Source organism: Achromobacter sp. HZ34 (assembly GCF_002209485.1).
In the GTDB taxonomy this organism is placed as follows: Bacteria; Pseudomonadota; Gammaproteobacteria; order Burkholderiales; family Burkholderiaceae_B; genus Bordetella_C.
In genome coordinates, this window is record NZ_NJIX01000002.1 from 342435 (window position 1) to 399773 (window position 57339).

52 protein-coding genes (2 of these 52 running past the window's edge) are annotated in these 57339 nt (G+C 64.8%); 33 read left to right on the forward strand and 19 right to left on the reverse strand.

Going from position 1 to position 57339, the window contains the following annotated elements; translation table 11 throughout:
- Window positions 1-810, reverse strand: partial view of an L-arabinonate dehydratase gene (araD, locus tag CEY05_RS08295; RefSeq protein ID WP_088598022.1) — the 5' portion only. The gene continues 930 nt to the left of window position 1, outside the view; 810 of the gene's 1740 nt are visible here — the first part of the coding sequence; the start codon lies at window positions 808-810; the stop codon falls past the left edge of the window.
- A gap of 220 nt (window positions 811-1030) precedes the next feature.
- Between araD and CEY05_RS08300 the strand changes: the two genes are divergently transcribed.
- Window positions 1031-1714, forward strand: coding sequence for a GntR family transcriptional regulator (locus CEY05_RS08300; protein ID WP_088598023.1), 684 nt, complete (start codon window positions 1031-1033; stop codon window positions 1712-1714).
- 28 nt (window positions 1715-1742) lie between these two features.
- Here CEY05_RS08300 and CEY05_RS08305 read toward each other — a convergent pair whose 3' ends face one another.
- Both CEY05_RS08305 and CEY05_RS31225 read right to left on the reverse strand, forming a co-directional pair.
- The gene (locus CEY05_RS08305) at window positions 1743-2015 is read right to left on the reverse strand and encodes an accessory factor UbiK family protein (RefSeq protein WP_088598024.1); all 273 of its coding nucleotides are present in this window, start codon (window positions 2013-2015) and stop codon (window positions 1743-1745) included.
- 120 nt (window positions 2016-2135) lie between these two features.
- On the reverse strand, window positions 2136-2576 hold the full coding sequence (locus CEY05_RS31225; RefSeq protein ID WP_158219285.1) for a glutaconyl-CoA decarboxylase subunit gamma: 441 nt from the start codon (window positions 2574-2576) through the stop codon (window positions 2136-2138).
- Window positions 2577-3015: 439 nt separating this feature from the next.
- Between CEY05_RS31225 and CEY05_RS08315 the strand changes: the two genes are divergently transcribed.
- Together CEY05_RS08315 and amt are read left to right on the forward strand one after the other, a co-directional pair.
- Window positions 3016-3354 carry a P-II family nitrogen regulator gene (locus tag CEY05_RS08315; protein WP_057652422.1) on the forward strand — a complete coding sequence of 113 codons (339 nt, stop codon included), beginning with the start codon at window positions 3016-3018 and terminating at the stop codon, window positions 3352-3354.
- 34 nt (window positions 3355-3388) lie between these two features.
- Window positions 3389-4627: an ammonium transporter gene (gene amt, locus CEY05_RS08320; protein ID WP_088598026.1), complete on the forward strand. Its 1239-nt coding sequence runs from the start codon at window positions 3389-3391 to the stop codon at window positions 4625-4627.
- Between the two features lie 134 nt (window positions 4628-4761).
- Here the strand turns inward: amt and ptsP are convergent, their stop codons facing one another.
- From ptsP to thrS, 6 genes are all read right to left on the reverse strand, one after another.
- Entirely contained in the window at window positions 4762-6453 is a 1692-nt protein-coding gene (ptsP, locus tag CEY05_RS08325; protein ID WP_088598554.1) for a phosphoenolpyruvate--protein phosphotransferase, read from the reverse strand.
- A gap of 121 nt (window positions 6454-6574) precedes the next feature.
- Window positions 6575-6844: an HPr family phosphocarrier protein gene (locus CEY05_RS08330; RefSeq protein WP_088598027.1), complete on the reverse strand. Its 270-nt coding sequence runs from the start codon at window positions 6842-6844 to the stop codon at window positions 6575-6577.
- Between the two features lie 74 nt (window positions 6845-6918).
- Entirely contained in the window at window positions 6919-7317 is a 399-nt protein-coding gene (locus CEY05_RS08335; RefSeq protein ID WP_088598555.1) for a PTS sugar transporter subunit IIA, read from the reverse strand.
- Between the two features lie 10 nt (window positions 7318-7327).
- Window positions 7328-8293, reverse strand: coding sequence for a glutathione synthase (gshB, locus tag CEY05_RS08340; protein WP_088598028.1), 966 nt, complete (start codon window positions 8291-8293; stop codon window positions 7328-7330).
- Between the two features lie 85 nt (window positions 8294-8378).
- Complete coding sequence (gene infC, locus CEY05_RS08345; protein WP_233161484.1) at window positions 8379-8987, reverse strand: translation initiation factor IF-3; 609 nt, start codon at window positions 8985-8987, stop codon at window positions 8379-8381.
- Entirely contained in the window at window positions 8984-10927 is a 1944-nt protein-coding gene (gene thrS / locus CEY05_RS08350) for a threonine--tRNA ligase (protein WP_088598030.1), read from the reverse strand. Before thrS ends, infC begins: the two co-directional genes overlap by 4 nt.
- A gap of 475 nt (window positions 10928-11402) precedes the next feature.
- Between thrS and CEY05_RS08355 the strand changes: the two genes are divergently transcribed.
- The 9 genes from CEY05_RS08355 to CEY05_RS08395 all read left to right on the forward strand — a co-directional run bounded on the left by CEY05_RS08355 (window position 11403) and on the right by CEY05_RS08395 (window position 20304).
- The gene (locus CEY05_RS08355; RefSeq protein WP_233161430.1) at window positions 11403-12143 is read left to right on the forward strand and encodes a response regulator transcription factor; all 741 of its coding nucleotides are present in this window, start codon (window positions 11403-11405) and stop codon (window positions 12141-12143) included.
- Between the two features lie 2 nt (window positions 12144-12145).
- Window positions 12146-13771: an ATP-binding protein gene (locus CEY05_RS08360; RefSeq protein ID WP_088598031.1), complete on the forward strand. Its 1626-nt coding sequence runs from the start codon at window positions 12146-12148 to the stop codon at window positions 13769-13771.
- A 20-nt stretch (window positions 13772-13791) separates the two neighbouring features.
- A complete protein-coding gene (locus CEY05_RS08365; protein ID WP_088598032.1) occupies window positions 13792-14142 on the forward strand; it encodes a hypothetical protein in 351 nt (116 codons plus the stop codon).
- Window positions 14143-14665: 523 nt separating this feature from the next.
- Window positions 14666-15388 carry an ABC transporter permease gene (locus CEY05_RS08370; RefSeq protein ID WP_088598033.1) on the forward strand — a complete coding sequence of 241 codons (723 nt, stop codon included), beginning with the start codon at window positions 14666-14668 and terminating at the stop codon, window positions 15386-15388.
- A gap of 95 nt (window positions 15389-15483) precedes the next feature.
- Entirely contained in the window at window positions 15484-16344 is an 861-nt protein-coding gene (locus CEY05_RS08375) for a glycine betaine ABC transporter substrate-binding protein (protein ID WP_088598557.1), read from the forward strand.
- Window positions 16345-16359: 15 nt separating this feature from the next.
- Window positions 16360-17010 carry an ABC transporter permease gene (locus CEY05_RS08380; RefSeq protein ID WP_088598034.1) on the forward strand — a complete coding sequence of 217 codons (651 nt, stop codon included), beginning with the start codon at window positions 16360-16362 and terminating at the stop codon, window positions 17008-17010.
- Window positions 17007-18203: an ABC transporter ATP-binding protein gene (locus tag CEY05_RS08385; RefSeq protein WP_088598035.1), complete on the forward strand. Its 1197-nt coding sequence runs from the start codon at window positions 17007-17009 to the stop codon at window positions 18201-18203. The genes CEY05_RS08380 and CEY05_RS08385 overlap by 4 nt, the downstream gene beginning before the upstream one ends.
- Before the next feature lie 242 nt (window positions 18204-18445).
- Window positions 18446-19321: a prohibitin family protein gene (locus CEY05_RS08390; RefSeq protein WP_088598036.1), complete on the forward strand. Its 876-nt coding sequence runs from the start codon at window positions 18446-18448 to the stop codon at window positions 19319-19321.
- Window positions 19322-19545: 224 nt separating this feature from the next.
- Window positions 19546-20304, forward strand: a complete 759-nt coding sequence (locus CEY05_RS08395) for an endonuclease (protein WP_088598037.1) — start codon at window positions 19546-19548, stop codon at window positions 20302-20304.
- 73 nt (window positions 20305-20377) lie between these two features.
- Here CEY05_RS08395 and acnA (CEY05_RS08400) read toward each other — a convergent pair whose 3' ends face one another.
- On the reverse strand, window positions 20378-22969 hold the full coding sequence (gene acnA / locus CEY05_RS08400) for an aconitate hydratase AcnA (protein WP_088598038.1): 2592 nt from the start codon (window positions 22967-22969) through the stop codon (window positions 20378-20380).
- A 111-nt stretch (window positions 22970-23080) separates the two neighbouring features.
- Between acnA (CEY05_RS08400) and CEY05_RS08405 the strand changes: the two genes are divergently transcribed.
- Window positions 23081-24073, forward strand: a complete 993-nt coding sequence (locus CEY05_RS08405) for a tripartite tricarboxylate transporter substrate binding protein (RefSeq protein ID WP_088598039.1) — start codon at window positions 23081-23083, stop codon at window positions 24071-24073.
- 113 nt (window positions 24074-24186) lie between these two features.
- Here the strand turns inward: CEY05_RS08405 and leuD are convergent, their stop codons facing one another.
- Genes leuD through CEY05_RS08420 form a run of 3 tightly spaced genes read right to left on the reverse strand, consistent with a single transcriptional unit; the run spans window position 24187 to window position 27249 of the window.
- The gene (gene leuD, locus CEY05_RS08410) at window positions 24187-24828 is read right to left on the reverse strand and encodes a 3-isopropylmalate dehydratase small subunit (RefSeq protein WP_088598040.1); all 642 of its coding nucleotides are present in this window, start codon (window positions 24826-24828) and stop codon (window positions 24187-24189) included.
- Window positions 24821-26239 carry a 3-isopropylmalate dehydratase large subunit gene (gene leuC, locus CEY05_RS08415; RefSeq protein WP_088598041.1) on the reverse strand — a complete coding sequence of 473 codons (1419 nt, stop codon included), beginning with the start codon at window positions 26237-26239 and terminating at the stop codon, window positions 24821-24823. Before leuC ends, leuD begins: the two co-directional genes overlap by 8 nt.
- Window positions 26240-26289: 50 nt before the next feature.
- Window positions 26290-27249, reverse strand: coding sequence for a tripartite tricarboxylate transporter substrate binding protein (locus CEY05_RS08420; RefSeq protein WP_088598042.1), 960 nt, complete (start codon window positions 27247-27249; stop codon window positions 26290-26292).
- Window positions 27250-27391: 142 nt separating this feature from the next.
- On the opposite strand from CEY05_RS08420, the gene CEY05_RS08425 reads away from it, so the two are divergent.
- Window positions 27392-28306 (forward strand): LysR family transcriptional regulator, encoded by a 915-nt coding sequence (locus CEY05_RS08425; protein WP_088598043.1) that lies wholly within the window; start codon window positions 27392-27394, stop codon window positions 28304-28306.
- A 60-nt stretch (window positions 28307-28366) separates the two neighbouring features.
- On the opposite strand, the gene CEY05_RS08430 is transcribed toward CEY05_RS08425, so the two are convergent.
- The 3 genes from CEY05_RS08430 to CEY05_RS31230 are packed head-to-tail and all read right to left on the reverse strand — an operon-like array spanning window position 28367 to window position 31264.
- Entirely contained in the window at window positions 28367-29404 is a 1038-nt protein-coding gene (locus CEY05_RS08430; protein ID WP_088598044.1) for a tripartite tricarboxylate transporter substrate binding protein, read from the reverse strand.
- A gap of 42 nt (window positions 29405-29446) precedes the next feature.
- Entirely contained in the window at window positions 29447-30715 is a 1269-nt protein-coding gene (locus tag CEY05_RS08435) for an aconitase/3-isopropylmalate dehydratase large subunit family protein (RefSeq protein WP_088598045.1), read from the reverse strand.
- An 18-nt stretch (window positions 30716-30733) separates the two neighbouring features.
- Window positions 30734-31264 (reverse strand): 3-isopropylmalate dehydratase, encoded by a 531-nt coding sequence (locus CEY05_RS31230; protein WP_158219286.1) that lies wholly within the window; start codon window positions 31262-31264, stop codon window positions 30734-30736.
- 229 nt (window positions 31265-31493) lie between these two features.
- On the opposite strand from CEY05_RS31230, the gene CEY05_RS08445 reads away from it, so the two are divergent.
- From CEY05_RS08445 to CEY05_RS08455, 3 genes are read left to right on the forward strand one after another with little or no spacing between them, the layout of a single operon-like run.
- Complete coding sequence (locus CEY05_RS08445; protein ID WP_158219287.1) at window positions 31494-32477, forward strand: tripartite tricarboxylate transporter substrate binding protein; 984 nt, start codon at window positions 31494-31496, stop codon at window positions 32475-32477.
- Window positions 32478-32485: 8 nt separating this feature from the next.
- A complete protein-coding gene (locus tag CEY05_RS08450) occupies window positions 32486-33373 on the forward strand; it encodes an amidohydrolase (protein ID WP_088598047.1) in 888 nt (295 codons plus the stop codon).
- A gap of 34 nt (window positions 33374-33407) precedes the next feature.
- The gene (locus CEY05_RS08455) at window positions 33408-34844 is read left to right on the forward strand and encodes an MmgE/PrpD family protein (protein WP_158219288.1); all 1437 of its coding nucleotides are present in this window, start codon (window positions 33408-33410) and stop codon (window positions 34842-34844) included.
- A gap of 6 nt (window positions 34845-34850) precedes the next feature.
- On the opposite strand, the gene CEY05_RS08460 is transcribed toward CEY05_RS08455, so the two are convergent.
- Window positions 34851-35681 (reverse strand): GntR family transcriptional regulator, encoded by an 831-nt coding sequence (locus CEY05_RS08460; protein WP_158219289.1) that lies wholly within the window; start codon window positions 35679-35681, stop codon window positions 34851-34853.
- A gap of 273 nt (window positions 35682-35954) precedes the next feature.
- Between CEY05_RS08460 and CEY05_RS08465 the strand changes: the two genes are divergently transcribed.
- The 4 genes from CEY05_RS08465 (at window position 35955) to CEY05_RS08480 (ending at window position 40557) form a co-directional block, all read left to right on the forward strand.
- Window positions 35955-37634, forward strand: a complete 1680-nt coding sequence (locus CEY05_RS08465; protein ID WP_088598050.1) for a thiamine pyrophosphate-binding protein — start codon at window positions 35955-35957, stop codon at window positions 37632-37634.
- Window positions 37635-37637: 3 nt separating this feature from the next.
- Window positions 37638-38381 carry an SRPBCC domain-containing protein gene (locus CEY05_RS08470; protein ID WP_088598051.1) on the forward strand — a complete coding sequence of 248 codons (744 nt, stop codon included), beginning with the start codon at window positions 37638-37640 and terminating at the stop codon, window positions 38379-38381.
- An 81-nt stretch (window positions 38382-38462) separates the two neighbouring features.
- The gene (locus CEY05_RS08475) at window positions 38463-39452 is read left to right on the forward strand and encodes a tripartite tricarboxylate transporter substrate binding protein (protein ID WP_088598052.1); all 990 of its coding nucleotides are present in this window, start codon (window positions 38463-38465) and stop codon (window positions 39450-39452) included.
- Window positions 39453-39552: 100 nt separating this feature from the next.
- On the forward strand, window positions 39553-40557 hold the full coding sequence (locus CEY05_RS08480) for a tripartite tricarboxylate transporter substrate binding protein (protein ID WP_088598053.1): 1005 nt from the start codon (window positions 39553-39555) through the stop codon (window positions 40555-40557).
- Between the two features lie 5 nt (window positions 40558-40562).
- Here the strand turns inward: CEY05_RS08480 and CEY05_RS08485 are convergent, their stop codons facing one another.
- Both CEY05_RS08485 and acnA (CEY05_RS08490) read right to left on the reverse strand, forming a co-directional pair.
- The gene (locus tag CEY05_RS08485; protein WP_088598054.1) at window positions 40563-41537 is read right to left on the reverse strand and encodes a D-2-hydroxyacid dehydrogenase family protein; all 975 of its coding nucleotides are present in this window, start codon (window positions 41535-41537) and stop codon (window positions 40563-40565) included.
- Complete coding sequence (gene acnA / locus CEY05_RS08490) at window positions 41534-44302, reverse strand: aconitate hydratase AcnA (protein WP_088598055.1); 2769 nt, start codon at window positions 44300-44302, stop codon at window positions 41534-41536. The genes CEY05_RS08485 and acnA (CEY05_RS08490) overlap by 4 nt, the downstream gene beginning before the upstream one ends.
- 272 nt (window positions 44303-44574) lie before the next feature.
- On the opposite strand from acnA (CEY05_RS08490), the gene CEY05_RS08495 reads away from it, so the two are divergent.
- The 12 genes from CEY05_RS08495 to CEY05_RS08550 all read left to right on the forward strand — a co-directional run.
- On the forward strand, window positions 44575-45354 hold the full coding sequence (locus CEY05_RS08495; protein ID WP_088598056.1) for a GntR family transcriptional regulator: 780 nt from the start codon (window positions 44575-44577) through the stop codon (window positions 45352-45354).
- Window positions 45354-46262, forward strand: coding sequence for an oxaloacetate decarboxylase (locus CEY05_RS08500; RefSeq protein WP_088598057.1), 909 nt, complete (start codon window positions 45354-45356; stop codon window positions 46260-46262). Before CEY05_RS08495 ends, CEY05_RS08500 begins: the two co-directional genes overlap by 1 nt.
- A 22-nt stretch (window positions 46263-46284) precedes the next feature.
- Window positions 46285-47055, forward strand: a complete 771-nt coding sequence (locus CEY05_RS08505; RefSeq protein ID WP_088598058.1) for an SDR family NAD(P)-dependent oxidoreductase — start codon at window positions 46285-46287, stop codon at window positions 47053-47055.
- A gap of 126 nt (window positions 47056-47181) precedes the next feature.
- Window positions 47182-48654, forward strand: a complete 1473-nt coding sequence (gene tcuA, locus CEY05_RS08510; RefSeq protein WP_088598059.1) for an FAD-dependent tricarballylate dehydrogenase TcuA — start codon at window positions 47182-47184, stop codon at window positions 48652-48654.
- A 90-nt stretch (window positions 48655-48744) separates the two neighbouring features.
- Window positions 48745-49572 (forward strand): aspartate/glutamate racemase family protein, encoded by an 828-nt coding sequence (locus tag CEY05_RS08515; protein WP_088598060.1) that lies wholly within the window; start codon window positions 48745-48747, stop codon window positions 49570-49572.
- 2 nt (window positions 49573-49574) lie between these two features.
- Window positions 49575-50588 carry a tripartite tricarboxylate transporter substrate binding protein gene (locus CEY05_RS08520; protein WP_088598061.1) on the forward strand — a complete coding sequence of 338 codons (1014 nt, stop codon included), beginning with the start codon at window positions 49575-49577 and terminating at the stop codon, window positions 50586-50588.
- 3 nt (window positions 50589-50591) lie between these two features.
- Window positions 50592-51965 (forward strand): MmgE/PrpD family protein, encoded by a 1374-nt coding sequence (locus CEY05_RS08525; protein WP_088598062.1) that lies wholly within the window; start codon window positions 50592-50594, stop codon window positions 51963-51965.
- Between the two features lie 124 nt (window positions 51966-52089).
- The gene (locus CEY05_RS08530; protein ID WP_088598063.1) at window positions 52090-52656 is read left to right on the forward strand and encodes an isochorismatase family protein; all 567 of its coding nucleotides are present in this window, start codon (window positions 52090-52092) and stop codon (window positions 52654-52656) included.
- A 113-nt stretch (window positions 52657-52769) separates the two neighbouring features.
- Window positions 52770-53786, forward strand: a complete 1017-nt coding sequence (locus CEY05_RS08535) for a tripartite tricarboxylate transporter substrate binding protein (RefSeq protein ID WP_158219290.1) — start codon at window positions 52770-52772, stop codon at window positions 53784-53786.
- 149 nt (window positions 53787-53935) lie between these two features.
- Window positions 53936-55303 carry an MmgE/PrpD family protein gene (locus CEY05_RS08540; RefSeq protein ID WP_088598065.1) on the forward strand — a complete coding sequence of 456 codons (1368 nt, stop codon included), beginning with the start codon at window positions 53936-53938 and terminating at the stop codon, window positions 55301-55303.
- Window positions 55304-55306: 3 nt separating this feature from the next.
- Window positions 55307-56716 (forward strand): MmgE/PrpD family protein, encoded by a 1410-nt coding sequence (locus CEY05_RS08545; protein ID WP_088598066.1) that lies wholly within the window; start codon window positions 55307-55309, stop codon window positions 56714-56716.
- Window positions 56717-56840: 124 nt separating this feature from the next.
- Window positions 56841-57339, forward strand: the 5' portion of a protein-coding gene (locus CEY05_RS08550) for a tripartite tricarboxylate transporter substrate binding protein (RefSeq protein ID WP_158219291.1). Its footprint extends 470 nt past the window's final position; 499 of the gene's 969 nt are visible here — the first part of the coding sequence; its start codon is at window positions 56841-56843; the stop codon falls past the right edge of the window.

Here is a 57339-nt window from a genome sequence, read left to right on the forward strand (position 1 = left end):
GGCCACGGTGATGGCGTTTTCGAAAGCCTTGCGCGTCTGGATGCGCGCCGGCGTCAGGTCTTCCCACACCATCTCCACGATACGGCGGCCCGACTCCGAACTCATGCGGACATGGTTGGCGTCCGGCGCGGGAATCGACGACGCGCCCGGCAAGGTCATGCCCAGGGCTTCGGCAATGGCGGTCATGGTGCTGGCGGTGCCCATGGTCATGCACGTGCCATGGCTGCGCGCGATACCGCCCTGGATGCCGATCCACTGTTGCTCGGTGATGATGCCGGCGCGGCGGTCGTCCCAGAACTTCCAGGCATCCGATCCCGAACCCAGGGTATGGCCCTGCCAGTTGCCCCGCAGCATGGGACCCGCCGGCACATAGATGGCGGGCAGTCCGGCGCTGGTGGCGCCCATCAGCAGCGCGGGCGTGGTCTTGTCGCAACCGCCCATCAGTACCACGCCGTCGACGGGATGGCAGCGCAGGAGCTCTTCCGCATCCATCGCCAGCATGTTCCGGTACAGCATGGTCGTCGGCTTGACGTATTGCTCGGCCAGCGACAACGCCGGCAGTTCGATGGGGAAGCCGCCCGCCTGCAGCACGCCCCGCTTGACGTCCTCGACGCGCTGCTTGAAGTGGGTATGACAGGGGTTGATGTCCGACCAGGTATTGACGATGCCGATCACCGGGCGCCCGGCCCACTCTTCGGGCGCGTAACCCATCTGCATGGCGCGGGATCGGTGGCCGAAGCCACGCAGGTCATCGGGGGCGAACCAGCGCGCGCTGCGCAAGGTCTCGGAAGTCTTCTTCTTGGTCGTCATCGTATTTGCTCGGCAAGCACCATAAAGGCGTCAACAGGAAATGGGATGCACTGCGGCAGCCGTGCGCGGCGCGCGCCTGTTCATGCTTGAACAGGGTTTGTCTCGGGGTCGAATCTTGTACGTTCTTGATTAAAATATACTAATACATTAGTACATCATGAACAAGCCATGTCACCTGCCGTCGTCACGCCCATCCATCCGCTTCTGATTACCACATGCCATGAATGAATCCATCAGGCTGGACCGCTACCGGCAGGCCGCGCCGCAACTCTACGAATTGCTGCGCGAGGCCATTGTTTCATTGGCATTGCCGCCGGGCACCGCACTGGTGCGTCCGGAGCTGGCGGCGCAGTATGGCGTCAGCCAGACGCCCGTGCGCGATGCGCTCATGCGATTGGAGGAAGAAGGCCTGGTGGATGTGATTCCCCAAGCCGGTACGCGCGTCAGCAAGATAGACCTGGACCGCGCCGGCCAGGCGCACTTCCTGCGCCGCGCCATCGAGCTGGAGCTCGTGCGCGAGCTGGCGGCGACCGACAACGCCGGCCTGGTCAAGCGCTTGCGGGCCCAGCTGGATATGCAGCAGGCCCAGGTCGAGGCAGCGGATCTGGAGGCCTTCGCCGCCATAGACCTGGAGTTTCACCGGGAGTTGTACGCGGCGGCCAATATGCTGGACCTGTGGCAACTGGTGTACAGCCGCAGCGGCCATATCGACCGCCTGCGCCGCCTGCATCTGCCGGCGGTGGGCAAGGCCCAGCGTATCCAGAACGATCACACGCTGATCGTCGATGCCATCGCGGCGGGCGATCCCGGCCTGGCCGAGCAACGCTTGCGGGAACACCTGTCGCACACGCTGCGGCAGGTGGACGAGATCCGCACCCGGCATCCGGAGTATTTCAAGGCCTAGGAATCAGGCCACGCCGGGACATCGGCACTCACACCTTGGGCGCGCCGCCTTCCAGTGCGGACAGCCTGGCTTCCAGCGCGGCGACCTGGGCGGTCAGTTGATCGACACGCGTCAACGTACGGGCCAGCAGATCGGCCTGCACATCGAACTCTTCCCGCGTCACCAGATCCAGCTTGGCGAAGCCTTGCGTCATCATCGCGCGCACATTGCGCTCGACATCCGCCGCGGGGCTGCGCGCGATCAGGTCCGAGATATTCTTCTGGATGTCTTCCATCCATTGCATGGGATTGGTGGTGTTCATTTCTGCATCCTATTCCGCGAAGGTTGAAAGTCGCGAACCTCAAGTGTAAATCGCTTCTGCAGGGCGCAAAAAAAGAGCGGCACGAGGGCCGCCCCAGGGCTCCGGAGACAACCGGAATGCTTATTGGCAGCCCATCTGGCTGGCCGATTGGGTAAACAGGTCGGTCGACTGCTTGCATTGCGCGGCCAGCGCCGTCTTGTCCTGCACGGTCGCCCACTGGGTGCGCGAAGCTTCCAGCTGCTGGCGGAACGTCGCGACCGCGGGGCTGTTGGCGCCCAGCTTGTCCATGCACGAGTTGACCTTGTGGATGTAGTCATCGCACTCCGCCGGCACGCCACCGGCACTGGCGGTCGTGGCGGCGCTGGCGGTGGCGCCTATCGCCGTGGAGGATGGCACCGCACTGCCCGCAGGCGTGGCCGCCCCCGCTGGGGCGGGAGCAGCGACGGCGGGCGCCACCGCCGCGGCGGACGGATTGCCGTCCTTCTTGTCACAAGCCGTCAAGACGGTCGCGGCCAGCAACATCGCCGCCGCAATCGTGGCGTTCCTAGATAAGCGATTCATGGTTTTTCTTTCCCGTTGTCCCGGCGGTCGAATGCCACCCTGGCGGACATTTCCTCGCGAACCGAAACACGCATATCGCTTGGTTGAAAGCATTCTTGATGCAGGCCTCATTTAGACACAACGTCAGCATGTAAGTCGGCGTATCAAGCGCGGCTCGGTCTCTCCATGACGGCTTTACAGGCGCAGGCAGGCATTACCCGAGCCTCATCCTTATGGAGGGCATACCTACGCCGTAGTACTGCAGCAATTTGCTACAAAAAAGCGGGGCGGAGAACATCCTGTAGCTGGGACGTGCACCACGTTCTGCACCACTCATGTGCGTGCCGTTCCAGGATGTTCCCCGTTTTGGGGCGATCTCATGCGAACCGGGGCGGCCAAAAATTGGCACAGATATTGCTTTTACCACTGTGCCTAGCGCAAACCATGAGAGGAATAAGCCATGAAACTCATCATCGCCATCATCAAGCCATTCAAGCTCGACGAGGTGCGGGTGGCACTGTCCGGAATCGGCGTCCAAGGACTGACAGTCACTGAAGTCAAGGGTTTTGGACGCCAGAAGGGCCACACCGAACTGTATCGCGGCGCGGAATACGCCGTCGACTTCCTGCCCAAGTTGCGGGTGGAAGCCGCGGTCCCTGACGACCTGGTCGAACAGGCCATCGAAACCATCGAGCAAGCAGCCCGTACGGGCAAGATCGGCGACGGCAAGATCTTCGTCGCCCCCCTGGAGCAAGTCATTCGCATCCGCACTGGCGAAGCAGGCGAAGCAGCACTTTAAATAACGAATAAAGACGCTATTGGAGCCATTACAAATGGATAAAGCAGATATCTCGTGGATGCTTGTATCGACACTGCTGGTGTTGATGATGGCAGTTCCCGGCCTGGCCCTGTTCTACGGCGGCCTGGTGCGGAGCAAGAATGTATTGTCGGTACTGATGCAGGTCATGACGACGTTCGTCCTGGGCCTGGTGCTGTGGTTCATCTACGGTTATTCGCTGGCCTTCACTGAAGGCAATGCCTTCTTCGGTGGCTTCTCGCGCGCCTTTTTCTCGGGCATGTTCACGCCTGCCGACGGCAAGTACGCCATGTCGGCCACGCTGACCGAGCTGATCTTTGCCTCGTTCCAGGCGACCTTCGCCGGCATCACCTGCGCGCTGATCGTGGGCAGCTTCGCCGAACGCGCCCGCTTCTCGGCAGTGCTGGTGTTCACGGTGATCTGGTTCACGTTCGCCTACGTGCCCATCGCCCACATGGTGTGGTTCGCCTCGCCCACCGCGCCCGGCCTGATGAATGCCAAGGGTGCGCTGGACTTCGCCGGCGGCACCGTGGTGCACATCAACGCCGGTATCGCCGGCCTGGTGGGTGCCTATGTGATCGGCAAGCGCGTCGGCTATGGCCGTGAATCGATGCAGCCGCACAATCTGCCCATGGTCATGATCGGTGCATCGCTGCTGTGGGTGGGCTGGTTCGGTTTCAACGCCGGCTCCTCGCTGATGGCCAATGAACAAGCCACCCTCGCCTTCTTCAACACCATGATCGCCACCGCCGCCGCCGTGCTGGCCTGGTTGTTCACGGAATGGGCGCTCAAGGGCAAGCCGTCCATGCTGGGTGCTGCTTCGGGCGCCGTTGCTGGTCTGGTTGCCATCACCCCCGCCGCCGGCCTGGTCGGCATGGTCGGCGCCTTCATCATCGGCGTGGCCGGTGGTGTGATCTGCGTGTGGGGCGTGAACGGCCTGAAGCGCATGCTCAAGGCGGACGACGCGCTGGACGTGTTTGGCGTGCACGGCATCGGTGGCATCACCGGTGCCCTGCTGACCGGCGTGTTCAACGCCCAGGCCCTGGGCGGCCCGGGCCTGAAGACTGCCGCGGAAATCGGTGGCCAGGTGTGGGTGCAGTTCGAAGGCGTGGTCCTGACCATCGTCTGGTCCGGCATCGTGGCCTGGATCGCCTACAAGATCGCCGACATGGTCTGCGGCCTGCGTGTGCCGGAAGACGTCGAACGCGAAGGCCTGGACGTTACCTGCCACGGCGAATCGGCATATCACAGTTAATGGAAGCGACCCCGGCCCGATAGAGGCCGGGGCACAAGGGGAAACGGGGCGCTCGATGAGCGCCCCGTTTTTTTGATACGTCGATATTGCGCCAGGCTCAGGCCCGGCGGCCCTGCCCCATCGCCAGGTAATCCTCAGACCTGGTTCAGCGTTTCCAGGTCGACCGGCAGCGCGCGGTTCAGCACGGACGCGACCTTCACCCGCAAGGCATTGGAATGGGCCCGGCGGATCTCGCGCTTGACGTCCAGCAACTGCTGCGGATGCATGGAGAACTCGGTCAGGCCCAGTCCCAGCAGCAGGCGGGTCAACTGCGCATCGCCCGCCATTTCCCCGCACACGGCCACCGGCTTACCGGCCCGCTCACCCACATTGATGGTGTGCGACAGCAAGCGCATGATGGCCGGATGCAAGGCGTCGTACAAGGACGCCACCTGCACATCGCCACGATCGATGGCCAGCGTGTACTGGATCAGGTCATTGGTGCCGATGGACAGGAAATCCAGGGCCTGGGCGAAGGGCTCGATGGCAATGGCAATGGCAGGCACTTCCACCATCGCGCCCAGCTCGATATGCGGCGCATAAGCCTGGCCCCGCGCATCCAGCTCCAGCCGCGCCGCAGCCAGCGCCTGCCGCGTGGCGACGACCTCGTGCATGTGCGAGACCATGGGAATCAGGATACGCACTGGACCATGCGCCGACGCGCGCAGGATGGCGCGCAACTGCGTGGCGAACATCTCCGGGTGCGCCAGGCAATAGCGGATGGCACGCAGACCCAGCGCCGGGTTGATGGCCACGGTCGCTTCATCGTCCAGCGTCTTGTCCGCGCCGATGTCCAGGGTACGGATGGTCACCGGGCGGCCGGCCATGGTCCGCAGCACCGATGTATAGGCCTGGTACTGCTCCTCTTCGCCGGGCAGATGGCGGCGGCCCATGAACAGGAATTCGCTGCGGAACAGGCCGATGCCTTCCGCGCCGGACGCCAGGGCCAGTTCGGCTTCTTCCGGCAGTTCGATATTGGCGTGCAGCACCACGCCGATGCCGTCCAGCGTGACGGCGGGCTCGTCGCGCAACAGCGCGAGTTCCGCCCTTTCATCGGCGTAGACGCGCTGGCGCTGGCGATACTCGTCCAGGATGGCAGGCGAAGGATTGACGATCACCGCGCCGGTGGCGCCGTCGACGATCAGCATGTCGCCGTCGCGCACCAGTTCACGCACATGGCCCAGGGCCACGACAGCGGGCACGCCCATGCTGCGCGCCACGATGGCCGTATGTGACGTCGGTCCGCCCAGGTCCGTGACAAAAGCCAGGAAGCGTCCACCGCGCAGGCGCAGCATGTCGGCGGGCGAAATATCGTGGGCCACGACCACCAGCGGATCGTTGCCGTCGACCCGGCTGGGGTCGGGAATGGCGGACGTGCCAACCAGCACGTGCAGCACGCGTTCGATGACCTGGCGCACGTCGCCCCCGCGCTCGCGCAGGTACTCGTCTTCCATGGCATCGAACTGCTCGCCCAGCAGCTGGCCCTGGGTGGCCAGGGCCCATTCGGCGTTGTAGTGCCGTTCGTCGATCAGGCTCAGGGCCTGTTGCGCCAGCAAGGGGTCGCCCAGCAGCAGCCGGTGCACATTGAGCATGGCCCCCAGCTCACGCGGCGCGTCCTCGGGCAAGGTATCGGCCATCTGCAGCAGCTCGTCCTGCGCTGTCTGCAGCGCCGCCGTCAGGCGTTCCCGCTCTGCCGTGACCTCGTCGGGGGCGATCCGGTAGTGGGCCACTTCCAGGGCCGCCGCGCCCATGACCACGGCGCGGCCGATGGCATAGCCGCGCGCCACGCCCTGCCCATACATGCACAGCACCGCGCTGGGCGTGGTGCCGGCAGAGCCGCCATGGGCCGGGCCGGTGGACTGCGCCGGGGCCGCGACCGGTATGGGCATGGCGGTGGGGGAGATAGCGTTATTCGTGCTCACCGAATTTGCTGTCGAACAGGGCTTCGATATCCACGAGCGCCCGCTCCGCGTCGGCGCCCGTGGCGTCCAGCTTGACCGTGACACCCAGGCCGGCGGCCAGCATCATGACGCCCATGATGCTCTTGGCATTGACACGCTGCGCGCCTCGCGAGATGTAGATGTCGCAGTTGTACTTGCTTGCCAGCTGGGTGAGCTTGGCGGCGGCCCGCGCATGCAAACCCAGTTTATTGCTGATGACGATCTCGGAATTAGGCATAGGGAGGATAAGCGCGGAACAAAGCAAAATCATGCCGGCGCAGCGCCGGCATACGTTGGATCAGAATTTTAAACTCAGTCTACACGTAATACGCCCTGCACCCCTCCCGCCAAGGCCTTTTCCCGGGTCTCCGCCAAGGACAGATTGCGGTAAGTCAGGGCCCGCAGCAGCATCGGCGTGTTCAGGCCAGCCAGGACCGCGCATTGCACCCCTTGCGCCTGCGCTTCCAGCACCGCGCGCTTGGCGATATTGGCCGGCGTGGCGCCGACCAGGTCGGTCAGGACCAGTACCCCATTGCCATCCCGGCCCAGGCGCAGGATGTCTTCCACCACGGCAGGCGTGCGTGCGTCGGGCATGTCGTCCGCCATGATGTCATGCACCGCGACGTCGCCCACCTTGCCCATGACGTGGCCCGCACAGTCCAGCATGGCGGACCCGAGCGGGGTGTGAACGACGATCACGATGCCGGTCATCATGCCTCCGTCAGGCCGCTGCTGCCACGGCGCGCTCCAGCGCCTTGGCAAACATCTCCGGGACGTCGAAGCCGGTCTGCTCGGTGATCTCGACGAAGCACGTGGGGCTGGTCACGTTGACTTCCGTGACGTAATCGCCGATCACGTCCAGGCCGACCAGCAGCAGGCCACGCGCCGCCAGACGCGGCGCCACCGCTTCCGCGATATAGCGATCGCGTTCGGACAGGGGCTGGGCCACGCCACGGCCACCCGCCGCCAGGTTGCCACGCGTTTCACCGGCCATGGGAATGCGCGCCAGCGCATAAGGCACCGGCTCGCCGCCGATCAGCAGGATGCGTTTGTCGCCATTGACGATTTCCGGGATGTAACGCTGCGCCATGATGCTGCGCGTGCCCGTCTCCGTCAGGGTTTCCAGGATGGCGTTCAGATTGAGTTCGCCCTCGCGCAGCCGGAAGATCCCGGTGCCGCCCATGCCGTCCAGCGGCTTGACGATGACATCGCGATGCTCGGCATGGAACGCCCGGATACGCGCCATGTCACGGGTGACCAGGGTGGGAACGGTGAATTCCGGAAACTCGGTGATGGCCAGTTTCTCGGGATGATTACGGATGGCGGCGCCGTGGTTGAAGACTTTCGCGCCCTGCGCCTGCGCGTATTCCAGCATATGCGTGGAATAGACGTATTCCATGTCGAAGGGCGGATCCTTGCGCATCAACACCGCGTCGAAGGCTGCCAGCGGCTGGTCGGCCGGCGCGCTGCTGTCCTGCCACCAATCGTGGCCATGCAGGTCGGCATCGGCGCGCAACGTGATCGGCGTGGCGCGTGCCAACACCTTGCCGCCGTCAATGAAGAGGTCCCCTTGCAAGGCCACGCTCAGGCTATGCCCGCGTTTGACCAAGGCACGCATCATGGCGACGGAACTGTCCTTGTACGCTTTCAGTAGCGGCAAGGGATCGATAACGAACAAAACATGCATTGCGGCACCCACAGCGTGCACCGCCCTCCCCGGCGGGGAGGGCGGCGGTTTAATCAGGGGAGAAGGACAGCTTGGGGGGAAACCCTCAAGCCGCGGGGGCAGCCCCGCCGTCCTTGCCCGGTGGCGGCGCTTTCTTGCGCGGCGCCAACACCATGATCATCTGGCGACCTTCCAGCTTGGGCATGGATTCAACCAAGGCCAGCTCGGTCAGGTCGTCGCGCACTCGCTCAAGCACCCGCATGCCCAGTTCCTGGTGAGCCATTTCTCGGCCCCGGAAGCGCAGCGTGACTTTCGCCTTGTCGCCTTCTTCCAGGAAGCGGCGCAGATTGCGCAGCTTGACCTGGTAATCACCCTCGTCGGTCGCGGGACGGAACTTCACTTCCTTGACCTGGATGACTTTTTGCTTGGACCGGGCTTCGGCCTGGCGCTTCTGTTCCTGGTACTTGAACTTGCCATAGTCCATCAGGCGGCAGACCGGAGGATCGGCATTGGGGGCGATCTCTACCAAATCCACATCACTTTGCTCGGACAACCGGAACGCGTCGGCGATCTTGACGATGCCTAGCTGTTCTCCTTCCAGACCTATCAGGCGCACCTCGGGAACACGGATCTCACCGTTGATGCGATTGGCTTTTTCAGTGGCGATGTTGACAACTCCTAAAACGTTAAAAAACCTGCAGAGAAAGAACCCTATTCGGACTTGGCCGCGACTTCACGTCGGTCGGACACATCGGCCGCCAGGCGGCTGATGAAATCGTCGAGCTTGATCGCGCCCAGTTCCAGACCGCCTCGGCCACGCACGGCAACCGTACCGGCTTCCCGTTCTTTCTCGCCTACGACAAGAATATAGGGGATCTTCTGCAGACTGTGCTCACGGATTTTATAAGTGATTTTTTCACCACGCAAATCCGACTCTACCCTAAAGCCTTGTTTTTTCAGGCTTTGTGTAATTTGGGCCGCATATTCCGCTGACGGTTCCGAGATACAGCACACCACGGCCTGCACCGGCGCGAGCCACGGCGGCATGGCGCCGGCGTGGTTTTCAATCAACATTCCGATGAAACGCTCCAGCGAACCCAGGATGGCCCGGTGCAGCATGACCGGCGGTTTACGCTGGTCATCGGCGTCGACATATTCGGCGCCCAAGCGCACCGGCATCGAGAAATCGACCTGGATCGTGCCGCACTGCCAGTGGCGCCCGATGGCGTCCTTCAGCGTGTATTCGATCTTCGGGCCATAAAAAGCCCCCTCGCCCGGGGAGATTTCGAACGCGCAGCCGGTACGGTGCAGGCTGTCCATCAGGGCTTTTTCAGCGGCGTCCCAGGTGGCATCCGAACCGATGCGCTTTTCCGGGCGCGTGGCCACCTTATATAGCACTTCCGTAAAGCCGAAGTCCAGATAGACCTTTTGCAGCAGTGCGGTAAATGCCGCGCATTCGTCCTGCAGCTGGTCTTCCGTGCAGAAGATGTGGCCGTCGTCCTGGGTAAAACCGCGCACGCGCATCATGCCGTGCAGCGAACCGGACGGTTCGTTGCGGTGGCACTGGCCGAATTCGCCATAGCGCAGCGGCAGGTCGCGGTAGGAATGCAGGCCGGCGTTGTAGATCTGCACGTGGCCCGGGCAGTTCATCGGCTTCAGGCCGTAGACACGGTTCTCGGACTCGGTCGTGAACATGTTTTCACGATAGTTGTCCCAGTGGCCGGTCTTCTTCCACAGGGAAATGTCCAGGATCTGCGGCGCCTTCACTTCCTGGTAGCCGTTGTCGCGGTACACCGCGCGCATGTATTGCTCGACCTGCTGCCACAGCTGCCAGCCCTTGGGGTGCCAGAAGATCAGGCCCGGGGCCTCGTCCTGGAAGTGGAACAGGTCCAGTTCGCGGCCCAGCTTGCGGTGGTCGCGCTTTTCCGCCTCTTCCAGCATGTGCAGGTAGGCGTCCTGGTCTTCCTTGGACGCCCAGGCCGTGCCGTAGATACGCTGCAGCATCTCGTTCTTGCTGTCGCCGCGCCAGTAGGCGCCGGCCACCTTCATCAGCTTGAAGACCTTCAGCTTGCCCGTGGACGGCACGTGGGGGCCGCGGCACAGGTCGACGAAGTCGCCTTCGCGATACAGGCTGAGCACTTCATTGGACGGGATCGAGGCGATGATCTCGGCCTTGTAGTGTTCGCCTATGCCCTTGAAATAGGCCACGGCGTCGTCGCGCGTCCATTCCTCGCGCGTCACCACTTCGTCCTTGCGGGCCAGCTCGGCCATCTTTTTCTCGATGGCCTGCAGGTCTTCCGGCGTGAACGGACGCTTGTACGAGAAGTCGTAGTAGAAGCCGTTGTCGATGACCGGGCCGATGGTGACCTGGGCGTCGGGGAACAGCGACTTGACCGCGTACGCCAGCAAGTGGGCGGTGGAGTGGCGGATCAGATCCAGGCCGTCGGCGTCCTTGGCGGTGATGATGCCCAGTTCGGCATCGCTGTCGATGCGGAACGAGGTATCGACCATGCGCGCCTTTTCGCCATTGCTGGCCACGCGGCCGCCCAGCGCGGCACGCGCCAGGCCGGCGCCGATCGATTGCGCCACCTCGGCCACCGTGACGGGGCCCGGAAACTCGCGGCGGGAACCGTCGGGCAAGGTAATCTGTACCATTTGAAGCTTCCTGATGTATGAAATAAAAAAACGCGGCTTACTGGCCGCGTTTTCTTCGTCTGGTGCCGCCAACCCCGACCTGCGGGCTGGCCACGAACCTACCTAAGTCGCAGCATTCAGCGAGGACTCAAGATGGTAGTTCGGGCGTAAAGCGGGGACATCCGAGGGGACATTCGAGGGACCAGCCCATTCAAGGTAATTTTCGAATTGTATCACCCCCGCAGGGGAAAGGCGCGGCGGCCGGAAAAAAGGCGTGATGGAAGGGCGCGATGGAAATGGCGTGTAGGACTAGTCTTATTTTTCGCCCCCCTTCGCTACATCCCCTGATTCGGTCCGTAAACTGCCGGCCAGACGATCCCCCGGTTCTCCCACCAGCCTCCCCGACAGCGCCTTCCCGGGCACGCGCCGAATTCCGCGCGCGCGAGGCACTGTCACGTCACAAGGGGAGCCCGCACCCTGCCAAGCAAGGAAATGCATGACCATCGCTCACAGCAGCCAGGGCATCCGCTCCGCCGCACCCCGGTGTCTCATCGACGAGGGATCGGTCCAACGGTATATGCTCAGCGCCCGCCCGCGCCACCGCATCCGGATCTCCATCCTCGATGACCATCCCATCATTGGACTGGGTATGGCCTCGTTCCTGCACCACCAGTCCGACTTCGACATCATCCAGACAGAAACATCGGCGATCCGCTTCCTGGATACGCTGAAGGAAGTCCCCTGCGACGTCGCCGTCGTCGACTTCTATTTGCCACGCCAGCCATGGGATGGCGTCGACTTCATCAAGCGCCTGCGCCGGGAACACCCCGGGCTGGTCGTCATCACCTTCTCGGGCGGCAGGACGGCGGACACCGAATACGCGGCCTACAAGGCCGGCGCCCACGGCTATGTACCGAAAGGAGAACGCCTGCTGTGCATCGCGGACGTGATCCGCCAGGCGGTCAGTTCACCGCGCAAGTTCCATACGTGCAGCGAGGGGGAACTGATCGACCATCAGCCGCCCAAGCCCGATGACCGGCTGACCGCGGCGGAAATGGACGTCCTGCGCAATATCGCGCTGGGCCTGTCCGTCACCCAGATCTCCGCCAAGCTGCTGCGCAGCAAGAAGACCATCAGCACGCACAAGCGGCGCGCCATGAAGAAGCTGGGACTGGCGGACGACCTGGCGCTGGCCATATACCTGAGAGAGAAATTCGAACCTTCATCGGAGTTCTGACATTGCACGCCAGTGCCATCGCCTGGCCGCCGGATGCAGCCACGCTCGACTATCTGGCGGCGCTGTCGGGTTACGTCCTGATGGGCCTTCTTTGCGTGGCCGGCGCCATCGGCTGGACGCAGCGGCGGGGACGCAGCGCCCGTCGCGCCGCGGAGAAAGCGCGCATGGAAGCCACCCATGCGCGCGAGCGGGCACAGACCGCGGACACGGTCAGGTCCACTTTCCTGGCCACCGTCAGCCATGAGATCCGCACGCCGCTCAACGGCGTGATCGGCGTGCTGGACATCCTTGGCGACACGCCGCTCGATACGGAACAGCGGCATTACATCGACATTGCAACGCACTCCGCGCGGCTGCTGTTGCGCGTCATCAATGACATCCTCGACTACGCCAAGATCGAATCAGGCGCGCTGCATCTCTATAAGGCGCCCTACGGCCTGTACCCGGCGATGGAAAACATCGCGAATCTCTATCTGCCGCTGGCGCGGCGCAAAGGACTGAGCCTGACCGTCGCCATCATGCCGCACTTCGACCGCAGCCTGATCGGCGACGAAATACGCATAGGACAGGTCGTGGCCAATCTTTTGAACAATGCCGTCTCGTTCACCGAGCACGGCAGCATCGTGCTGTCGGCCCGGCGCCGCGTGCGGCGTGACCGGGACCATATCGAGATTACGGTGCGCGACACGGGGCCCGGCATGTCGGCGGAGTATCAGCGCCATCTGTACTCACCCTTCCAGCAGGAAGACAATTCGACCACCCGGCGGCATGGCGGGACAGGATTGGGGCTGTCCATCGTCAAGCTTCTACTCGACCTCATGGGCGGGACCATACACATCCACAGCGTGGCGGGGCGTGGCACCCGGGCGACGGTGCGCCTCCCTGCCCAATGGGGCGAACGCACGGTGGACTGGCCCTGCCATGCGGGCCGGCGCGCGACGGTGGCGGTAAGCAACCGCCTGCTGCGGCCCGCCATACAGGCCTGGTTGCGCAAGATGGAAATCGAAGAGGTTGGCGCGGACCGTGGCGCTGACCTGAGCATCATGGACGGCAGCGATGGCGGCTTCGTCTGTCGCCTCGCCGACGGCGCCACCCCCAGCATCCACGCCCTCGCCCCTTTCCTGAGAGTCCTGGCCAAGGCATGGCGCGGCGAAGCGGACTCACCGGAGGCAGGCACGGCGCCCTTGGGGCCGGAGTGCACGGGCGGGCCCGACCGCCCTGCTCCCTTGTTCCAGTCGACCCGGGACCTGTTGCTGGTCGAAGACAATGAAATCAATCGCGACCTTACCCTGCGCCAACTGCATCGCCTGGGTATCGAAGCGCGCGCCGCGGACGACGGCGAAAGCGGCTATACGCAATGGCTGTGCGTGCGCCCGCGCATCGTGCTGGTGGACTGCCATATGCCGCGGCTGGACGGCTATGGCCTGGCGCGGCGCATACGCATCCACGAGATGGTGCACGGCCTGCCGCGCACGAAATTGATAGGCTTCAGCGCCAACGCCACCCAGACCGATGCCCAGGCCTGCCGTGCCGCCGGAATGGACGATTACGTGCCCAAACCTGCCTCACGCGGCTCGCTGGCATCGGCCCTGCGGCGCGCGGGCCTGGCCTGGGCTTGGGACGGATGATGATGACACCTTTACTGGATATGGAATTACTGCTTGAGCTCTACCCCGACGCCGCGGCCCGCCACGGCTTCCTGCTGCGGGCGCACGAGCTGCTGTCGGCGGATCGCGTGGCGCTGCAAGACGCCATGGCACGGCGCGATCATGTCAGCGCCCGCGAGCTGGCGCACCGCATCCAGGGCACCGCGGCGTTCTTGAACGGGGCGCGGGAAATCACGCAGAAGTTGTTCAGCCGCCTGAACCTGGCTTTGGCGCGCGCGAATGCCACGCGCACCATCAGCGGTGGGGAACCGGTGCTGGCCTATCTATCCGACCTGGAAGTCGCGCTATTGAACGCCGCGGAAGACCTTGGCGCCCAGCCGCGCACCGGATGAAAATTGGGCCAATTTCAGTCGAAAAGACGGTTCACCAAGCTGCCCCCGGAAGCCGCGAGATGACAGTTTGACTGAACTTCGGTACAATAGCCGCCACGTTGCCATCCGTTCTCATCAGTCTAGTATTTCCAATACCGCCGCAACATAGCGCCGCAGTACAGCGCAATCAACGGCACAGACTGAGTCATCGTTTGGCAGTCCCGACTATCGGCGGCGCATCGGATTTTTGCTTCTAACTCGCGCTGCCATTTGGCCAAACAGCGGTATTTCGCGCTGATTTGCGCCTCCCTCCGGAACGTCCGGCCCTCTTGGCCGCACCTCCACCCTTAGGGTCCCGCCCACTACGGTGATGCACGGACCCACCGCGCGTCCGCCGGCGATCCTGTCGGCCATGGCGCGCATACGTAATGCTTCGCACTGTCGTGGGCCAGGCCTGGTGCCCTGCCGCCATTGGCCGCCGCCCGCTTGTCATTTCCCGTGCTCGCAACGCCTCATCGCGTTGCGGACCCGGGCTGGGAGAGTCATGCTGAAAACCAACTCCACCGTGCGTGCCCTGGCCTGGACGGCCTTTGTACTGGCGCTGCTCGCTGGCCTGATCGCCTGGATCGGGCCGGACTTCATCCGCCAGCAGCGCGGTCGCCTGCTTTACGACGCCGCCGACCATATCCGCCTGGTGGGCATCTCGATGCTGTTGGCCCTGGCGACCGGGCTGCCGGCCGGCGTGGCCTTGAGCCGTCCTTGCATGCGGCGCTGGTCCGACCGCCTGATGCAGATCTTCAACATCGGCAACACCGTGCCGTCGCTGGCGGTGCTGGCGCTGGCCCTGGCGGCCTTGGGCATCGGAGAGCGCCCCGCCATCCTGGCCTTATGGCTGGCTTCGCTGCTGCCCATCGTGCGCAACACCACCGAAGGGCTGCGCGGCGTGTCGCCGGCGCTGACCGAGGCGGCACGCGGCATCGGCATGACGCCGGCGCAGCGCCTGTTCCAGGTGGAATTTCCCAACGCCCTGCCCGTGATCCTGGCCGGCGTGCGCATCAGCCTGGTGATCAACGTGGGCACCGTGCCCCTTTCTTTCCTGATCGGCGCCAACAGCCTGGGCGAACTCATCTTCCCGGGCATTTACCTGAACGACCAGCCGCTGCTGCTGCTGGGCGCCGCCGCCACCGCCGTCATGGCGCTGGTCCTGGACGCGATCTTCGCGGCCGGTGGTGCCCTGTACCTGCGCAAGCGCGGCATGGGCCGATGAGCGGTAAATCAAGGAGAAGCAATTTGTTGAACAAGCATTCCACATCCCGCCGCCGGCTGTTGCCGCGCGCGCTGCGGTGCGTCGCGAGCCTGCTGATGCTGGCGCAGGTGGGCCTGGGCACCGCCCACGCAGCCACGCCTTTACGCGTCGGCGGCAAAAACTTCACCGAACAATTGATCCTGTCCTCGATGACCTCGCAATATCTGCGCGCCAAGGGCTATTCCACGGATCTCACCACCGGCCTGGGCAGCACGCTGATGCGCCAGGCGCTGGAAAACGGCCAGCTGGACGTCGTCTGGGACTACACCGGCACCGCGCTGGTGGTGTTCAACCACGTCAAGGAAAAGCTGGACGCCGACCAGAGCTACGCACGGGTGAAAACCCTGGACGCGAAAAAAGGCCTGGTGTGGCTGGACGCCTCCAAGGTCAACAATACCTACGCCTTGGCCATGCCGCATGATCGCGCCGTTGCCACCGGCATCACCACGCTGTCGGAATACGCGAAGATGGTGCGCGACACCCCCAAGAAGCGGCATCCCTTTGCCGTCGACATGGAATTCGCCGCGCGGCCCGACGGCCTGGGCCCCTTGAAAGACGCGTACCAACTGCCGCTGACCCGGCGCGACATCATTCAGCTGGATCCCGGCCTGGTCTACACCGCGCTGCGCAACAACCAGGTCGACACCGGCCTGGTCTACACCACCGACGGCCGCGTCAAGGGCTTCAACCTGGTGCTGCTGCGCGACGACCTGAATTACTTCCCGGCCTACAACGCGGTTCCCGTGGTGCGCGCGGAAACGCTGCGCGCCAATCCGGAACTGGGCGCCCAGTTGAACGCCCTGGCCGCGCAGCTCGACAACGCCGCCATGACCGAGATGAACTACCAGGTCGATATCGGGCAGCGCCCGGTGGACCAGGTAGCCACCGATTTCCTGCGCCAGCATGGCCTGATCTGACGGCTGAGGAGCGACATGAGCATTTTCGACTACCTGATTCAAACGTGGCCATCCCTGCTGCGCCTGGCGGGCCAGCATCTTGCCCTGGTGGGCGCGGCGGTGGGTTGCGCCATCTTGTGCGGCATTCCGCTGGGCGTGCTGATGGTGCGCGTGCGCTGGCTGGCCACGCCGCTGCTGAGCCTGGCCACGGTGATCCTGACCCTGCCCTCGATCGCGCTGTTCGGCCTGATGATTCCCATCTTCGGCCGCTTCGGCCACGCCCTGGGCTACGTGCCGGCCGTCACCGCCGTGTTTCTTTATTCCCTGTTGCCCATCATGCGCAACACCTACGTCGCGCTGACGAATGTCGATCCCGGCATCCGTGAAGCCGCGCGCGGCATCGGCATGACGCCCTGGCAGCGCCTGCGCATGGTGGAACTGCCGCTGGCCACGCCCGTCATCATCGGCGGCGTGCGTACCGCCGTGGTGATGAACATCGGCGTGGCGACGATTTCCGCGCTGATCGGCGCAGGCGGCCTTGGCGTGCTGATCCTGCAAGCCATCAGCCAGAGCAACATGAGCAAGCTCGCCATGGGCGCCGTCCTGGTCAGCGTACTGGCCATCGCCGCCGATTTTTGCCTGCAGTGGCTGCAGCGCGCCCTAACACCGAAAGGAGTCCGGACATGATAGAACTCGACCAACTCAGCAAATCGTTCACGCAAAAGGACGGTCACGTGGTGAAGGCCGTCGATCGCGTCAGCCTGACCGTGCCGCGCGGCGAAATCTGCGTCTTCCTGGGGCCTTCCGGTTGCGGCAAGACCACCACGCTGAAGATGATCAACCGTCTCATCGCGCCGACGTCGGGACGCGTGCTGATCGACGGCGAGGACACCGCGTCCCTGGACGCCGTCAGCCTGCGCCGCAAGATCGGCTATGTGATCCAGCAGATCGGCCTGTTCCCCAACATGACCATCGAGCAGAACATCATGGTGGTGCCGCGCCTGATGGGTTGGGACAAGCAGCGCTGCCGCGAACGGGCGCGCGAACTGCTTGCCATGGTCAAGCTGGATCCCGCCAAGATGATGGCCCGCTACCCGCGTGAACTGTCCGGCGGCCAGCAGCAGCGTGTCGGCGTGATTCGCGCCCTGGCCGCGGATGCGCCCGTGCTGTTGATGGACGAACCCTTCGGCGCGGTCGATCCGATCAACCGGGAAAGCATCCAGAACGAATTCTTCCAGATGCAACGCGAGCTGAACAAGACCGTCATCATGGTGTCGCACGACATCGACGAGGCCATCAAGCTGGGCGATCGGGTGGCGGTTTTCCGCGCCGGACGGCTGGTGCAGTTCGACCATCCCGACGCGCTGCTGGCACGCCCGGCGGACGATTTCGTGCAGGCCTTCGTCGGCCACGACAACACCTTGAAGCGCCTGCTGCTGGTGCGCGCGGGCGACGCCGCCAGCCTGCCGCCCTGCGGCTCGCCGGACATGACCATGGCGCAGGCCTACGGCTTGATGGACGAGGCCGACGTGCGCTATCTGCCCATCCTGGACACCGCCGGCCGCGCCTTGGGCTACATCACCCGGCGCGACGCGCGCGAAGCCATGCGCACGGGCGACCGCGCCTGCGGCGAAGCGCTGCGTACGTTTACCGTCACCGCGGCGGTGGACGAGCACTTGCGGATCGTGCTGTCACGCATGTACCAGCACAACACCAGCTGGCTGCCCGTGCTGGATGCCGAGGGCGTGTACCTGGGTGAAGTGACGCAGGAATCGATCGCCGGATATCTGAGTTCCGGCAAGTCGCGCAGCTTTCTCGCGGCGGCGCCGGCCCAGGCCCAGACGCAAACCCAGGCCCGATCGGTCGCGACGCCGGCCTGACGCGGCCCGGGCCTGACGCGGCCCGGCCGTTATGGCCCGAGCTCGCGCGCGGCCTGCATCGCAGGCTGCGGCCACCCCTCCCTGCCTTACTCTACCCAACGGTGTGGCCCCCCCGCGCCGTTGCGGCATTCCTGTCAAATCCTTTAATTGCCCTTTACCGGTATGCTTGCCTCCGCGCAGGCTGCTTGACGACGCCTGCGTGTTCTTTACCTTCCCCCCCTCCACTACGTAGAAACAAGAACATGGAAGCAACAAAAGTGAAAGGTAAGTCTCTCCCCCTGCTCGCCGGGCTCGTGGTCGTCGTGCTGCTGGTACTGGTCGCCATCACCGGCTCCTGGTACCAGGTCGACCAGGGCGAACGGGCCGTCGTGCTGCGCAATGGCCGGCTGGTCGACGTCGCCGAACCGGGCCTGCATCTGAAGGTGCCGGTGATCGATACCACCGTCAACGTCTCCGTGCGCGATCACACGTCGACCTTCGACAAGGTCGAATCCTATAGCGCCGACCAGCAGCCGGCCGACATCCGCATCTCGGTCACGTATCGCGTTCCCGACGCCCGCGTCGGCGATCTCTATTCCCAATACGGTTCGCTGGACAATCTGCAGAACCGCGTGCTGATGCCGCGCACCTACGACCAGATAAAGAAGGTCTTCGGCCGCTTTACCGCTGTCTCCGCCATTCAGGACCGCGCCAAGCTGGGCGTGGACGTGACCAGCTCCATCCGCGAAGCGCTGCGCGACGAGCCGGTCACCATCGTAGGCGTGCAGCTGGAGGACATTTCCTTCTCCAAGACCTACGTGCAATCGATCGAACAACGCATGCTGGCGCAAGTGCAGATCGAAACCACCCGCCAGCAGAAGGAGACCGCCACCATCAATGCCGAGATCCAGGTGGTGCAGGCCCAGGCCGAAGCCGACGCCAAGCGGGCCGGCTACAAGGCGGAAGCCGACGGCATCACCCTGCGGGGTGAAGCCGAAGCCAAGGCCATCGAGGCGCGCGCCAAGGCCCTGGCCGCGAACACCAACCTGGTACAGCTGAATGCCGTGGATAAATGGGATGGCAAGCTGCCGACTACGCAACTGCCTGGCGCGGCGCTGCCGTTCATCGGCGTGAAGTAAGCCGTGGTCAGCAACGCATGAGTCGAGATTCATGAGTCGAGATTCATGAGTCGAGATTCATAAGTCGCGGTTCATAGGCCGCTGCTCATAACTCGCGGCCTGTAAGTCAAGAATCGCAGCGAGCCCTGTTCCGGGGGCTCGCTGCGATTTTTTCTTACAACACCGCGAACGCTTTTCCAGGGCCTGGCCCGTTTCGTTCAAAATGGCCGGTACAATCCGGCGCCATGAAAAACGTTGTACTGCTGCACGCTGTAGCCCTGTCCCTTGCTGTCCTTTCCCTTCCTGCCCACGCCACCGATCCGGATCTCGTCACGCGCAAGACTGCCGTAGGCCACCGCGATTTTCGCAAGGCCAAAGAGGTGTTGCCCACTGTCTACCAGGGGCGCGAACATGAGTATTACTGCGGCTGCGCCTACTCCGGCAAGCAGGTCGACCTGGCTTCCTGCGGCTACAAGACGCGCATGAACCTGGCGCGCGCGCAACGCATCGAATGGGAGCACATCGTGCCGGCCTGGACGCTGGGCCATCAACGCCAGTGCTGGCAGGACAAGAGCCAGGGCAGCAGTGGCCGCAAGAACTGCGAGAAGAACGACGCGGCTTACCGCAAGGCCGAAGGCGATCTGGTCAACCTGGTTCCGTCCGTCGGCGAAGTCAATGGCGACCGCCAGAACTTCCCCTATTCGCAATGGACGTCGGGCAAGGTCAGCATGTATGGACAATGCCAGACGGCGGTGGATTTCAAGAACCGCGCCGTGCAGCCGCGCCCGGAAATCCGCGGAGAGATTTCCCGCATCCAGATGTATATGGCGACGACCTATTCCTTGAAACTGAGCAAGCAGGACCGCCAGTTGTTCTGCGCCTGGTCGCGGCAGTATCCGGTCAGCACCTGGGAACAGGAACGCAATCGCCGCATCGTCTCGCTGCAGGGCAGCGGCAATCGCTACGTCACCGACGCCACGGCGCGCGACGCGTTCTGCCGGTAGGCAGAGGCGCAGGCAGAAATACGGGCGACGAGCGCCCCATGCCGCCGGCGCTGCGGGGCCGGTCGGTCCCGGCCTACGCGGCCAAACGTTGCCGCAATATCGTGGGAATGACGCCGCCGTTGCCGAGCAACGCCACTTCCAGTTGGGTTTCCACGGCGGCGGTCAAGGCGATGCGCTGCACGCTGCCGTCATCCCGCTGGATGGTCACATCGACGGTACCGCGCGGCGCGATCGCCTCGGCGTGCACGGTGATGGTGTCGCCGGCCCGCAGCGCCAGCGAGTCGGGCCCCATGCCGGCGGGGAAGCGCAACGGCAGGATGCCCATGCCGATCAGATTGGACCGGTGGATGCGTTCGAAGCTGCAGGCCAGCACGGCCCGGATGCCCAGCAGGCGTTGTCCCTTGGCGGCCCAGTCGCGCGACGACCCGGTGCCGTAACGTTCACCGGCCACCAGCACGGTCGACTGGCCCGCTTCCCGATAGCGGGCGGCGGCATCCCAGATCGGCAGGATCTCACCCGAAGGAATATGCAGCGTATGCGCCACCGGCGCTTGCGGCGCCAGCAGGTTGCGCAAGGTCTTGCTGTGGAAAGCCGCCCGCATCATGACTTCCCAATTGCCCCGCCGCGACGCGAACACATTGAGGTCGTCGCGCGCGTCACCGCGCGCCACCAGGAAGTCCGCCACCAGGCTGTCCGGCGGAATCGCGCTGGCCGGTGAGATGTGGTCGGTGGTGATGTCGTCGCCGACGATCAACAGCGGATAGGCGCTATACGTGCCAAGCTGGCTGCCATACTTGAGCGACGCGAACGGCGGCCGCCGCAAGGTCGTTGAAGCCGGATCCCAGGGGAAGCGCGGCGCATCGGTGACTTCCAGTTCGTGCCACAGCGGATTGCCCTGGGCGATGTCGAAGCACCGCTTGAAATCGGCGGGGTCGAGCGCCTGTGCCAGGGCCGCGTCCACTTCCGCGCGGGAGGGCCAGAGGTCGGCCAGATACACGGGGTTGCCAGCCGCCGTATGGCTCACCGGCCCGCTGCCCAGTTCGCGCGCGGCGTCACCGGAAAGCGCATACGCCACCACCAGGGGCGGCGACATCAGGAAGCCCAGGTCCAGGTCCGGATGGATACGCCCGGGGAAATTGCGGTTGCCCGACAGCACCGCGACCGGCCGAATCTGCCCTGCCCTGGCGGCGTCGGCGATGGACGCCGGCAAGGGACCGGAATTGCCTATGCAGGTGGTACAGCCGTACCCGACGATATCGAAACCGACCGCGGTGAGATCGTCCATGAAGCCGGCCCGCGCCAGATAGGCGGCAGCGGCCGGCGAGCCCGGGCCCAGGGATGTCTTGACCCACGAGGGAACCCGCAGCCCCAATGCGCGCGCCTTGCGGGCGACCAGGGCGGCGGCGATGAGCAAGGCCGGATCGGACGTGTTCGTGCAACTGGTGATGGCGGCAATGGCAATCGGGAAGGCCGGCATGGCGCTGCCCGCGGCGGGCGTGAAGGCCTGCTCGCCCAGCACGGCGGGGATATCGGTGTGCAGCAACAGGTCCTGCGGACGGCGCGGACCGGCGGCGTGCATGCCGATGCGATCCAGTTCGATATGTATGGACTGGGTATAGCGGGGCCGGGCCTGGGGATCGAACCAGAGATCCGTGCGCTGCATATAGGCGCGCACCAGATCGATGGCAGCCGTCGCCCGGCCAGTCTGCCGCAGGTAGTCCAGCGTATTTTCATCCACCGGGAAATAGCCGGTCGTCGCGCCGTATTCCGGCGCCATATTGGCGACCACGCAGCGCTCGCCCGCGGTCAGCGTCGCCACGCCTGGGCCGAAGAACTCGATGAACTCGCCGGAGACGCCGATGGCGCGCAAACGCTGAGTCACCGTCAATGCCAGGTCGGTGGCCGTGGCGCCTGCCTGCAGGCTACCCGTCAGCTCGACGCCGACCACATCGGGAATGCGCAACATCGTCGGCATGCCGAACATCACCGTCTGCGCTTCCAGGCCGCCGACGCCCCAGCCCAGCACGCCTATGCCGTTGACCATGGGCGTGTGGCTGTCGGTGCCTATCATCATGTCCGGCATGGCCTGGCGGTGGCCGGACGCGTCCACCGACGTGGTCACCACCGTGGCCAACTGCTCCAGGTTGATGGTGTGCATGATGCCGGTACCGGGGGGATTGATGCGTACGCCCTCCAGCGCCCGCGAGGCCCAGCGCAGGAAGCGGTAGCGTTCCTGGTTGCGGCGGATCTCGTAGGACATGTTGATGTCCGCCGCGTCTGGCCGCGCATAGGCCTCCACGGCCAGCGAATGATCGACGGACACTTCCACCGGCAGCAGCGGACTGAGCGATGCGGGATCGGCACCGGCCTCGGCCAGTTCGTCGCGCATGGCCGCGATATCGACCAGCGCGGGGGTGCTGGTGGTGTCGTGCATGAGAACGCGCGCGGGCTGGAAAGGAATCTCCGCCTCGCTGCGGCCGTTCTCCAGCCAGGCCAGCAGCGCCTGCACGGACTGCGCGCGTTCGTCTCCACGCGTGTTGCGCAGGACGTTCTCCAGCAGCAGGCGCAGCACCACGGGCAGTTGCGTCAATGCGGCGCCGGCCGCCCCTTGGAGGTCCGTGATGGCGTAGCGCTGGCCATGGACGATGACATAGGTGTTTTCCATAGCAGCATTATTGCATTTTCACATTCTAAAATGCAATTAACAGAAAATTCTGATTTATCCCAAGACATGCGCACGTAGACGCACGCATCCAGACATAAATACGGAGACACCATGCCCTCGCCTTCCTTGCCCCGCCGCGCCCTCATCGTGGCGGCCGCCGCCAGCGCGGTCTTGATCGGGTCCGCCGCCTCGGCGCAGGACTATCCTTCCAGGCCGGTCACCATCATCGTGCCCTTCTCCGCGGGGGGAGGCGTCGACGTCATGGCGCGCCTGCTCGCTGAAAAACTGCGGGTCACGCTCAAGCAGAACGTCATCGTCGAGAACAAGCCGGGCGCCAGTGGCATGCTGGGGGCCGGCTACGTGGTCAAGGCGCCGCCGGACGGCTATACCCTGCTGCTGGGATCGGCGGGCGAGACGGCGATCAATCCCTACGCCTACAAAGACAAGATGGCGTATTCGCCCGAGAAGGACCTGGCCCCCGTCAGCCTGGTATCACGCGTGCCCAATGTGCTGGTGGCCGGTCCGTCCCTGAAGGCGAACACCACCGCCGAGCTGCTGCAATACGCCAAGGCCCATCCCGGCAAGGTCAGCTATGCCTCCAGCGGCATCGGCAATCCCCAGCATCTGAACGGCGCGCTGATGGAATCGACCGCCGGCGTCACCATGATGCACGTGCCTTATAAAGGCGCATCGGGCCAGCTGTCGGACGTCACCGGCGGCAACGTCGACATGACTTTCGTCAGCTATGCCGCGGCCCTGCCCTTCATCCAGTCCCATAAGGTGCGCGCGCTTGGCGTGACGTCCGCCAAGCGCGCGGCGTTCGCCAAGGACACCCCGGCGCTGGCCGAGACGCCGGGGTTGGAATCCTATGACCTGAGCAACTGGTTCGGTGTGTTCGCGCCGGCCAAAACGCCGGCGCCCGTGGTGACAGCGCTGAACCAGGCCATTTCCGCGGCCCTGCGCGACCCCGAACTGGCTCAGCGCCTGACCGAACAGGGTGGCGAGGTTGAAGTCATGACACCGCAAGCCTTTCATGACTTCATCCTGGCACAGAGCAAGCAGTACCAGGCGATCGTGGAGCACGCGCACATCACGGCGGAATAGCCGGGCGCTGCCGGCCTGCACATTCGATGCGGCCGGCGTCCTCCCTGGCGGCGCAGTGGCGCCCGTCATGCCATCTGCCAGCCGGACAGCAATGGCGCCCGCCGCGCCCCCTGCTACGTGGACAGCCTTCTACGCGTCAACGCAGCGACATCCTTGAGCCAAGGCTGGCGCTGCCAATGCCCGGCGGCAAAGTCGCGCACCTGATCCGCGTAGGTCAATGACAGGCCGATATTGTCCAGGCCTTCCAGAAACATCCGCCGGTGCCGCGGAACCATGTCGAAACTCGCACGCACGCTGCGGCTTTGCACGGTCTGGGCCTGCAGATCTATGGTCATGGCGTTGCCCGCCGGGTCGCTGGCATCCGCCATCAACTGGGCGATCCGCGCCGCGGGCAAGGTGACGAGCAGCAGCCGGTTGTTCATCGCGTTGGAGAAGAAGATCTCGGCGAAGCTGGGCGCCACCACGGCCTGGAATCCATATTGCAAGAGCCCCCATACGGCGTGTTCGCGGCTGGAACCGCAGCCGAAATTCGATCCGCCTATCAGTATCGATGCGCCGGCATAATCAGGCCGGTTCAGGACGAAGTCCGGCTCGGGCCTGCCTTTGGTATCGAAGCGCAGGTCATACAGCAGGCCTTGCGTCAGCCCCGATTTGTCGATGCCGCGCAAGAACTGCTTCGGCATGATCTGGTCGGTGTCCAGATTCTCGATCGGCAAAGGCGCGGCGCGCCCCTCGATGATCCTTGCATCAGCCATGATTCTTCTCCAGGCGGCGTACGTCGGTGATCTTGCCCGTGGTGGCGGCAGCCGCCGCCATCGCCGGGCTCATCAGATGGGTGATCGCGCCACGCCCCTGGCGGCCCTCGAAATTACGGTTGGTGGTGGAGGCGCAGCGGACGCCGTCGGCCAGGACATCGTCGTTCATGGCCAGGCACATCGAGCAGCCGGCGTTACGCCATTCGAATCCGGCATCCATGAAGATCCGGTCCAGGCCCTCTGCTTCGGCGGCGGCCTTGACCGTTCCGGAACCGGGCACCACCATCGCCCGCACGCCCTGCGCCACGTGGCGGCCGCGCACCACCGCGGCCGCGGCGCGCAGGTCTTCGATGCGGCCATTGGTACAGGAGCCGATGAATACATGCTGGACTGGCGTGCCCTCGATGGCCTCGCCTTCTTCCAGCTGGGTGTACGCCAGCGCGCGCGCGCCGCTCACTCGCACCACGCCGTCCGCCAGGTCTTGCAGGCGCGGCAAACGTGCGTCGATGGCGACGACCTGGTCCGGACTCGTCCCCCACGTGACCTGCGGCGCGATCGTGCCCGCATCGAAGACGTGCGACGCGTCGAAGGTGGCGCCCGCGTCGCTGCGCAGGTCGCGCCAGGCTTGCAGGGCGGCGTCGCGATGCGTGGCCGCCAGGTCGGGGGCGCGTGCCATCACGTAATCGATGGCCTTCTGGTCGGGCGCGATCAATGCGCCCCGTGCCCCCGCCTCGACGATCATATTGCACAGCGTGAAGCGGGCTTCGATCGACAAGGCGTCGATGGCGCTGCCGCTGTATTCGATCACGTAGCCGAGCGCCCCGCGCGCGCCGATACGGCCGATGATGGCCAGCACCAGGTCTTTCGCCGTCACGCCGTCGGCCAGCGCACCGTCCACGCGGATATGCATGGTCTGCGCCACCCGGTAGACCAGGGTCTGCGTCGCCAGCACGTGCTCCACCTCGGTGGTCCCGATGCCGAAGCCCAGGGCACCCAGTGCGCCATAAGTCGTCGTATGGCTGTCGCCGCAGATGACCACCATGCCGGGGCGGATCATGCCGTGCTCGGGGGCGACCACGTGCTCGATGCCTTGCAGCGCGTCGTTGGTGTCGAACAGCGGGATGCCGAAGGTGTCGCAGTTCTTCTTCAGATAGCTCGCCTGCAAAGCCGACGGCGGATCGGCGATGACGCGTATCTTGCCGGGATGCGTGGGAATGATGTGGCTGACGACGGCGACATTCTGCCCCGGCATGGGTACGCCGCGGCCTTCTTCGTACAGGCCGGCGAAAGCCTGCGGGCTGGTGTACTCGTTCATCAGATGCAGGTCGCAGAAAAGCAGGATGTTCTGCTCATCGAGCTGGGCGACGGTATGCGTCTCGATGAGCTTCCGATAAAAAGTGCGTGGGGGCATGGTCGTCACTCAGGTGGGGCACGGAAAAGCTGGGGCATGGCCTGGCCGCATCACTGCATCGTGATGCCGCGGTCCTTGACCAGCTTGTTCCATTGGGGAATTTCGGTCTCCAGGCGTTGGCGTGCCTGTGCCGGCGTGGAAGGCGTCGCTTCGAATCCTTCACGCGCCATGCGGTCCGCGATGGCCTGCGACTTCAGCACCTTCACCAGCGTGTCGTTCAGCTTGTCGATGACGGGCTGCGGCGTATGTGCCGGCGCGAAGACGATGAACCAGGTGTCGAAGGAATAATTCGGCAGGCCCGCTTCGGCGATGGTCGGGACATCGGGCATCAATGGCGAACGCTTGGTGCCGGTCACGCCCAGCGCGCGTATCTTGCCGCCCTGGATCTGCCCTTGCGCGGCGGCGAGCACCGGAAAGCACAGCTGCACTTGGCCGCTCATCACATCGATCAGGGCCGGACCGCCGCCACGGTAGGGAATGTGGACGATGTCGACACCGGCGACCGCCTTGAACAACTCCGCCGCCATATGGAAGGTGCTGCCGGGGCCGGCCGAGGCATAGGTAAGCTTGCCTGGATCTTTCTTGGCCAGCGTTATCAGTTCCTTGACGTTCTGCGCGGGCACGCCGTTATTGACGACCAGCACGTGCTGGGACGACGCCACCATGCTGATGGGCGCCAGATCCTTCAGGGTGTCATACGGCATGTTGGGGAACAGCGCGGGATTGATCGCCAGCGACACGGTTTGCAGGCCGATGGTGTAGCCATCGGGGGCCGACTTGGCCACCGCGTCCACACCCACATTCCCGCCGGCACCGCCACGGTTCTCGATCACGATGGCACGGCCCAGCGCCTTGGCCCATTCGTCGCTGACCATGCGGGCGACGATGTCCGCGCTGCCGCCCGGCGCGTAGGGGACGATGAGCTTGACCGGCCGTTCAGGATAGTCGGCCGCTGCCGAGGTACAAAAAACCAAACCGGCCAGGATGGCAAGAAGTCCGGCGCGTCGCATAGATGTCTCCATTGGATGTTGTTGTGATGTGGGTGGAATCTTAATAGTGAATTACCCGGTGATAATGTCGTCCTGATTAGTTGTTTCGGTCTTTCAGGTTAATAATCCAGAATCGCATTGCGCGCCCCCTTTCAGGATCCCCATGAGTCCGATATCCGATCTGGAGTTCTTCGCCATCCTGGCGAAACATCCCAGCCTGCGCGAGGCGGCGCAGCAGTTGGGCATCACGCCTCCCGCGGTCAGCAAGCGGCTGAACGCGGTCGAGCGGCGGCTGGGGGTGCGGCTGCTGCACCGGACGACGCGGCGCGCCAGCCTGACGCCGGAGGGAGAGACTTATCTCCTGGAAGGCGCGCGGGTGCTGGAGGAACTCGAAGCGCTGGAGCGCAAGGTCGCGGGCGCGCGGGCCGTGCCCAGGGGAACCTTGCGCGTCGCGGCGACGCTGGGGTTCGGGCGGCGCTTCATCTCGCCGGCCTTGTCGGCCTTTGCCAAGTCCTTTCCGGAGGTCGAGGTGCAGCTCACGCTGACCGACCGGCCCGTCAACCTGATCGAACAGGGATTCGATCTGCAGATCCGGCTTGGCGAGCTACCCGATTCGACCCTGACCGCGCGGCTGCTGGCCCACAACCGCCGGGTGCTGGGGGCCGCCAACGCCTATCTGGCCAGGCATGGGCATCCCGCGACGCCGCGCGAACTGGCCCGGCACGCCTGCCTTTTCATCCAGGAGAACGACGAGACCTTCGGCACGTGGCACTTGAAGTCGGGCGGCCATGCCGAGAGCGTCAAGGTACGCGGACCGCTGGCGTCCAACGATGGCGAGTGCGTGGTGAATTGGGCGCTGGACGGCCACGGCATCCTGATGCGGTCGCTATGGGAGATAGCGCCCTTCCTGCGTAGCGGACGCCTGGCCCCGGTACTGCCGAAATGGGACCTGCCACCGGCGGATATCTACGCCGTCTTCCCCACGCGCAACTACCTGTCGGCGAAAACGCGCGCGCTGGTGGACTTCCTGCTGGACAGGTTCGAACCGCAGCGGCGGGACAGGGATGGGGGATGGTAGGCGGACTGCCTTGCGTCCGCCCCGATCAGGCCGGTTTCCCACGGTGCTGGCCGCTGCCCTTCAATTGACGGTGACACCGGCAGCGGAGATGACGCGCTTCCACCGCAGGACATCGTCACGAATAATATTGGCGAACGACGCCGAAGCCGTCGTCGCTACTTCCACGCCCTGCGCCTGGAAAGCCGCGGAAACCTTCTGGTCCGCCACCACGGACGCAAGCGTCTCCGATAACCTCTCGACGATTTCCGCTGGCGTATGCGCCGGCGCCAGCGCACCGAACCATGCCTGCGCATCGAACTGCGGATAGCCGGACTCAGCGATCGTGGGCACCTCGGGCAAGGTTGGGGAGCGCTCATGGGAAGTGACTGCCAATGCCCGCAGCCGGCCCGCCTCGATATGGACGATGGACTGGGCAACGTTGTTGATCATCGCCGATACCTGGCCGCTCAACAGCGCCTGCAGCGCGGGCCCGCCGCCGTTATACGGGATATGGGTCATGTTCACTTTCGTCAGCTGTTTGATCTGTTCGAACGCGAGGTGACCGGTGCCCCCTATGCCGCTGGAGCTATAGGCCAGCGGCTCCCGTCTTGCCTTGGCGTAGGCGATGAATTGCGCGAAGGTCTTCACGGGCAGATCCGGCGCCACCAGCAGCACATTCGGTGAAGACGCGAATAAGGTAATCGGGGCGAAGTCCTTGACCGGATCGAAAGACAGGTTCGCGTAGAGCGCAGGCAACACGGCAAGCGTGCCCGTCGTGATCAGTATGGTGTAGCCATCCGGCTCGGCCGCGGCGACCACTTGGGATCCGATGGCAGTCCCTGCTCCAGCGCGATTATCGATGTATGCAGACTTGCCTAGACGCTCTGACAGGCCCACCGCGATCAGGCGGGCCATCATGTCCGTCCCTCCGCCTGGCGCGTAAGGCACCACGATGCGGATGGGCCGCAATGGATAAGCGGACGGGGAATCTCCGACAGCGCCCGCGGCTTTGACGCGACCCAGGCCGCAGATCGCCAAGGCACCGGCCAAATGCCGCAGCGCAGCCCGGCGCGCCCCCGAGGCCCCCGTGCCGACGCTGGACACAGAATTTTTTCTCATTTTTGTCTCCTCCAAACCTCAAGCGACGGCGGCCGCGCCGTTCTACGCCGGTTCAAGCTCCAGCGGTGCGTACTCACGGGGGTCGGCGATACTGCCGGCGATCGCGGATGCCGCGACGGTGGCGGGCGACCCCATCAGCACTTCGCTGTTGGGACTACCCATACGTCCCTTGAAGTTGCGCGTGCTGGACGTCAGGCAGCGTTCACCATCGCCGACCACGCCCATGCTGCCGCCAAGGCAGGCGCCGCATGTGGCGTTGGTCACCAACGCGCCCGCTTCGATGAATATCTCGATCAGCCCTTCCTTGGAAGCCTGCTTCATGACGTCGCTGGAAGAGGGCGTGATGATCATGCGTACGTCCGGATGTACATGCCGGCCCCGCAGGACGGTAGCGGCGATGCGCAAGTCTTCGATCCGGGCATTGGCGCATGACCCGATGAACGCCTGGTCGATCTTCAGCCCCTTCACCTCGGAGACGGGCTTGACGTTGCCAGGAACGAAGTGCGGCATGACGATCAGCGGCTCCACCTCGTCCAGGTCGATGTCGCGCACTTCCGCATACTCAGCGTCCTCGTCCGCGAACACAGGCTCCCAAGGTTCGGTAGTGCGCCCCGCAAGATAGGCAGCCGTTACCTCGTCGGCCTCGAACAACGCGAATTCGGCACTCAGTTCAGCGCTCATGGTGGACATGGTCTGGCGCCCTGACATGTCGATGCCGCGCACCGCCGGCCCCGCATACTCGACGTTGTGGCCGACGTGGTCACCATACTTGCCGGCGATGTAGTGGATGATGTCGCGCGGATAAACGCCCGGACGCAGCTTGCCCTTCAACTCATAGCGTATGGTCGGGTAGACGATAAACCAGGTCCGGCCCGTGCAGACCACGTACAGCAATTCCTCTGAACCGACGCCACGCGCCGCGCAGTTAAAGGCGCCGCTCGCGCAAGTATGCGAATCGGAGCACATCAGCACGGAGCCGGGGCGGGCCATGCCCAGTTCCGCCATCAGCTGGTGGCTGATCCCCTGGCGCCCCTCGCCATAGAACTTGATGCCATAGCGCGCGGCAAAGTTGCGGCCGTTCTTCAAGCCATTCGCGATGGTGATATTGGGCGCGGGTATCGTGTGATCGAAAACCAGTGCGATGCGATCCGGATCCCATACTTTCTCCGGGAAGGGGAAGCGGCCGGGAATGGTGAAGGTACTGTCCAGCAAAACCGCTTGATCGACCTTGACCGTCACGATATCGCCCGCTGACACCTTGGCTTTACCCGCCGCGCGCGCGAGCAGCTTTTCCAGCATGGTCATGCCCATGATGCGTCTCCTGAATGATTATTTGAGATAGCCGTCACGCTTGAGCAAGGGGCGGATGCCGCCGGCCAGCGCAAGCTGTATGAGTTGATCGGGCAGTGTCTGGGAGTCCAGCGCAATGCCCTTGCTGACATTACGCACGATCTCACTGTCAACGTCGATTTCGAGTTCTTCGCCATCGGTGGTCGCGGCGGCGATACCCGCGCAATTCAAAGGCAGGATGCCGTAATTGACGCAATTACGAACGAACAGGCCGTTCACGCTTTCCGCCACTACCGCCACGATGCCAAGCTGCTTCAGCAGCTTGGCCGCCGGGCGCGATGATCCCGTTCCAAAATTCTTGCCGCCGACGATGATGTCGCCGGCGCCAACCAGGGCGCTCCAACCCGGCCGGATGCTTTCGAAACAGAGCTTCTTCTGTTCATCCTCCGGCAGCGTGCGAGCCACGTTGGGCATCATCATGTCCGTATTGATGTTGTCGCCGAACTTCCAGATCCTGCCTCTCAGCATTGCGCCCCGCACTGCCCCGGCGCTTTCCATCGCTGTCTCCATCGCTGTCTCCTCTGCGGTTTTGCCAACCATCCATTTATCGATTGCTTGACAACACCAATTATCTAGTCTTATATATGACTTTGTCAAACATGCTGCGGTCAATAGCCGGATCGGATAGGCAGTACGGGGCTTGTGGAGAAGTCCCGGCCGGTTCACTCGACGTGGCATGGGCAAGCAGCAGCGTCGCAGGTCCAGCAAGCAAAATTTTAAAAATCGATGGGAGACAACCATGTTCTTCAGCCGTATCGCCGCGCCTCTCGCGGCAGCCGCTACCTTCGCTATCGCCGGTACGTCTTGTGCACACGCAGGCGACTTTCCGGACAAGCCCGTACGCATCATCGTCCCTTCGACGGCGGGCGGTGCATTGGATTTCCTCGCACGCGTCGTCGGCGCCAAGCTGTCGCAGCAGTGGGGACAAGCCGTGGTCGTCGAGAACCGGCCCGGCGCGGGCGGCATCGTCGGATCGCAGTTCGTCGCACAATCCGCCCCTGATGGCCAGACGCTACTGATCGTGGCTACCGGCTATACCGTCAATCCCTCCATCTATGCCAAGTTGCCTTATGACACGGTGAAGGACTTCACGCCTATCACCCTGCTCGCGGAAACCTCGCATGTGCTCGCGGCGTCACCGCAATCCAAAATCACTTCCGTCGCGCAGCTATTGAAGGAAGTGGGAGAGAAACCGGGGCGCATTACCTACGCCGTGTCGGGGATCGGGACGGGCGGCTGGCTGACCGGCGAACTCATGAAGAAGGACGGCAAGCTCAATATGCTCGCCATTCCCTATAAGGGCAGCGGCGCGGCCACCTCCGGCGTGGTAGCAGGCCAGACAGATCTGCTGATTACGGACGTCGGCCCCGTTCTGCCCTTTGCCCAGTCGAAGCAGTTGCAGCCGCTGGCAGTGACCGGATTGAAACGGTCTGCCCAACTGCCCGACGTCCCGACCCTGGACGAGAGCGGCATGAAGGGCTTTGAAGTGGGCGCCTGGGCCGGCATCCTGGGACCGGGAAATATGCCGCCCGCCCTGGTGCAAAAGATCCAGCATGATTTCGCCGAAGCCGCCAATGCGCCCGACGTGAAGGAGAAGCTGACGGCGCAGGGCTATGACCCCGTCGTCAGCTCACCGGAGGAATTCCGCAAGGTCGTCACGGACGAGTTGAACAAGTGGGGCGAACTGATGCGCGATGCGGGCATCAAGCCCACCGAGAAGTGAGCCGCCTCATGCCCATCGTGGATTCGCAAGTTCACATCTGGGCGGCCAGCACGCCCGAACGCCCCTGGCCCGCGCGTCATGCGCCTCATCGGGAGCCGCCGCTGGGACCGGACGAACTGCTACGGCTCATGGATCGGGCCGGCGTAGACGGCGCGATCCTGGTGCCGCCGTCATGGGAAGGCGAACGCAACGACCTGGTGCTGGCTGCTGCCGCAAGACATCCAACGCGTTTCGCGGCAATGGGCAGGTTGGACCCCGGCGATCCCGACCTGTCCGCTCGCCTCGCCGGATGGCGCGAGCAGCCCGGCATGCTCGGTCTGCGTTTCTCCCTGCATCGTCCCGGCATGGCGCAGGCCTTGGAGAACGGCGCTATGGACGCGGTCTGGCAGGGTGCCGAACGCCATGGCGTGCCTGTCATGCTGTTGCTGCCGCAGGCCAGGATGCCGGTCATCGGCACTATCGCCGCCCGTTACCCGGGACTGCGCCTGGTCCTGGACCATTTGGGCGTGCCCAGTTCCGTCCCCGTCGAGCAGCGGTTCAGGGATATGGATGCGCTGTTGGCGCTTGCCGCATATCCAAACGTTGCCGTGAAAGCCTCCGCACTGCCCTGCCTGAGTCTGATGCCTTACCCGCATCCGGACCTGGCGGCACCGCTACGGCTGACGTTCGCCGCCTTCGGTGCGCGGCGCATGTTCTGGGGCAGCGACCTGTCGCGCCTGCCTTGTTCGTATCGTGCGGCCGTGGACATGTTGCCCCACGCCCTGCCCGATCTCGACGCCGAAGATCGCGCCTGGGTCATGGGCAAGGGGATTTGCGAATGGCTGGGCTGGCACAGGCCGCACGATGCGGTGACTCCCGCGCCTGGCGCATTCGAATCCGGTCACGCTGCTGCCTGATGCAGCAGCACCTTAACAAACCTTGGAGAAGATCTTGAGCGAAGTCAAAGAAGCGTCCCCGGCAGCGGTGGCAGAAAGCCGCCCGGCACCTGAAAGTTTTTCACGTGGGCTGGCAGCTCGAGTGGTCAAACAGCATTTCCGTGACCTGCCGGCCGACGCCATCAAGTGGGCCCGTGTGGGCATCCTCGATACGCTGGGTGTGACCATCGCGGGCAGCCGCGAACCCGCCGCCCTACTCGCGGGAAAGGCGCTCGACGACAACGCCGGGCCTTGCCTGGTACTGGGCGCGCGACGCCGCACGGCGGCCCTGGATGCCGCGCTGATCAATGGTGCAGCCTCCCATGCCCTGGATTTCGATGACTGCAACAACACGCTGGGCGGCCATCCCTCGGCTCCCGTGCTGTCCGCGCTACTCCCGCTGGCCGAACAACTGGGCAGCTCGGGCGCAGAGTTCGTGAATGCCTATGTCGCGGGATTCGAGGTCGAATGCAAGACCGGCATGGCCGTCAACCTGCATCACTACACCAAGGGATGGCATCCGACCGCAACCCTGGGCGTCTTCGGCGCCGCCGCGGCCTGCGCACGCTTGATGAACCTGGACGAAGACGGCGTCGCTACCGCGCTTGCGCTGGCGGCGTCGTTCTCATCCGGTTTGAAGGCCAACTTCGGCACCATGACCAAGCCTCTGCACGTGGGCCATGCGGCACGCAATGGCTTGTACGCCGCGCGCCTTGCCCAGCAGGGCTACAGCGCCAATGCGGATGGCGTCTTCGAACACAAGCACGGCTTCCTGGAAGTTTTCAACGGCCCCGGCACGTACGACACCCGCAAAGCGCTGGCTGCCTGGGGCGCGCCGCTGGACATCGTGGAGCCCGGCATCGCCATCAAGCAATATCCCTGCTGCGGCGCTACCCACCCCGCCGTGGACGCCATGTTGGATATCGTGCAGCAGCACCGCCCGCGCCTTGAAGACGTCGAGCGCATCGATGCCGCCGTGCACAGCCGCAGGCTGGCTCACACGGATCGTCCCTATCCCCAGAGCGAACTGGACGCGAAGTTCAGCTTGCAATATGTCATGGCGCGCGCCTTGGCCGATGGGCACATCGGGCTGCAGGATTTTGAAAACGAAGCGTATCGGGAAGCCCGCATCGTTCCGCTGCTGCGTCGGGTGTACGTGGGCGCCTATGACGAGACTGGCGCCGGTGGCTTTCCGCAGGACAAGCATTTCGGCGGCTATGTCGCGGTGACATTGCACGATGGAACGGTGTTGAAAGCTCAGGTTGAGCAGCCGCTGGGCCGCACGTCGGCCAACCCATTGCCGCCCGATCGCCTGCGCGACAAGTTCACTCTGTGCGCGCAGACCGTCTTGCGTCCCGACGCCGTCCCGGCGATCGCCGAGACGATCGAACGCGTAGAGAAGCTCGATTCCATGCGCGCGATCACCTCACTCATCCAGGCTGCCGCACGTTGAAACGGATCAGCGTCCGCCGACCCGCAGGCGGAATCGATCGGCGCGACCGAAAGAAACGCGCCATTCGACTGCCCGGCTGTCGAATGTGGACGCCGTGCGGGTGATGACGAGAACCGGCGCGCCTGCTTCGATACCCAGCAGGCGCCCTGTCTCCTCGTCCGCGGTGGAGAACGTCAACTCTTCGTCGACCGAATTCACGACGACGCCGAAGCGCGCTTCGTAATACGGATACAGCAGCGTGCCCGGCGCATCGGCGGGGTTCTTCAGCAATTCGGCGAAGGGATCCTTGCGCAGGTATATATGCTCGGCGATGACCAGATCGTCCCCCCACACGCGCAAACGCTCGATGCGGACGGCCAGCTCCCTGCCGACGATGCCCAGCGCTTCGGCAGCGTCTGCTGGCGGCTTGACGGACTCGATGCCCAGGATGCGGCTTTCGGGAATGGCGCTGCGCGCATTGGCCGGCATGTCGAAGAACCGCGTCGGCAAGCCGCCCAATTGCGGGCGTCTTACGTAGGTTCCGCTGCCCTGGCGCCGTTGCAGCAATCCTTCCGATACCAGTTCCTCGATCGCCCGACGGACGGTGCCCAGGGACAAGCCGTACTGCGCCGCAAGGTCTTGCTCACTATCGATGACGCTGCCTACCGGCCAATTACGCGCCTGTATGCGGTTACGCAGCACGCCGGCCAAACGCTGGAACAAGGAAAGCCGGGGATCGATAGCAGCCAGTTCGTCGGCCGGCGACTCGCGCAAAAAGGTCTTGGATGGCGCGGTTTGCTCTCCAGCGGACGACGGCGCGCGGCTGGTTCTGGGACGACGTGGTGTTGCGGGACTCAAGGATCTCTCCAGAAAGTGCAAGGCCCCTATTATGCGCCAGGCTGTCATCTGGAAGACTAGAGATCTCAATGTGAAATCGTCTCTCCAGGCAATCCTTGTCGTCCCTAAGGCGGATGGTCAACAGAAATCCCGGACTGTTAACACCTAATCCGGATTTACCCCGGCTTAGCGGGTATATTTCCTTTAGGTGTTGACAGTTCGAAGGGATCTAATCAAGAATCTCTGCCAGAGACAGTGTCTGATCCCCCACAGGCACCACAAGAAAGGAAGGCTATGAAGGTCTACGAGGCGGTGGCCGAGGCGCTTGTCGCCGAAGGTGTCGACAGAATCTTTGGCTTGATGGGCGACGGCAATATGTCCATCTGGGCAGAGCTGGTCCGCCGCGGTGGCGTGGACATGGTTTCGTCCGGCCACGAGCAAGGTGCGGTGGCGATGGCCGACGGGTATGGACGAGCCACCGGCAAGGTGGGCGTTGCCACCGTCACCCACGGGCCGGGCCTGACCCAGACCGCAACCTCGCTGAACGTTGCCGCCCGCAACCGCTCTTCCCTGGTGCTGGTGGTGGGCCAGGTCAGGCGCGGCGCCCTGCACGGCAGCCAGCGCATGAACCAGCGCCCCTTCGTGGAAGCCTGCGGCGCCTACTTCGCCGATGTGACGACGCCGGAGAACCTGGCGGCCGAGATGGCCAATGCGTTCTACATCGCGCGCGTCCGCCGCATGCCGGTAGTGCTGAACCTGGACGTGGCGATGCAGGAACGATCGTTCGACTGGGACTTCACCTACCGGCCTTCGGCCGAAAGCCTTCCCCCTCGCCCCACCACGCCCTCCGAAGCCATCCTCGCCGAACTGGTCGACAAACTGGAACAGGCGGAGCGTCCAGTCATCATTGCCGGCGTGGGCGCCATGAAGTCCGGCGCCAGGGCAAGCCTGCTGCAACTGGGAGAACAGGTCGGCGCATTGCTGGCGACGTCTCTGCAAGGCAAGGGCTACTTCGCCGGCGAAACCTATGACGTGGGCATCAGCGGCAGTTTCGCCAGCGAGCCCACGGAGCGATTGCTGGGCGACGCCGATTTGGTGCTGGGCGTGGGTGCCGAGATCGGCTACTACACCGCCGAAGGCGGCATGATGTTCCCGATGGCGGACATCGCCCGCATCGACATCGACCCGGTGCCCGGCGACATCCCCGCCCTGCCCGGCCTGCATGCCTGCGGCGATGCCCGCGCGACGGTAGAACTGCTGGTGCAGCGACTGCGTGAGCGCGGTGTGGCCAAGACCGGCTACCGCAATGACGAGACGCGCGCCATCCTGGAAGCGCCGCCGCATGTGTTTCCGGCGACGCATGACGGCATCGAGCCGCGCGCCCTGGCCCACGCCATCGGCGCGGCCTTGCCCGAGAACAGCCTGGTGACCTGCGGCAACTGTCACTTCTGGGCCTTCCCCGCGATGTACATGCCGCTGCCGCGTGGCGCCACACTGAATTTCTCCTACCAGTTCGGCTGCATAGGGCAGACTTTGCCGCTGGCCATCGGTATCGGCAGCGCCTATCCCGACCGTCCGCACGTCATGCTGGAAGGCGACGGCGCCATGCTGATGAATATCCAGGAGCTGTTCACGGTGCAGCGCTTCAAGCGCAACCTGGTGGTCGTCGTGTGGAACGACTGCGGCTTCGGCGCCGAGGTGCACAAGCTGCGCGCGCACGGTTTCGACGCGACTTTGGCCCAATGGGAATCCGCCGACTTCGTCGCCATCGCGCGCGCCTTCGGCGGCGACGGCGCGCGTATCGAATCGGTCGACGAGGTCGCGGGCGCCATCAGCCATGGTGTCGCGCGCGGCGGGCTGTACCTGATCGACGCGCGGGTTTCGCCCAGCGCCGTCAGCGATCCCTATAACAAGCTGCATTTCGGCGTGCCCAACCAGGCGCCCCTGCTGCGGCCTGCTACTGCGCGGAGTTGAGCCATGCGCTTCGAAGGAACATTCAGCGTGCCGGCCGAACCGCGGCAGGTTCTGGACGCGTTCGCCGACGTCGAGCTGATGGTGCCTTGCATGCCAGGCGCCAGCCTGCAGGGACATGACGAGAATGGCCTCTATCTGGGGACGATGACGGTGGCCTTCGGACCCAAGAAGGTCCGCTTCAAGGGCAAGATCCGCAACAGCGTGGATCCACAGACGATGACGGGCACGCTGGATGTGCGCGGTGGCGCGGACATGCGCTTGCCCGCGCCCGCTGCCGTGCACGTGGAATATGCAATTGCAGCGGCTGCCGATGCTACGGCGGACGCTCCCGCCAGTGTCGTCACGCTGGTCTGCGACGCGGAATTGGGCGGCGTCCTGGCGGATTTCGCGCGCACCGGCGGCAATGCGGTGACGCAGGCCCTGATGGAGATATTCGCGCAGAACCTGGCCATGGTGGTCGGCGATAGGCCGGCAGTCAGCACGCCGTACATCGATCCAGGCATGGGCCAGCCAGTGCAGACGAGCGGCGTGGTACAGGCAGTCGGGGCTGCTGGCGAGGCAGTGCCCGATAGTGCTCGACCCCGCCAGCCTCACGTTTCTCCGCCGTCCGAGGGCGCTCGCGCGGCAACGGCAACGCCGGCCCAGCCCAGACCGCAAGCCGCCAGGCAATCGCTGTCCGCTTTCGGCCTGCTCTGGATCCTCATCAAATCGAAGTTCTCGGCATTGATCGGCGGCCGGCGCCCGTAGCACGGGCCGGCTCGACAAGACATACAACACCGCCATGACGCGGGACACCGCGTCATACCGCGGGACCAGGAAGGAGACGATATGCGCCACACAGTTCCTATGACACGCCGGGAGGTACTGGCCTTGATCGCGGCCAGCGGGGTCGCGGCCTTGCCTTTGCGTAGCCGCGCCGCCTACCCCGAACGGCCGGTAACGGTGGTGGTGCCCTACAGCGCCGGCGGACCGGCCAGCCTGCTGGCCCGCTACATCGCGGCGGAGGTGCAGCAGACGACCGGCAAGTCACTGGTCGTCGAGAACAAGCCGGGTGCCGGCCTGAACGTGGGCGCGCAGGCAGTGGCCAACGCCGCGCCCGACGGCTACACCCTGTTGATCAATGCATCTTCGATGTACGTGCCCACCCATTTCGGCGGCCGGACGGTGAAGGACAATCTGAAGGACTTCGCGCCCATCACCATCGTGGGCAGCTTTCCCTTGCTGCTGGTGTGCAACAGCGACCTGCCGGTGAAGAGCGTGCCCGATCTCATCGCGTACGCCAAGCGCCATCCGGGTCAACTGGCCTACGGCAGTTCCGGCAACGGCAGCCTGACGCACATGGCCGCCGCCATGTTCGCGCACATGGCCGGGGTCGACATGCTGCACGTGCCCTATCGCGGCATCAGCGAAGCCATGGTGGACGTGTCGGCCGGGCGCGTGCAACTGGCGTTCGGCGGCGTGCCCACCACGCTGCCGCTGGTGAAGAACGGCAAGCTGCGGCCGCTGGCCTTGACCAGCGCGCAGCGCAGCGCCGTCGCGCCGGACCTGCCGACCGTTGCCGAGGGCGGCTTGCCGGGCTATGAGGTCAATCCCTGGTATGGCGCGGTGGCACCGGCCAAGACGCCTGCCGCCGTGGTCGACCAGATCCACGTCGAACTGGCGCGCGTCATGCAGTCGCCCAAGGTTCGGGCGCAATGGCAGGAATGGGGCGCGGACCCCAGCTACAGCAAGACACCGGCGGATTTCCAGGCCCTGATGCAGCGCGAGGCCGACAAGTGGGCCGCGCTGGTGACCGAAGCCGGCATCAAGCTGGAATGAGTTGAACCGGATTCGCAGCCGAGCCGGATCCACGGTTGCAGGATGCACAGCTGCAAGATGCGCAACTGCGCCGAACTTATCGCCTTCGTAAGGAATTCGTATGTATCGTCAACCCGCCGTTGCGCGCCCGGTATCCCGCCGCGCCGTACTGCGCGCCGCCGTGGCCGCGCCCCTGATGCTGAGCGGCCTGGCCCGTGCAGAGGACAGCTACCCTGCGCGTCCGCTGCGGCTGGTGGTGCCCTTTCCCGCGGGTGGCTCGTCGGATGCCCTGGGCCGCGTGGTGGCCGCCGCGCTGGCGAAGACCTTGGGGCAATCGGTGATCGTGGAAAACCACGGCGGCGCCGGTGGCAACATCGCCGGTGAGTATGTCGCCCGGGCCGCGCCCGACGGCTATACCCTGCTGATGGCAGGCCAAGGCATCCTGGCCATCAACCAACCCTTGTACGGCCATCTCCGCTACGACCCTGCCGCCTTCGAATACGTAGGCATGATGGGCGACAACGCCAACGTCCTGTTGGCGAACCCGCAAGCCCTGGCCGTCAACAGCGTCGCCGACCTGGTTGCGCAGGCGCGCCAGAAGCCGGGCGAGATCGCCTATGGTTCAAATGGCATCGGCTCCCTCAGCCACCTGACCGCGGAGATCTTCGCCAATGCGGCGGGGGTCAAATTTCTGCATGTGCCTTACCAAGGCGCGGCTCCCATGGCCACGGATCTCCGTGCAGGCCGCATCGCGTTCTGCGTGACTGGATCGACCTTGGCGGTGTCGCTGTCAAAAGGCAGTGGCTTGCGGCCGCTGGCTGTCACCACCGGCGTGCGCCTGCCGCAGCTGCCCGATACGCCCACGCTGGTGGAGAGCGGCTATCCCACGCTGGAAGCGCCTTCCTGGTGGGCGGCCATGGTCCCCGCCCACACGCCGGCGCCTGTCCTGGAGCGCTTGCGGCAGGCGTTCACGGCGGCGACCTCGACGCCCGACTACAAACATGCCTTGGAGTTGCAATCGACCTTGCCGCATCCCATGGCAGCCAGCGCCGCCAGCGGCTTCCTGGAGAATGAGCGCAAGAAGTGGGCAACCGCCGTGCAATCCAGCGGCGCCAAGGCGAGCTGAGAAACCTACGTGGGCGAGAGTAGCAATCTAACCGGCGCTCCGCCCAGCCAGGCTTCGATGTTCTCGATCGACAGCCGATAGAACCACGCGAAGGTTTCTTCGACGGTGTAGCCCAGATGCGGCGTCAGGAGCAGCTTGGGCTGGCGCCGCAAGACATGATCGGCGGGTAGCGGCTCGATATCGAACGTGTCCAACGCCGCGCCTCCCAGCGGTCCTTTCTGCAAGGCATCCAGCAAAGCATCCTGCTCGATGAGACCGCCCCGCGCCGTGTTGACCAGATAAGCCCCCGGCTTCATCGCCCGCAATTCCGCGCGGCCCACGATATGGCGGGTGCGTTCGCTCAGGACCAGATGCGCGCTCACCACGTCGCTGCGGGCAAAGAGTTCGTGCTTCTCCACACGCTCCGCGCCCGCCGCGCGCGCGGCCTCGGCGGAGAGATTCTGGCTCCAGGCGATGACGTCCATGCCGAAGGCACGCGCGACCGGCACCATGTGCGCCCCCAGCCGCCCAAGCCCGAGCAGCCCAAGCGTACGGCCATACAACGTCCGGCCCACGGTATGCTGCCAACCGCCCGCGCGCATGCCTTCGGTTTCCTGCGGGATATGGCGCATCAACGCCATGATCAGCCCCCAGGCAAGTTCGGCAGTGGCGAACTGTCCAGTCTCTGCCCGCGGAGTGCAGGACACGGTGATGCCCAGCCGCTGGGCGGCCGCCAGGTCGAGCGTGCGATGGTGTGGCCCCGTGACCGCGATGAACTTCAGATTGGGCAGGCGTTCGAGCAGCCCTGCCGGCAGCGCCATGCGTTCACGCATGGTGCACAGCACATCGAAATCGCGCAATCGCGCGGGCGCTTCGTCCGGTTCGATCGCCTGATCGAACACCGTCACATCGCAACGCTCGCGCAAGGGCGCCCAGTCGGCCGCGGCCAACGCCAGGTTCTGGTAGTCATCGAGTATGGCAATGCGCGGACGCGTGCTCATGCCGGCACCTCCTTCAACATATCGCTCAACACCTTGGCCGGGATGCCGCCCGCGGCCATCAGCAAACGCTCCGCCTGCGTCAGCACCTGCGCCCTTACGGTGAAATGGACAATCCGTTCGCCATCGGTCGCGGTCACCTCGATGGGCTTGCCCTGCAGCACGCCGGCTTCGATCCCTTCGAAGGAAAAGCTTTCGCTGCCCGTCAGGCCCAATGCGCGCCAGCCCTGGCCTTTTTCGAAGGCCAGCGGCAGTACGCCCATGCCGACCAGATTCGCCCGATGGATGCGCTCGTAGGATTCCGCGATGACGGCGCGCACGCCCAGCAGGGCCGAACCCTTGGCGGCCCAATCGCGGCTGCTGCCGGTGCCATATTCCTTGCCGGCCAGGATGATGCTTGCCTGCCCTGACTTTCGATACAGCATGGCCGCATCGTAGATGGTCATCTGTGCGCCATCGGGAAAATGACGCGTGACGCCGCCCTCGCTGCCTGGGATCAATTCGTTGTGGACCCGCAGATTGGCGAAGGTAGCCCGCGTCATCACGTGGTAATTGCAGCGACGCGCCACATAGCTGTTGAAGTCCCGCTGCGCCACGCCGTTTTGCGTCAGGTATTGGCCTGCCGGCGTATCGAGCGGAATTTCGCCGCCCGGTGAGATATGGTCCGTGGTCAGGGAGTCGGCAAACGCCGCCAATACGCGGCAATCGCGCAAATCGGCCTGCAGGCCAACCAGTGCGTCCCCGGCCGGGACATCGCGGAAGAATGGCGGCTCCACCAGGTACAAGGATTTCGGGTCCCATTCGAAACGCAGGCCGCTGGAAGCCGGCAGCGCATCCCAATCCTTGCTGCGCACCTTGGCGGGGTCATAGACCGCTTCGTAAAGCGCGCGGTCCGCGGCCACCGGCAACACGGCATCGATATCTTCCTGGGACGGCCAGATATCCCGCAAATAGACGGACGCGCCGTCGGCGTCCTGGCCCAGTGCCTCGTTCTCGAAGTCGATGTCGATGCGCGCCGCCAGCGCATAGGCCACCACCATCGGCGGCGAACCGATGTAGTTGGCGCGCAGCAGCTTGTGGATGCGGCCTTCGAAGTTGCGATTGCCGGACAGCACGGCCACCGCCACCAGTCCATCCTCGCCTATGCGTTCAGCGGCGTCAGCATCCAGGGGACCGGACTTGCCGCCGCAGGTGGTGCAGCCATAGCCGATCACATAGAAGCCCAAGGCTTCCAGTTCCGCGAGCAGGCCCGCGCGTTCCAGATATTGGGTCACCGCGCGCGAACCGGGCGCCAGCGAACGCTTGACCCAGGCCGGCGGCATCAGGCCGCGTCGCAAGGCATTGCGCGCCAGCAGGCCCGCCGCCAGCATCACCGCTGGATTGGAGGTATTGGTACAGGACGTGATGGCCGCCAGAGTGACGGACCCGTGTCCCAAGGTGGCGGCGGCGCTCGCATTGCGCACCAGCGGCGCAGCGGCGGCAGCAGGGGTAGAGGCTGCAGCGGCGGCATGGACAGCGGACCCGGCCGGCGATCCAGCGACCCCGAAACCGCCCTCTTCCTTGGCGCGCGTCAGGCGGGCATGGAAATCGGCCGGTACTTCCGGCAGCGTCAGCCTGTCCTGGGGACGACTGGGCCCCGCAATGCTGGGCGTCGCTTCGCCCAGGTCGATGTCGATGATGCGGCCGTACTTGGGCGGGTGTGCATCGGACTGCCGGAAGAATCCATTGGCATGCGCATAGGCCGCGATGAGTTCCAGTTGCGCCTCGGTCCGGCCGCTGGCCCGCAGGTACTCCAGCGTCCTGTCGTCGATAGGGAAAAAACCGCAGGTCGCGCCATACTCGGGCGCCATATTGGCCAGCGTTGCCCGTTCCGGCACGCTCAATCCCGCCACGGCCGAGCCGAAGAACTCGACCATGCAACCCGCCACGCCCTCGCGCCGCAGGCGTTGCGTCACCAGCAGCGCGGCGTCCGTGGTCAGCGCGGGCGGCCGTATGGAGCCGGACAACCGCACGCCGACCACCTCCGGCACCGGGAACGTATAGGCCTCACCCAGCAAGGCGGCTTCCGCGTCGATCCCGCCCACGCCCCAACCCAGCACGCCAAGGGCATTGATCATGGGCGTATGCGAGTCGCCGCCGATGACGAAATCAGGATAGGCCCACAGGCCATCCGGACGCTGCGTCGTGGCGATGACAGGCGCGGCATATTCGAGATTGACCTGGTGGATGATGCCGGTGCCCGGCGGAAACACCCGCACGCCGCGGAAGGCCTGCTGCGCCCACTTCAGGAAGCGATAGCGCTCGTCATTGCGCTGATACTCCCGCCGCAGATTGAGCGTGACCGCCTGCGCGTCGCCCCAATGATCCACTTGCAGGGAATGATCGACGATGAGATCCACGGGGATATGCGTGTCGACCCGCGCGGGGTCGCCGCCAGCCAAGGCGACCGCGTCACGCAGCGCCGCCAGGTCCTGCAGTACCGGCAAGCCACTGGAGTCGGGCAGGATGACGCGCGCCACGTACAGCGGCAGATCCGCCGCGGTATGGGTCGACCACTCCCACAGGGCATCGATCTCCTCACTGGCAATGGCATCGCCCCAGGCCCGATGGCGCAGCAGGTTTTCCAGGAGTACGCGGACGACATAGGGATAGTCGGCCAGATCGCGCCCGGCGGCTTGCGCGGCGGCTGCCAGATCGACGAAACGCACCGTTGCGCCGGACAGCGCCAGGTCAGCCGCGGCGGGCGCCTGATCGTTCGAATTTTTCATAGCAATGTCTCAACCGTTGCATTTATTACTGTCAACACTTATGCCAATTTATATTAAAAGCGCGGCGCTGTCAGCCTTCACCATTGCCAGCAGGCAGAATCCCGCAGCGCACAAAGATTTCCTGACACCTCTCCTGGGTGAAAGCTGAATTTTCCTTGAAGTTATACTCGTGAGAAGCGGCTATATCGCGTAATCCAGAGGGAGTGTCAGCCACCTCATTGAGCATTAAGGTGTTGACACTTTTCCAAGAACTCCTTTATTGTGTTGACACTATGACCGACAAAACCGACCTCACCATGGTGCGTGACGACTCGACCGGCCCGCTGGCCGATCAAGTGTTCCAACGCATCCTGGACGCCATCTACCAAGGTCACCTGGCGCCAGGCGCCGTGATCAATGAAATGGCCCTGGCGCAGGAATTCGGTGTCAGCCGCGGCCCGGTGCGAGAAGCGGTGCGGCGGCTGCAAGGCATTCAACTGGTCACCCGCGAACCGTACGTCAAGGCGCGCGTCATGACGCTGACGGCGGAAAGTGCGCTGGAGCTGTTCCAGATGCGCATGGCCCTGGAAGGCGTGGCCTGCAACCTGGCCGCCCGGCGCATGTCGGATGCGGATGTCGAGGACCTGTTGCGCGAGCTGGAATTGGACAAGGCGCGCCGCAGGAACCAGGGCAAGGACGGACGCGCAAGCAAAAGTGAACGCGGCAGCGGAAACGAAAGCACCGACGGCGCGGCGTCCCCCGCGGTCTTCGACTTCCACGAACGCATCGTCCGCGCCAGCGGCAACAATCGCATCATCCACGCCCTGTGCGAGGACCTGTATCACCTGCTGCGTGTCTACCGGCGCCATTCGGGCACGGTCCTGGAACGCAAGGACGACGCTTACGACGAGCACTGGCAAATCGCCCGCGCCATCCGCGCACGCGACGGCGACCTGGCCGAATCCCTGATGCGCTCGCATATCGAACGCGCAGCCCGTCATTTGTTTTCCCACCTCGCCGAGGACGTGTCCGGGCCCCCCGGTCGCGCCGCCGTCGGCTTGCGAGAGAGTTAATGGACAAGGAAACCCTGAATCCCCGCCGCCGCTTGCGCGACCTGCTGAACAACGAACCCTTCATCGTGTCGCCCGGCGTCTACGATGGCTACAGTATCCGGCTGGTGGAAGCCGCCGGTTTCAAGACCGCCTGCACCAGCGGCGCAGCTGTCTCCAATACCTTATTGGGCATCCCCGACATCGGCGTCCTCGGCCTGGCCGAGAACGTCGCCCACTGCCGGTATCTGGCGCGCTCGGTGGGGATACCCATGACAGCCGATGCCGACACCGGCTACGGCAACCCCGTCAATGTCTTCCACACGGTACGCATGTTCGAGGAAGCCGGCGTTGCCGGCATCAATATCGAAGACCAGGTCAGCCCCAAGCGCTGCGGCCACATGCCCGGGAAGGACGTGGTCGAAGAAATCGAGATGGTCAAGAAGATCGAAGCGGCCTGCCTGGCTCGGCACGACGACGACTTCGTGATCATCGCGCGCACCGACAGCATCGCGGTCGAAGGCATGGAAGGCGCCATCCGCCGCGCCAAGGCCTACGCCCGTGCCGGCGCGGACATGCTGTTCCCTGACGCCGTGCGCACGGAAGACGATATCAAGCGCATCGTCGACGCGGCCGGCATCCCGGTCACCATCAATATGGGCTTCGGCATCCGTTCGCGTCCCACCACGCCGCTGGTGCCGCTGCCGCGCCTGAAGGAAATCGGCGTCAAGCGCATCAGCCTGCCGCGCATGCTGCCGGCCGCCGCCATCCATGGGATGCAGCAGGCGCTGGGGGTGATGAAGGAAGTCATCAGCACGGGCATCCCCGTCGATCGCCCCGATCTCGTGGTGGGCATCGAGGACATCATGAATGTGATGGGCTACACCGAGATGCGCGCCCTTGAAAAGCAGCTGACCACCTACGACGCCTGACCAAGGCGCGAGAAGAAAAATCATGAGACTGAAAGGAAGAATCGCTGTCGTCACGGGCGCGGCGGGCGGCTTGGGCCGCGCCATCGCCGCCCGTTTCGTCGAGGAAGGCGCCAGCCTCTGCCTGGTGGACCGGCTCGATCCCACGACGCTGGTGCAGACCTTGCGCGAGGCCGGCCACCAGGCCATAGGCATCAACGCCGACCTGACCGACAGCGCGGCGGTTGCGGCCATCATGGACCGCTGCATGCAGGAATATGGCCGTATCGACATCCTGGTCAATCTGGCCGGCGTGGGTTCGCATGGCGCCTGCGCCGACGTCACCGACGAAGAATGGCGCCGCGTCATCGACTGCAATATGACCAGCGTCTTCTACTGCTGCCGCGCGGTGCTGCCGATCATGCGGCAACAGGGCTACGGGCGCATCGTCAACATCGGGTCCGTCATCGGCAAGAACGGCGGTAACCCGCGGCCGTGGATCGATAAGGAAGAACAACGCCGCGCCAGCAACCTGGCCTATGGCGCGTCCAAGGCCGGCATCCATGCCATGACGTATTTCCTGGCCAAGGAGACGGCCCATGAAGGCATCACGGTCAACGCGGTGGCGCCGGGTCCCATCGCCTCCAATGAACGGCTGACCAAGGTATTCCCCCAGGTTCTGAAGGACCTGATCCCGGTCGGCCGCCTGGGCCGCCCCGAGGAAGTCGCCGACGCGGTGACCTTCCTGGCGGGAGAACAGGCGTCCTTCGTTACCGGCGAGGTGCTGGACGTGAATGGCGGCATCTGGGTGGATTGATCGGCGGCAGGAACCCAGCTTTCAGGAAGCGGGCGCCCTGCGCCAGGCTCGCACGAATGCAAGACGACTTCCGCACAGACGGGGGCGGCAAGACGATAACCAGGAATCACCCTGCAAGGAGACAACATGAATACCAAGACCAATGATGCGGCGCGCGAGTTCGACGTCGTGGTGGTGGGCTGCGGCATTGCCGGGCTGTCCGCGGCGGTCGCCGCCGCTGAAGCCGGTGCGCGCGTGTGCGTGCTGGAGCGCTCGACCTTCGAAGAGCGTGGCGGCAATACCCGCTACACGGGCGCCTACCTGCGCATGAAGTCGGTGACGGAGGTCACGGACGACTTCGAAGAGCACTTCGCCGCCAATGCGGGCGGATATATGGACCCCACGCTGGTGGGCGACCTGGCGCTGGACCCGGCCACCTGGTCGACCACGCTGCGCGCCTACAGCTTCACCGATCCCAATGTCGTGAGCACGTTGGCGGAACGCGCTCCGGAGACGCTGGCGTGGATCAGCGGCTTCGGCGTCAAGTTCATTCCCCTCGACGTGCCCTTCCCGACCTCCAGCCAGCCCCGCCTGGTCCCCAGCGGCGGCGGACTGGCACTGATCGATGCCTTGGCGGCACAGTTCGAGAAGATCGGCGGCACCATCTTCTATCGCACCGCGGCGCAATCGTTGGTGACCGATGACGAAGGCCGCATCCAGGGCGTCGCGGCCGTGACCGAGCCCCATCGCCGCGTGACCTTCCGCGCTCCCGCCGTCGTGCTGGCCAGCGGCGGTTTCCAGGGCAACGCCGAAATGATGACCCGCTACGTGGGCCCGCGCTCCATCTTCCTGCGCGGCATGTCCCTGGGCTGCAACTTCAACAAGGGCGAAGGCATACGCATGGCGCTGGATATCGGCGCGGCGCCTTGCGGTGACTTCGGCAGCTTCCATGCCTCGCCCATGGATCCCCGCTCCAACCGCGCGGGTCCGTCGATGTACGTCTACCCCTACGGCATCCTGGTCAACGAGCAAGGACGGCGCTTCGTCGACGAAGGCCCTGGCCATACCGACGAAACCTACGAGGACGTCACGCGCAATATCTCGGCGCAGTCGCACGGCATCGCGTATTGCATCCTGGATGCGAAATCCGACGACCTGCCCAATCTTGCCGTCGCGGTGCGCACGGAACAACCTGCCATCGTCGCCCCGACCCTGGCGGAACTGGCGACCAAGCTCGGGCTGCCCGCCGAAGTGCTGGAAAGCACCGTGGCTGAATACAACGCCGCTTGCCGCCCCGGCGAGTTCAATCCGCGCGACACGGACGGCCTGGCGACGGTGGGCCTGACGCCACCGAAGTCGAACTGGTCGCGCCCGCTGGATCGCGGCCCCTACAAGGCCTACCCCATCATTTCCTCGATCGTGTTCACCTTCGGCGGCTTGAAGGTCAATCCCCAGGCCCAGGTGCTGAACCAGGAAGGTGACGCGATACCGGGGCTGTATGCGGCCGGCGAGACCCAGGGCCTGTATTACGGCAGCTACACCGGCGCCACCTCGGTCCTCAAAGGCGCGGTGTTTGGCCGCATTGCCGGCACCGACGCGGCGGCGCATCGCGCCAGCTGAAGTGGCACCGCCCCGCGCCGGCATCGGTCAGCATAGAACACCCCAATTTTTCTATTACCCGCAAGGGCCCAGCAGAAATCGGAGTACCTCATGTCCATGAAAATCTGGCACCAAAGTTTCACCACCCTCGCCCGCGTGCCGGCTTATGTCGAATCGCTCAAGGCGCACGTACGCAAGGTCGTCCGGGCCGATACCGAAGTCGAAATCCACGGCAGCCATGGCGGCACGCACGGCCACAAGCCCGGCGACGGCCCCAGCACGGACGTGGGCTACGCCTACCTGCAGTCGCTGCACATGCACCAGTTCGCCTACGCCGCCATCCTGGCCGAAGAACGCGGGTTCGATGCCTACGCCATCGCCACCTTGCCCGAACCAGGCTTGCGCGAAATCCGCAGCCTGGTGTCGATCCCGGTGGTGGGCTACGGCGAAGCGACCATGCTCACCGCCTGCCAGCTGGGCTTGAAATTCGGCGTGGTGCTGTTCATCAAGGAAATGATTCCGCAGATCCAGACCAATGTGCGCATGCACGGCCTGCAGGAACGCTTCGCGGGCATCCACTATGTCGGCTTCCCCTCCAGCGATGTGCTGCCCAATTCGGGCATGCCGGAAGCCGCGAAGGAAAAATTCTTCGCCTCCGCCCGCCAGCTGATCGCCGAGGGCGCGGACGTCATCATTCCCGGCGAAGCCCCGCTGAGCGTCATGCTGAAGAAGGAAGGGATCAGCCGCGTGGACAACGTGCCCATCATCGACGGCGTCGCCGCCATGCTGAAGCAGGCCGAGGTGCTGGTCGACCTCAAGCGCCAGCTGGGCATTACCCGCGCCACCAACGGCTACTACCAGGCCCAGCCGCCGCGTGACCGCATCAAGGAGCTGGCCGAGCTTTACGGCATCACGCGCCTGTTCGATACGGATCACTGAGCATGAAAAATCCAGCGATAAGACTCAGGCGCTTGGGCCGGTATTTGAGCCTGGCCGCGCTGCTGTGCATGTCCATGGCGGCAGTGCCCGGACACGCGGAAGATGCGGCGAAAGACTGGCCCAGCAAGCCCATCCGCCTGGTGGTCGGCTATCCACCGGGCGGCGCCAACGACCAGATGGCGCGGCAGTTGGCCCCGCGGCTGGGCAAGGCGCTGGGCGCATCCATCGTGGTGGAGAACCGTGCCGGCGCGGATGGCGTCATCGGCACGCAGTTCGTCGCGCAGCAGCCGCCCGACGGCTATACGCTGGCCCTGGCCGGCATGAGCCCCCTGGTGCTCAGCGCCTATACGTTTCCCCACGTGCCCTACGACGCGCACAAGGACCTGGCGGGCGCCTCCACCCTGGCGACCTCGCCCATGATGTTCGCGGTGAACCCGTCCTTGCCGGTCAAGACCTTCCAGGACCTGGTCGCTTATGCCAAGGCACATCCGGGCAAGCTGAACTTCGCCACGGCGGGCTCGGGCGGATCGACGCGGGTGATGCTGGAACTGTTCAAGCAAACCACCGGCGCCGATGTGCACTACATCAGCTACAAGGGGGCCTCGCAAGGGTTGACGGACCTGCTGGGCGGCAGGCTGGACGCGATGATCATCGATTTCTCGGTGCTGTATCCGCTGGTGCAGCAAGGCAAGCTGCGCGCCTTGGCCACGTCGGGCGCCCGACGCAGCCACCTTCTGCCCGACGTTCCCACGGTGACCGAGCTGGGTTATCCCAAGCTGGCCGCCGGCAACTGGTACGCCGTGGTGGCCCCCGCCGGCACGCCCGCGCCCATCATGGACAAGCTCAACAAGGCGGTGGTGAGCATCGCCGCGTCTGACGACATGCGCAAGGCCTTCGACAGCATGAGCGTCGAGGCGATGACGCAGACCAACCGGGCGGATTTCAGCCGCTTCCTGCAATCCGAGTTCGACCGCTGGGGCCATGTGATCCAGGCGGCGGGCATCAAGGCGGAGTAAGACGTGAGCGCAGCCATCGATAACGCCCGTCAGGCGTCGGGCAATGCTGGTGAGCGGATCGCTCGTTATGCCGCGACCGCCAGCCAGCGGCTCTTGCCGGCGGAATGCCAGCACGCGGCGCGGCGTGCCCTGCTCGATACGCACGCCTGCGCGATCGCCGGCCTGCGCGAGGACGCCGTCACCATCGCGTCGCGCTATGTCGAGCCCTTGGCCGGGGCAGGTAAAGCCAAGGTGTGGGGTCAGGATCGCTATCTGCCCCCGGAAGCGGCTGCCTTCTGCAATGGCGTGGCTGCCCACGTCCTCGATTACGACGACGTAATGACGCCCATGCGCGCCCATGTCAGCGCCACGCTGGTGCCGGCGCTGGCAGCCCTGGCGCCCGGTGTGAACGCCAGCATGGCAGGGTTCGCCGCCGCGTATGTGGCGGGCTTCGAGATCATGGCCAAGTTCGCCCGCGCCATGGCCCTGCCCCACTACACCAAGGGTTGGCATTCCACGTCCGCCTTGGGCATCCTGGGAACGACGGCGGCTTGCGGCGTGCTGCTGGGCCTGGACGCGACGGCTCATCGCCACGCACTGGGCCTGGCGGTGGCGCAGGCAGCGGGCACGCGGCAGAACTTCGGTTCCATGGCCAAGTCCTTCCAGTCCGCGCATTGCGCGGCGGCGGCCGTGCGGTCCGCCGTGCTGGCCAGCCTGGGCATGACGGCCGACGCCGATGCGATCGACGGCAAGTATGGCTACATGGCGCTCTATGCCGGCCGCGAAGACCTGTCTGGCGTGCTGGACACCCTGGGCGCGCGGCCGCTGGAAATCCTGGGCATAGGCATAGACGTGAAGAAGTACCCATGCTGCTATGCCCTGCATCGCGGCATCGATGCCCTGCTCGCCCTGCGGGCGGAGCATGGGCTTACCCCGGATGCCGTCGCAGACGTCCATGTCCTGACCAGTGCCGGCGGCTTGCAGGCGCTGATCACCGCGCTGCCTACCGACGGCCTGGAGGCCAAATTCAGCATGGAATACGGCATGGCCTGCGCCCTGCTGGACGGATCGGTGGGATTAAGCAGCTTCACTGACGCGGCAGCGCGGCGGCCGGAGATACATGCGCTGATGCCCAAGGTGTCGATCACGGAGGCATCCGGGCCGATACTGCCCCGCTGGTCGGAGATCACGCTGTCGTTACGGGACGGTCGCAAGGTGCAGCGCCGCGTGACGGTGGCGCGCGGCGACGCGGGCGATCCCTTGAGCGACCGCGAGCTGGTCGACAAGGCGAGCGGCTGCTATGAATATGGTGGCGTCGCCGTCGACGGTGCGCGGCACGCGCAAGCACTGCTCGATATGAACACTGAACCTCTTACACCCTGGCTGGACGCGATCTAGCGGAACCGGCGTGACGCAAGACAGTCCTATAACAGCTTAGACCTATCGACGGCATCGCTTACCCGCCGCCGTCGTCATTCAAACGCGCCAAGCAAGGCGCCTTTCGCAGAAGGAAACACTCATCATGCCCTTGACCGCATTGGATCCCAAGACCGCTCTCGTCGCCATCGACCTGCAAAAAGGCATCGTCGCCATGCAAACCACGCCGCCGTCGGCTGACGTCGTCAAGGCGTCCGCTGAACTGGCCAAGGCTTTTCGCAAGAAGGGCCTCCCGGTCGTCTGGGTCAACGTCGCCGGTGGCGCGCCTGGCCGCACGGACGCACCGCGCCCGACCGGTGAACGCCCCGCCGACTGGGCCGAACTGGTGGCCGAACTCGGCGTCGAAGCTTCCGACCACCGCGTCACCAAGCTGCAACTGGGCGGCTTCGCTGGTACGTCGCTGGACCAGTACCTGCGCCGCAAGGGCGTGACGCAGATCGTGCTGGTCGGTATCTCTACCAGCATCGGCGTGGAATCCACCGCGCGCGCCGCCTACGACAACGGCTACAACGTGACGCTGGTGACGGACGCCATGGCCGACCGCGATGCCACCATGCACAACCACAGCATCGAGAAAGTCTTTCCCCGCCTGGGCGAACGCACCACGGTGGCGGAACTGACCAAGGCGTTGGATGGCCTTAAAACCGCCTGACGGATGCGACCACGACCCGTGGCGGATACACGTAGTTGAAACGCGGGGCGAAAACAGCCTGATAAACGTGTTTTAAAAAAACACGCACTGAGATGCGTGTAGGAGGAGACAACATGGCTTCCATCTCGACGGGGGCGTTGACTGCCCCTTCATGCATCGCACGGCGCGGCGGGATCATCGCGGGAACGATCCTGGCCCTGGCCGCGGCCTTGCCTTTTCAACCGGCGGCCGCGGCGGACTATCCGTCGGGGCCCATCCGCCTGCTGGTGGGCTATACCCCGGGAGGCGCCAGCGACATCGTTACGCGCACCGTTGCCACTGCCCTGGGCAAGCAACTGGGCCAATCCGTGGTGGTGGAGAACAAACCTGGCGCCGCTTCGAACATCGCCAGCGCATTCGTGGCGTCATCCAGACCCGATGGCTACACCCTGCTGCTGGGCACCATCGCGACGTCGATCAATCCCAGCCTGTACAAGAATCTGTCCTTCGACCCGCTCAAGAGTTTCGTGCCGGTGAGCCAGGTGGCGTCATCGCCCTTCATGCTGGTCGCCACACGCCAGTCCGGCATCACATCGGTACCCGACCTCATCGCCAAGGCGCGCGCGGCGCAACCCAGCCTGACGTATGCCAGCGCCGGCATCGGCTCCGGCGCCAACCTGTTCATGGAATACTTCCGCGCCAAGGCGGGCATTTCGCTGGTGCACGTGCCCTACAAAGGCACGGTCCCGGCCATCACCGACATGCTGGGCGGACGCGTGCCCCTGACGTTCGACAACATCATGACCAACCTGCCCCTGGTCAAGGAGGGCAAGTTCGTGGCGCTGGCCGTGAGCACCAGCACACCGGCCGACATCGCGCCCGACGTGCCGCCCTTGGGCAAATTCATCCCGGGCTTCGAAGCGACCGCCTGGTTCGGTTTGTTCGCACCAGCCGGCACGCCGCCGGAAGTGATCGACAAGTTGAATGCCGCCACGGTCAAGGCCATGCAGGATCCCCAGGCCCGCGACGCCCTTGCCAAGATGGGTGCGCAAGCCGTGACCTCGACGCCCGCCGCGTTCGCCAGCTTCTACAAGAACGAAATCGACAAGTGGGCAACGGTGGTGCGCAGCGCGGACATCAAGCCGGAGTGACAGCATCCAGAATTTCCACTAAATGGAAATGCTGAAGTGACGGCAGGGGCACGCGACTCTATCCTGTGAACACCCATTAAAGACTCGCGCATCATCGCAGCGGGCATGCGACCCGCCGTTCACGCACTGAAGGATCAGAGGAAGACTCGATGGACCAAGCACTTGATCAAATCGCCAAATTCGCCGCCAACGTACGCTCCGAGGACGTACCCGCCAATGTCATCGAACATGTGACCGGCATCTTCGTCGACTCCATCGCCTGCGCGATGGCGGCGCGCGATTGCCCGGGCGCCCGCGCGGCAGAGGCCATCGCCGACCTGCCTCGCGGCGCGGGCGGCACGGTCATCGGCAGTTCCGCCGTCGTCACGCAAGACATGGCGGCGTTCTGGAACACCTCGATGATCCGCTACCTGGATTACAACGACACCTTCACGGGAGGCCATCCCAGTGACATCCTGGGCGCGTTGATCTCGATCGCCGGCGCCCGCCGCCTGCCCGGCCGCATCCTGCTGACCGGCATCGCCGTGTCCTACGAGGTGTTCCATCGCATCTCGCTGCGCCATCGGTCCTATCGCAAGGACAAGGGCTCGCTGGTCGACTATCTGTCGATCGACCAGGGCTTCGCCGTCGCGGTCGGCACCGCCGCCGGCATCGCGCACATGCTCGGCTACGACGAAGCGCGCACCCGCACGGCGGTGTCGCTGGCCGCCACCAACGGGCTGCCCTTGCGCGCCGGCCGCGCCGGTGAACTGTCGCACTACAAGGGCGTGGCGACGGCGGTCAGTACCCGCAGCGCCGTCTTCGCCTGCCAACTGGCCGAAGCCGGCCTGACCGGTCCGTCGGATCCTTTCGAAGGCCGTCACGGCTTCATCGAAGTGATGGAAGGCAAGGCCGGCCCGATGAATCTGGAGCCCTTCGGCGAATGGGCGGTGCTGCGTTCGGGCCTGAAATATTTCCCCGCCACCGCCAACTGCCAGATCGGTATCTGGGCGGCCCTGAAGCTGCGCGAAGGCCTGGACCTGGGCCAGGTCAAGGAAGTCGTGCTGCACACGTCGCGCTTCCTGCATCACGAGTCCGCCAGCGAGCCGGCCAAGTTCGCGCCGACGACGCGCGAGACCGCCGATCACAGCCTGCCCTATGTGGTCGCGGTCGCGCTGCAGGAAGGCGGCGTCACGCTGGCCGCCTATACCGACAAGGCCCTGGCCGATCCGAAGGTGCGCGAGCTGATCAAGAAGATCACCGTCGTCGTGGACGACAAGATCGAAAGCGAATGGCCCGGCATCATCCAGATCCGCGCCACGGTGAAACTGGCCGACGGCACCAGCCGCGAAGTCCACGCCCAGGATCCCAAGGGCACCTGGCGCACCCCGATGAACCGCGACGACATCAAGGTCAAGTTCCATCATCTGGTGACGCCGGCCCTGGGCCAGAAGACCGACAGCGTCTTCGACCAGGCCTGGGCCATCGTCGACAGCGCCGACTGCACGCAAGTCTTCGCGCAACTGGTGACCGAGTAAACGATGCCCCACAACCACGATCTACCCATCACACGCGGGCTGGCGGACTACATTGCCGGCGCCGACTTCAAGACCCTGCCGGAAGCGGCCATCGACGCCGCCAAGGTGGCGATACTGGATGGCCTGGGCTGCCTGGCTGCCGGCAGCCTGGAACCCGCCCCCAGCATCGCCCGCGCCGCGCTGGGTGACGAGACGTCCGGCTCCTGCACGGTGGTCGGCACGACCATACGCGCCAGCGCCGCTACCGCCGCCCTGCTCAATGGCATCGCGCTGCACGCGCTGGACTTCGAAGTCCAGGGCATGCCGCCGGCGCACGGCACTTCATCGATACTGCCTGGCGTCTTGGCGCTTTCCCAGCGCTATGCCGTGGCGCCTGAAAAAGCCATCCTGGCGTACATCACCGGTTGGCAGGTGCAGCAGCGGGTGCGTACCGCCGCGCGCGACTGCGGCTTCCGTGGCTTCCATCCACCGGGCGTCGTCGGCCCCCTGGGCGCCGTGGCGGCGTGCTCGGTGATCCTGAACCTGTCGGCTGACGAGGTAGCGGGCGCGATCGGCCTGGCGGCGTCGCGCACCGGCGGCCTGTTCGCCAATAACGGCAGCATGGCCAAGCCCACCCATCCCGGCAATTCGGCACGGGCGGGGGTGGAATCGGCCTTGCTGGCGGCCAAGGGGATGTCCGGCAACAAGCGCATCCTGGAGATGCCGGGCGGGCACTTCGAATCGTTCTTCGACGAACGCTTCCGTCCCGACGAAGTCCTGGGCGGCCTGGGCGAATACGCCATCGTCACGCCCGGATTCACGATCAAGCGCTACCCGTCCGAGATCTATATGCAGTGGGTCATCGAGGCCTGCCAGCAGTTGCGCAAGCATCCGAAGTTCAAGCTGGGCGACGTGGCCGAAGTGATCGTGGAGCCGCCGGTGTATCGCACGACGCTGTCGCGCCCGCATCCCGTGTCCGGCCTGGACGGCAAGTTCAGCTATGAGTACGCCGCGTCGGTGGGTCTTAGCCAGGAGGCGGTGATCATTGCCACGTTCGATGACGAGACCGCGTTCAGCGATCCCGTCCAGCGCCTGCTGCCCCTGGTAAGGCTGGTCCACAACAAGGACATTCCGCAGACGCTGGACGCCATGTGGACGCGGGTGACCGTGAAGCTGGCCGACGGCACCGAGCTGGTCGAGCGCTGCGACCGTTTCCCCGGTTGCCCCGAACGGCCCATGACGCGCGAGCAGCGTCATAGCAAGGTGACCGATTGCCTGGTGACGGGTGGGCTGAAAACCGAGGAAGCGCAGCGTTTGATCGATCTGGTGGAACGGCTTGAAACCCTGGCCTCGTGGGAGCCGGTGCTGGATTTGCTTGGCCGGGTCGGCCTTGAAGGTGGCCATGGCGGCCACACCAAAGGCCACGCGGCATAGGTGCGGCGGACAGCCCCGCTGCCCTGTCGGGGTTCATCACGGTAATCACCTGCGTGTTCCCCGCGGTATCGACACGAGCCGTCCGGCCTGGAGCCGGGCGGCCTATAACGATCCAGGAGACAACATGAAATTCTTCCGTCCTTTGTTCCTCGCCATGGCCTGCCTGGCCGCGGGCGCCGCCGCCGCGCAGGACTATCCGAACAAACCCATCCGCATGTTCATCCCGGCCGCGCCCGGCGGCGGTGTGGATTCGGCCGGCCGCATCCTGGCCACGTACCTGACCAACAAGCTGGGCAAGTCCGTGGTACCGGAAAACCGCGCCGGCGCCGGCACCATGCTGGCGTCCGACTCGCTGGCGAAGGCGCCGGCCGACGGCTACACGATCCTGCTGGTCACCACCAGCCACACCGTCAACGCCGCGGTGCGCAAGAGCCTGCCCTATGACCCGGTCAAGGACTTTGCCGCGGTCTCGGAAGTGGGCTACACGCCTGATGTGCTGGTGGTCAATTCCGAATCGAAGATTCATTCGGTCGCCGAACTGGTCGCCGCGGCCAAGAAGGCCCCAGGCAAGCTGACGTTCGGCTCTTCCGGTCCGGCCACCCTGTCGCAGCTGGAACCCGAAC

Bases quoted from the DNA above. Each gene is read 5' to 3' on its own strand.
- CEY05_RS08335 (WP_088598555.1), bottom strand. From the start codon at position 7,317: ATGACCGGCATCGTGATCGTCGTTCACACCCCGCTCGGGTCCGCCATG.
- CEY05_RS08330 (WP_088598027.1), bottom strand. From the start codon at position 6,844: ATGCCTAATTCCGAGATCGTCATCAGCAATAAACTGGGTTTGCATGCG.
- CEY05_RS08370 (WP_088598033.1), top strand. From the start codon at position 14,666: ATGCTGAAAACCAACTCCACCGTGCGTGCCCTGGCCTGGACGGCCTTT.
- CEY05_RS08395 (WP_088598037.1), top strand. From the start codon at position 19,546: ATGAAAAACGTTGTACTGCTGCACGCTGTAGCCCTGTCCCTTGCTGTC.
- CEY05_RS08535 (WP_158219290.1), top strand. From the start codon at position 52,770: ATGGCTTCCATCTCGACGGGGGCGTTGACTGCCCCTTCATGCATCGCA.
- CEY05_RS08470 (WP_088598051.1), top strand. From the start codon at position 37,638: ATGCGCTTCGAAGGAACATTCAGCGTGCCGGCCGAACCGCGGCAGGTT.
- CEY05_RS08475 (WP_088598052.1), top strand. From the start codon at position 38,463: ATGCGCCACACAGTTCCTATGACACGCCGGGAGGTACTGGCCTTGATC.
- CEY05_RS08375 (WP_088598557.1), top strand. From the start codon at position 15,484: ATGCTGGCGCAGGTGGGCCTGGGCACCGCCCACGCAGCCACGCCTTTA.
- acnA (WP_088598055.1), bottom strand. From the start codon at position 44,302: ATGAAAAATTCGAACGATCAGGCGCCCGCCGCGGCTGACCTGGCGCTG.
- leuC (WP_088598041.1), bottom strand. From the start codon at position 26,239: ATGCCCCCACGCACTTTTTATCGGAAGCTCATCGAGACGCATACCGTC.
- CEY05_RS08485 (WP_088598054.1), bottom strand. From the start codon at position 41,537: ATGAGCACGCGTCCGCGCATTGCCATACTCGATGACTACCAGAACCTG.
- CEY05_RS08425 (WP_088598043.1), top strand. From the start codon at position 27,392: ATGAGTCCGATATCCGATCTGGAGTTCTTCGCCATCCTGGCGAAACAT.
- CEY05_RS08390 (WP_088598036.1), top strand. From the start codon at position 18,446: ATGGAAGCAACAAAAGTGAAAGGTAAGTCTCTCCCCCTGCTCGCCGGG.
- CEY05_RS08365 (WP_088598032.1), top strand. From the start codon at position 13,792: ATGGAATTACTGCTTGAGCTCTACCCCGACGCCGCGGCCCGCCACGGC.
- CEY05_RS08430 (WP_088598044.1), bottom strand. From the start codon at position 29,404: ATGAGAAAAAATTCTGTGTCCAGCGTCGGCACGGGGGCCTCGGGGGCG.
- CEY05_RS08445 (WP_158219287.1), top strand. From the start codon at position 31,494: ATGTTCTTCAGCCGTATCGCCGCGCCTCTCGCGGCAGCCGCTACCTTC.
- CEY05_RS08520 (WP_088598061.1), top strand. From the start codon at position 49,575: ATGAAAAATCCAGCGATAAGACTCAGGCGCTTGGGCCGGTATTTGAGC.
- gshB (WP_088598028.1), bottom strand. From the start codon at position 8,293: ATGCATGTTTTGTTCGTTATCGATCCCTTGCCGCTACTGAAAGCGTAC.
- thrS (WP_088598030.1), bottom strand. From the start codon at position 10,927: ATGGTACAGATTACCTTGCCCGACGGTTCCCGCCGCGAGTTTCCGGGC.
- tcuA (WP_088598059.1), top strand. From the start codon at position 47,182: ATGAATACCAAGACCAATGATGCGGCGCGCGAGTTCGACGTCGTGGTG.
- CEY05_RS08380 (WP_088598034.1), top strand. From the start codon at position 16,360: ATGAGCATTTTCGACTACCTGATTCAAACGTGGCCATCCCTGCTGCGC.
- CEY05_RS08515 (WP_088598060.1), top strand. From the start codon at position 48,745: ATGTCCATGAAAATCTGGCACCAAAGTTTCACCACCCTCGCCCGCGTG.
- CEY05_RS08505 (WP_088598058.1), top strand. From the start codon at position 46,285: ATGAGACTGAAAGGAAGAATCGCTGTCGTCACGGGCGCGGCGGGCGGC.
- CEY05_RS08480 (WP_088598053.1), top strand. From the start codon at position 39,553: ATGTATCGTCAACCCGCCGTTGCGCGCCCGGTATCCCGCCGCGCCGTA.
- CEY05_RS08385 (WP_088598035.1), top strand. From the start codon at position 17,007: ATGATAGAACTCGACCAACTCAGCAAATCGTTCACGCAAAAGGACGGT.
- CEY05_RS08495 (WP_088598056.1), top strand. From the start codon at position 44,575: ATGACCGACAAAACCGACCTCACCATGGTGCGTGACGACTCGACCGGC.
- CEY05_RS08540 (WP_088598065.1), top strand. From the start codon at position 53,936: ATGGACCAAGCACTTGATCAAATCGCCAAATTCGCCGCCAACGTACGC.
- CEY05_RS08545 (WP_088598066.1), top strand. From the start codon at position 55,307: ATGCCCCACAACCACGATCTACCCATCACACGCGGGCTGGCGGACTAC.
- amt (WP_088598026.1), top strand. From the start codon at position 3,389: ATGGATAAAGCAGATATCTCGTGGATGCTTGTATCGACACTGCTGGTG.
- CEY05_RS08435 (WP_088598045.1), bottom strand. From the start codon at position 30,715: ATGGGCATGACCATGCTGGAAAAGCTGCTCGCGCGCGCGGCGGGTAAA.
- CEY05_RS31230 (WP_158219286.1), bottom strand. From the start codon at position 31,264: ATGGAGACAGCGATGGAAAGCGCCGGGGCAGTGCGGGGCGCAATGCTG.
- CEY05_RS31225 (WP_158219285.1), bottom strand. From the start codon at position 2,576: ATGAATCGCTTATCTAGGAACGCCACGATTGCGGCGGCGATGTTGCTG.
- CEY05_RS08300 (WP_088598023.1), top strand. From the start codon at position 1,031: ATGAATGAATCCATCAGGCTGGACCGCTACCGGCAGGCCGCGCCGCAA.
- leuD (WP_088598040.1), bottom strand. From the start codon at position 24,828: ATGGCTGATGCAAGGATCATCGAGGGGCGCGCCGCGCCTTTGCCGATC.
- CEY05_RS08405 (WP_088598039.1), top strand. From the start codon at position 23,081: ATGCCCTCGCCTTCCTTGCCCCGCCGCGCCCTCATCGTGGCGGCCGCC.
- CEY05_RS08530 (WP_088598063.1), top strand. From the start codon at position 52,090: ATGCCCTTGACCGCATTGGATCCCAAGACCGCTCTCGTCGCCATCGAC.
- CEY05_RS08450 (WP_088598047.1), top strand. From the start codon at position 32,486: ATGCCCATCGTGGATTCGCAAGTTCACATCTGGGCGGCCAGCACGCCC.
- CEY05_RS08500 (WP_088598057.1), top strand. From the start codon at position 45,354: ATGGACAAGGAAACCCTGAATCCCCGCCGCCGCTTGCGCGACCTGCTG.
- CEY05_RS08420 (WP_088598042.1), bottom strand. From the start codon at position 27,249: ATGCGACGCGCCGGACTTCTTGCCATCCTGGCCGGTTTGGTTTTTTGT.
- CEY05_RS08355 (WP_233161430.1), top strand. From the start codon at position 11,403: ATGACCATCGCTCACAGCAGCCAGGGCATCCGCTCCGCCGCACCCCGG.
- CEY05_RS08315 (WP_057652422.1), top strand. From the start codon at position 3,016: ATGAAACTCATCATCGCCATCATCAAGCCATTCAAGCTCGACGAGGTG.
- acnA (WP_088598038.1), bottom strand. From the start codon at position 22,969: ATGGAAAACACCTATGTCATCGTCCATGGCCAGCGCTACGCCATCACG.
- CEY05_RS08465 (WP_088598050.1), top strand. From the start codon at position 35,955: ATGAAGGTCTACGAGGCGGTGGCCGAGGCGCTTGTCGCCGAAGGTGTC.
- CEY05_RS08305 (WP_088598024.1), bottom strand. From the start codon at position 2,015: ATGAACACCACCAATCCCATGCAATGGATGGAAGACATCCAGAAGAAT.